The following is a 53,197-nucleotide window of genomic DNA, read 5'->3' as shown; positions in this document are numbered from 1 at the left end:
GCTGCGCTACCCCTACGAGCTGCGCGACGAGGAGGACTATTTCGAGGGCATCAAGACGCCGAAGATCACCAAGGACATGGTCGAGCTCGCAGGACATATCCTGCATAAGATGGCGGCGCATTTCGATCCCTCGAAGTTCAAGGACGAATATGAGGACGCGCTGAAGGCGCTGGTGCGGCGCAAGGCCTCCGGTAAGCCGCTCAAGGTGCCTGAGCCTGAAGAAAGGCCCGACAACGTCATCAACCTGATGGACGCGCTGAAGGCGAGCCTGAAGGGCAAGGGAACGACGAAGCGGCGGGCGGATCGCTCAACGGCGCGGCGGGAGCCGGCACGCCGGACGGCGAACGGCGGACAAGTCGCTGCGCTCACAATGACGGGGTTACTGACTTGCTCCTTCTAACGCTTCCCTTCCTTCGCCCACTTCCTGTCCCCGCTTGCATTACTCGAAGCCGGCAGGCATTTTCTCCTGGGAACTGACGCCGACCACAACGGCGCCGGACCGGGGAGGATTTGATGGCATTGACGAAGTCGCACGTCGCGGGACCGACCACGCCTGCGGTGCGGGAAATGACGTTCGGCGATCTCTTGCGCAAGGCGGCCGAGGCGGCGCCCGATCGTCTGGCGCTGATTGCCGGCGTTCCTGATCCAACGCAGCGGCGGCAATGGACCTACGCACAATTTTATCGCGAAGCGGAGCGTACCGCCCGCGCGCTGCTGTCGCGCTTCAAGCCCGGCGAGCGCATCGCCGTTTGGGCGCAGAATATCCCGGAGTGGGTGATGCTGGAATTCGGCGCGGGCATGGCGGGCATGATCCTCGTGACGGTGAACCCCGCATTCCGCGCCCGCGAAGTCGAGTACGTGCTGAAGCAGTCGCGCTCGGCCGGCGTCTTCGTCGTCAACGGTTTTCGCGGCAACCCCATGCTGGAGACGGTGCGGGAAGTCAAGCCGAACTGCCCCGAGCTGCGCGAGATCATCTGCTTCGACGATTGGGACACCTTCATCGCCGCCGGCGATGACGAGAGCATCAAGCTGCCCGCCGTCACTCCCGACGATCCCGTCATGATCCAGTACACTTCGGGCACCACAGGGTTTCCCAAGGGCGCCCTGCTCCGCCACCGCGGACTGCTCAACAACGGCGCCGACACCGCCGACCGGATGGGCGTCGATGACGGTGACGTCTTTGTCACCACGATGCCGCTGTTTCACACCGGCGGCTGCGTCTGCTGCGTGATCGGGGCAGTATCGAAGGCCGCGACCACGGTGCTGGTCGAGGCCTTCGAGCCGGGCCTTGTGCTGGAAATGCTCGGGACCTATCGCGGCAATGCCATGCTCGGCGTTCCCACGATGCTGGTGGCGATGCTGGAGCATCCGACATTCGCCACCACCGATCTGTCGTCGGTCAAGGCGATCTGCTCGGGCGGCTCCACAGTGCCGGCCGCGCTGGTGCGGTTACTGGAAGAAAAGCTCGGGGCCCCCTTCACCATCGTGTTCGGCCAGACCGAATGCTCGCCGGTCGCGGCGCAGACCCGCACCCATGACAGTGTCGAGGACAAGGCCAACACGATCGGCCTGCCGCTGCCCAACATGGAAACCAAGATCATCGATCCCAATACCGGCGAGACGGTGCCAATCGGCACGATCGGCGAATTCTGCACCCGCGGCTATCACGTCATGATCGGCTACTTCGAAATGCCCGATGCCACGGCGGCTGCGATCGATGCCGATGGCTGGCTGCACACCGGCGATCTCTGCGCAATGGATGAGCGAGGCTATTGCACGGTGGAAGGCCGCCTCAAGGACATGATCATCCGCGGCGGCGAGAACATCTATCCGCGCGAGCTGGAAGAGCTGTTGTTTAGGCATCCCAAGGTCGGCGAAGTCGCCGTCATCGGCGTTCCCCACGAGAAATGGGGCGAAGAGGTCGCAGCCTTCATTCGGCCGGCGCCGGGCGCCGCGATAGATAAGGAAGAATTGATCGCCTACATGCGCGCCTCGCTCGCCCCGCACAAGACGCCAAAACACTGGTTCGTGGTGGACGCGTTTCCGCTGACCGGATCGGGCAAGATCCAGAAGTTCAAGCTGCGGGAGGCCTGGACGAAGGGAGAAATGACAGCGATCTAGTCGCCGCTTCATCCCTTGAAGGTCGGCTGCCGCGGATGGATGCAGTCCTTGAAATCGGCAAAGCCCTTCCACGCCGGCTCCGGCGGATCCTGTCCGGCAATCGGCACATAGATCGATGGTTCGATCACCCCCATCGTAGGAATATAGCGCGGACAATTCGGGAAGATCGCGCGCGCGGTGACGCGAACGATGAGCTGCGCGCCGACCGTCTCCGCAAGCAGCGGATCATTGTCGCTCACCCTCGCGCTGCCGTTGACCCGCAAACGTTTGGGCTTGTCGTGCATGGCGATAAAAAGCAGGCCGACATCGGGATTGACGACGATATTGCCGAGGCTCTTGAACATGCCGTTACCGTCGTAGTCGGGGAACGCAAGTTCGGAAGGCCCGGTGACGCGCACAAAGCCGGGCGCTCCGCCCTTGAACGAGCAATCGGGACGCCCCTCGGCATCGGCCGTCGCCAGGAAGAAGTACGGCAGGCTTTCGATGTACTGCTTGTCGTCGGCGGTGAATTCCTTCCGCATCAGTTTTTCTTCCAGCCGGTCTGAGATCCGGCGGCTGTCGAACCGATCCTGCAGTTGCCGGTTGCCTTCGTGATACATGACGCTCTCAGCCATGGCGTTGCGTCCTCCTCCATCCGGGCCCGCGGTGGTGCCCGCCAGAGAGCATAGCATTTTGTGCTGCCGTCGCATGCGGCAAGCTGGCCTGCACGACAGGTGCATTTATCTATCGGAGGTCTGATTAATCCGGCGCGCGCAACCGGTAGCCGATGCCGGTTTCGGTCAGCACGAATTGCGGACGCTCGGGATCGGCTTCGATCTTCTGGCGGAGCTGGCGGACATAGACGCGCAGATACTGCGCGTCCGTGAGTTCGTCCCACAGCTCCTTCAGTAGAAAGCGATGGGTCAGCACCTTGCCGGCGTGCTGCACCAGTACACGAAGCAACTCGTACTCCTTCGGCGACAGTTTTACCTCGCGCTCGCCGACCTTGACGATGCGGCGGACCAGATCAACGGAAAGGTCGCCAGCGCGAAACACCGGCCGTTCGCCCTGCACCTGCAGCTGATGCCGCAGCGCGGCGCGCATTCGCGCCAATAATTCGTCCATGCCAAACGGCTTGGTCAGGTAATCGTCGGCGCCGAGATCGAGCGCCTGCACCTTGCCGGCCTCGTCGCCACGGCTCGACAGCACCACGATCGGCACGCTTTCGTTGCGGCCGCGGATCATGCGCAGGAGATCATGTCCCTGGATGTCGGGCAGACCGAGATCGAGGATGATCAGCGCCAGGCTGTCGGCGAGCTTTTCCAGCGCCAGCTTGCCGTTGGAGGCTTCGAGGATCTCATAGCCCTGCGTGCTCAACCCCATCCGCAGCAATTTGCGGATCGGCGGCTCATCGTCGATGACCAGAACCTTGATCGAAGCGGCGCTCATGCGGCGGTATCCAGCGAATCTGGCACCGCCGGCACCGGTAATCGGATGGTGACGATGGCGCCGGAACGATCGGCACGGTTGGCGGCCGAGATCGTGCCGCGCATCGCCTCGACAAAACCGCGCGAAATCGCTAGCCCCAGGCCGGTGCCCGGGCGAACGTGATCGCCCTTCTGCGCGCGATAGAACTTGTCGAACACGCTTTCAAGCTCTTCCGGCGGAATGCCGCCACCCTCGTCCAGTATCTGAAGCGAGACGGTTCCCTGATCGCGCGCGCTCCTGATCGAAATCGTAGTGCCGGCGGGAGCATATTTCGCAGCGTTGTCGAGCAGGTTGAACAGCACCTGTTCGAACAGCACGGCATCGAGCTGCAGCATCGGCAGATTGGGGCTGAGGTCCAGCGACACCTTGTGGTGGATCAGAATCTTGCTTGCGCGCCGCAGCGCGCTGCCGACGATCTCGCCGACGTCATGCGGCGCGATGTTGGCCACGATGGCGCCGGATTCGAGCTTGGTCATGTCGAGCAGGTTGGCGATGAAGCGGTTGAGCCGCTCGGATTCCTCGATCATGGTAGCAAGCAGATCGTTCTTCTGCGCGTCCGTCAGTCCGGCGCCGAGGTCGCGCAAGGTCGAGGCCGCGCCGAGCACCGACGCCAGCGGCGTCTTCAGATCGTGCGAAATCGAGGTCAGGAGCGCACCGCGCAGCCGGTCGGATTCCACCGTGCGCTTGACGCGGTCCATGTCCTCCACCAGCAGCACCCGCTCAATCGCGAGCGCGCCCTGATCGACCAGCGCATCAAGGAGGCGGCGCTGATCCGGCGTCAGCAGCGGCCCGGTGCGGTCGTCGTCGATGCCGATGACACCGATCGCGCCGCGGCCGGTGCGCATCGGCAGGAACAGCCGCTTGGCGCCGGGGAGCGTGTCCGAGCCGCGGCCGGCCGGGCGATCATTGCTCCAGGCCCAGTTGGCGGCGGCGAGATCGGCCTGATCGAGCTGGTCCTCCGGCGGATAACCCGACTTCACCGTCAGCACGCCATCCTCCGGCAACAATAGCACCACGCGCACTCTCAGCATCAGTGCGGTCTGATAGGCGGTGGCCCACAATACGTCATCCAGCGTGGCTGTGCCCGCCAGCTTGCGGCTGAAAGCGTAAAGCGATTCGGTGGTCCGCACCCGGCCGATCGCGGTATCGGCCTGCGACCGCACCCGCGCCGCGACATTGGAAACCAGCAGCGCAATCAGCATGAAGAAAAAGAACGCCGTGACGTTGATGGGATCGGTGATGGTGAAGGTGTGGACCGGCGGCAGGAAGAAGAAGTTGTAGCACAACGACGCTGCGACGCTTGCCAATAGCGAAGGCCAAAGCCCGTAACGCGCAGCAACACCGACAACCGCGGTGAGGAAAACCAGATCGACATTCTCGATCCCACCGAACAGCGGTTGAATCAGTCTGGCGGCGCCAAGGCCCATGGCGACGAACAGCAGTGCCATCATATAAGGTCGCGGATTGAACGGCTCCTGCCGTGCCGCGGTCTGAACCGCTGTTTTCGCTACACCTTGCTCGTCCCCAGCGATCACGTGCACACTGATATTGCCGGCGCGACGCACCAGATCGTGCACCACCGAGCCGCGCGTCAGCTCGAACCACCAGGAACGCGTCGACTTGCCGATGACTATCTGAGTCACATTGTTGGCGTGAGCGAAACTGATCAGGTCATCGGCGATGCGGCGGCCGACGCCGGGTATGGTCAGCGCCTCGCCGCCGAGCGCTTCGGCGAGCCGCATGGTGTCGGCCAGCCGGTCGCGTTGTTCGTCGGTCAGTTGCATGCTGCGCCTTGTCTCGATGCTGATCGCGGTCCATTGCGCGTGCAGCCGGTCCGCCAGGCGCTTGGTGTAGCGCACAAGGCCTGCTGCGCGCGGATCCTCGCTGACGCAGACGAGAATGCGCTCGCCGGCGGCCCAGGGACCCGCAATGGCGTTGGCCTTCATATGCGTGAGCAACTGCTCGTCGACGCGTTCGGCGGTACGCCGCAGCGCCAGTTCGCGCAACGCGGTTAGGTTGCCCGGCGAGAAATAATGCTCCAGCGCCCGCTCGGCCTGCTTGGAGACGTAGACCTTGCCCTCCTTCAGCCGCTGGATCAGGTCGTCGGGCGTAAGGTCGACCAGCTCAATGGCATCGGCACGGTCGAATATCCGGTCCGGCACGGTCTCGCGCACCCGCACATGCGTGATCTGAGCGACCACATCATTGAGGCTTTCAATGTGCTGGATGTTGACCGCCGAGTAAACGTCGATGCCGTGCGACAGCAGCTCCTCGACATCGAGATAGCGCTTGGGGTGACGGCTGCCCGGCGCGTTGGTATGGGCGAGCTCGTCAACGAGTGCGATCTGCGGCCGCCGCGCGATCAGCGCATCGAGGTCCATTTCCTCGAGCGTCTGCTCCTTGTAGGTGAGCCGCTTCCGCGGCAGCACCTCGAGACCCTTCAGCAGCGCTTCAGTCTCGGCCCGTCCATGGGTTTCGACGATGCCGATGACGACGTCAGCGCCGGCCTTCTTGGCATGGGCGCTCTGTAGCATCTCGTAGGTTTTGCCGACGCCCGGCGCAGCGCCGACAAAAATCTTGAGCCGGCCGACACGGCTATCCTCGCGCCGGGCCGCCTCCAGAAGGGCTTCCGGCGAAGGACGCTGTTCGGGGTCACGGCGGGTTTGGACCATGCGGCAATATAGTCCTCACCTGCCAGCGGGCCTAGCCGGTCTCATTTCGAAGCCTCGTCCAGCGCCAGATTCAGCGCCAATACGTTAACTCTGAGCTCCCCGAGCAATCCAGCCATGCGGCCCTGGATGTGCTCGATAACCAACTGGCGGACGCGGTCTTCCGGCAGGTTACGGGCCTTGGCCACCCGCGGCACCTGGAATAGCGCACCTTCCGGCGAGATATCGGGATCGAGCCCGCTGGCAGAAGTGGTGACGAGATCGATCGGCACCGGCGTGGAAGGGTTTTCGGCCTTCAGCTTCTCCACGTCTTCCTTGATCCGGTCCGCCAGTGCCTTGCTGGTCGGCCCGAGATTCGATCCACCGGAATTGGCCGCGTTATAGGGCGCAGAGACCGTCTTGGACGAATCAGCTGGGTCGGGCGCCGAGATCGCGGATGGGCGGCCGTGGAAATACTTGTCTTCCTTGAACTCCTGCCCGATCAGCGCGGAGCCAATGACCTTGCCATCCTTCTCGATCAGGCTGCCTCGCGCCTGCTTTGGAAAGATCGTGCCAGCGATGGCGGTCATCGCGAGGGGATAGGCAAGGCCAGTGATCGCGGTGAGTAGCAGCAGAATGAGAATGGCGGGGCGGATTTCTCTGAGCATTGTAGGTCTCCGTAAGTTTCTCCGTCATTGCGAGCGAAGCAAAGCAATCCACGGCGCCACGAGCGGATAGATGGATTGCTTCGTCGCTTTGCTCCTCGCAATGACGCGTTATGCCAATCCCAAGGCCGCTACGGCGATGTCGATGGCCTTGATGCCGATGAAGGGAACGATGATGCCGCCGAGGCCGTAGACTAAGAGGTTGCGGCGAAGCAGCGCTCCTGCCCCGACCGCGCGATAGGCGACGCCTTTCAGCGCCAGCGGGATCAGCGCGATGATGATCAGCGCGTTGAAGATGATTGCGGACAGGATGGCACTCTGCGGGCTTGCGAGGTGCATGACGTTGAGAACCTCGAGCTGCGGATAGAAGGCCAGGAACATCGCCGGAATGATGGCGAAATACTTCGCGACGTCGTTGGCGATCGAGAACGTCGTCAGCGCGCCGCGCGTCATCAAGAGCTGCTTGCCGATCTCGACCACCTCGATCAGCTTGGTCGGGTTGGAATCGAGGTCGACCATGTTGCCGGCCTCGCGCGCCGCCTGCGTGCCCGTATTCATGGCGACGCCGACATCAGCCTGCGCCAGCGCCGGCGCATCGTTGGTGCCGTCGCCGCACATCGCGACCAGCTTGCCCTTGGCCTGCTCGTCGCGGATCAGCTTCAGCTTGTCCTCCGGCGTTGCCTGCGCCAGGAAATCGTCGACGCCGGCTTCGGCGGCGATGGCCGCCGCCGTCATTGGATTATCGCCGGTGATCATGATGGTGCGGATGCCCATGCGGCGTAGCTCGGCAAAGCGTTCGCGGATGCCGCCCTTGACGATATCCTTCAGGTGCACGACGCCAAGCAGCTTGCCGTCGCGCGCCACCGCCAGCGGGGTGCCGCCGGCCTTGGAGATCTCATCGGAAATCGTCCGCACCTCACGGCCGAGTTCACTCAGGACAGGCTGGAGCGCGCGAACCGTATTGCCTGAAGCCACCGTCTGCGACACGCCGCCACTGACATAGCTGAGGATGGCATCGACCGCGCCCTTGCGGACCGACAGCGAACCGGCGTCGATGCCGCTCATGCGAGTCTGCGCGGTGAAGGGAATGAAGGTGGCGTTGAGCTCCTTCATGTCGCGGCCGCGGATGCCGTATTTCTCCTTCGCCAGCACGACGATCGAGCGGCCTTCCGGCGTTTCGTCGGCGAGCGAGGCGAGCTGCGCGGCGTCCGCCAGCTCCTGCTCGGTAACACCGCGGACGGGACGTAACGCCGTCGCCTGGCGATTGCCGAGCGTGATGGTGCCGGTCTTGTCCAGCAGCAGCGTGTCGACATCCCCGGCGGCCTCGACCGCACGGCCGGACATCGCGAGCACGTTGAAGCGCACCAGGCGGTCCATGCCGGCGATGCCGATGGCGGATAGCAGCGCGCCAATCGTGGTCGGAATCAGCGTGACGAACAGCGCCACCAGCACCACGACCGAGATCGAGCCGCCGGCATAGGCCGCATAGCTCGGGATCGTCACAGTGGCGAATACGAAAATGATGGTGAGCCCCGCGAGCAGGATGTTGAGCGCGATCTCGTTCGGCGTCTTCTGCCGCTCGGCACCCTCCACCAGCTTGATCATGCGGTCGATGAAGGTCGAGCCTTGCGCCGCCGTGATCCGGACGCGGATCCAGTCGGAGAGCACCTGCGTGCCGCCGGTCACCGCCGAGCGATCGCCACCGGATTCGCGGATCACGGGCGCGGATTCACCGGTGATCGCGGCTTCGTTGACCGAGGCGACACCTTCGATCACCTCGCCATCGGATGGAATGTTATCGCCGGCTTCGACCAACACGATGTCACCGACTTTGAGGCTGGTGCCGGAAACCAGCCGACAGGTCCGATCGGAGCCTTCCAGTAATTTCGCCTTGCTCTCGGTGCGGGTCTTCTTCAGCGATTCCGCCTGCGCCTTGCCGCGGCCTTCGGCGACGGCTTCGGCGAAATTGGCGAACAGCACGGTGAACCAGAGCCACAGGATGATCTGGAAGGTGAAGGCGAGATTCTCCCCGCCCGTCACCAGGTTGCGAAGGAAGATCACGGTGGTGAGCGCGGCGACGACCTCGACCACGAACATCACGGGATTCTTGATCATCAGCCGCGGGTCGAGTTTCACAAAGGCTGCGCGGATGGCGGGCACGACGATCTTCGGATCAAGCATTGCCGACGCCGTTGTCTTTTTCTGCAGTTTCATGGTTTCCATGGACGTAACTCCGGAAGGCGTCACTTAGAACAGGGCATTGGCGTTCATGGCGAGGTGTTCGACGATCGGCCCGAGCGCCAGCGCCGGGAAGAAGGTGAGGCCGCCAATGATCAGGATCACGCCAACCACGAGCCCGACGAACAGGCTGCCGGTGGTCGGCAGCGTGCCGGCCGAGGGCGGGATCGACTTCTTGGCGGCGAGCGAGCCCGCCATCGCCATCACCGGCACGATCATGAAGAAGCGGCCGACGAACATCGAACTGGCGAGGGTCAAATTGTAGAAGAAGGTGTTGCCGGTCAGCCCGGCGAACGCCGAGCCATTGTTGCCCGTGGCCGAGGTAAAGGCGTAGAGCACCTCGGTAAAGCCGTGCGGCCCGGCATTGGCCATCGATGCCACTGCCGACGGCAGCACCACCGCTACCGCGGTCCAGCCAAGATACATCAGCGGCAGCACCAGGATCGCGAGCATCGCCATCTTGACTTCGCGCGCCTCGATCTTCTTGCCGACATATTCCGGCGTGCGGCCGACCATCAGGCCGGCAACGAAGATCGCCAGCACGACGAACAGCAGCATGCCGTAAAGACCGGCGCCAACGCCGCCGACGATGATCTCGCCGAGTTGCATGTTGATCAGCGGGATCATGCCGCCAATCGCAGTAAACGAGTCATGCATCGCGTTAACCGCGCCGCACGAGGCCGCCGTAGTGATGACCGCAAACAGCGAGGACGCGACGATGCCGAAGCGAACCTCCTTGCCTTCCATGTTGCCGCCGGTCAGGCCGAGCGAAGCAAGCGTCGAGGTGCCGTTAGCCTCGGCCCAATAGGTGACGGCGACGCCTGATAGGAACAGCACGCCCATCACGGCGAGGATCGCCCAACCCTGGCGTTCGTTACCGACCATACGGCCGAACACGTTGGTCAGCGCGGCGCCGATCGCGAAGATCGAGATCATCTGCACGAAGTTCGACAGCGCTGTCGGATTCTCGAAGGGATGCGCGGCGTTGGCATTGAAGAAGCCGCCTCCATTGGTGCCGAGCATCTTGATCGCTACCTGCGAGGCGACGGGACCGACAGCGATGGTCTGTTTCGCACCTTCCAGCGTCGTGGCCTCGACATAGGCGCCAAGCGTCTGCGGCATGCCCTGCCACACCAGGAACAGCGTGTAGACGATGCAAATCGGTAGCAGCACGTAGAGGGTGCAACGCGTCACATCGACCCAGAAATTGCCGATCGTGCGCATCGAGGAGCGCGAAAAGCCGCGGATCAGCGCCACCGCCAGCGCAATGCCGGTCGCCGCCGACAGGAAGTTCTGGTGCGTCAGACCCGCCATCTGGGTCAGATAGGACAGCGTGCTTTCACCGCCGTAGTTCTGCCAGTTGGTGTTGGTGATGAAGGAGATCGCGGTGTTGAAGGAAAGGTCCGGGGCTACCGCGCCCTGTTCCGCCGGATTGAACGGCAACAGCGCCTGCAGCCGCATCAGGCCGTAGATGATCAGGAAGCCGCCGACATGGAACAGCAGCATGGCGACCGTATAGGTCAACCAATGCTGCTCGCGCTTCTCGTCGACGCCGCCGATCCGGTAGAGCACGGTTTCCACCGGCCGGAGGATCGGAGACATAAACGTGCGCTCGCCGTTGAAGACGCACGTCATGTACCAGCCGAGCGGCTTTACCAGCGCGACCACGATCGCGCAGTAGAGAAGAATCTGGATCCAGCCGATGAGTGTCATGGCAGTTTTCCTCAGGATTTCCGTGCAGCCAGCAGCAGGTTGACGAGCCCGACGAGCAGCGATGCGGTCGCAACGAATGCCAGCATGATGGCGGCAAGCGCAGTCATGGCGGACCTCAGAACCGCTCCGGCCGCAGCAGCGCGTAAGTCAGGTAGAATAGGAGGCCGAGCGAGACGATACCGGCGAGCGAATAATCGAAGCTCATGGCGACCTCCCCTAAAGCCACTCGCAGGCGTAGGCGTAACCGATGCCCGCGACGAAGAAGACGAGGGCAAGCGCCATCATGAGAATATCCAGCATTGGGAATGCTCCTGTGCGTCGCGAACCGCAGACCACAATGGATGGCCAGGTTCCGGGCTGAAGTGCCACCGGACGCATAGGTTTTCGAGAAGGGAGCAACAGGAACGTTATAGGAATCTCATAAAGACGCGCTCCTCCGTCTCCCCTTGTGGAGAAGGAGGGCACCATGAAATGCCTATAACTCCGTCTCTCACCTCCTCTCGTTTTCAAATGGCTTTTTTGCCAGTTGGAGAATGCGGTTGCCGTGACAGCCGCGCCATCAACGAGACGACGCCATGTCACTTCTCTTGGAACAGCAAGCTCCCGCCGAACTCGGCGACCGGCTTCGCGAAGCCCGCTGCGTCACGGCCGAATTCCTGTCCGATATTATCCACGCCACCTGCCGGCGCTTTCCATCAATGGACCGGAATTTCAAAAGCGCCCGCATCGAGCGGCTGATCGAATCGCAGGCCTGGACCGACGCCGCGCTGGCGCTGATCGATCTCGAACTGCCGCAATGGCAGATCCGCCGCCTCGCCTATGACGAGGGCGAATGGTACTGCGCGCTGTCGCGCCAGCGCGAGCTGCCGGACTGGCTCGATCAATCGGTCGAATCCCGGCACGCCGACCTTGCCCTCGCAATCCTGAGCGCTCTGGTCGAAGCGCGGCAGATCAGCACGCCGCGGAGCCGCACCAGCGTCCCAGCCGTGCCACGAGATGCCAGCCCTCTCTGGGAGGCGATTTGCAGCGACAATTTCGCGTAAACCCGTGATTTCCTGTTGCAAATCAGTACCCTCCTTGCTTGAGAGGGTATAAAGTAGAGCCGAGCCAGCGATCAGGCAGGCGGGTGAGCAACATGACTGCCATATCGATTAGCCGAATAGTTCTTCCCCTAGTGGCGGTCGTTGCCGCCGGTGGCGTGGTGTTCGCCGTTCAGTACGTGCGCCACGAGCCGCCGGCTGACACCATGGTTGCAACAGCCGCGCCGACGATCTCGCAGCCTACGCCTGATACGCGGGAGCAGAGTGCGGCCTCGCTCGCGAACGCCAAGTCGCAAGCAAACGCTGTCGTCGACGCGCTGATCGGACCGCCGCCATCGCCGGAGAGGAGCGACGGCGTGCCGACATTCGACGTTGCCCGCATCGAGCCATCGGGCGAAGCCGTCATCGCGGGCCGGGCAGCGCCGGGCGCAACCGTGGAACTGCTGCGCGACGGCGAAGTGCATGATCGCGCGGTTGCAGACAAGTCCGGGCAGTTCGTCATCATCCCGCCCAGGCTTCCTCCAGGCACCTACGATCTGACGCTGCGCGCCAAACAAGCGGACGGCCAGCAGACCACCTCCAAACAGCGCGTGACGACAGCGCTGGAGCCGCAATCGACAGATCGGCCGATCGTCGCGCTGGTCACGCCGGATAAGCCCACCGTGGTGTTGTCGCAGCCGGCTGCGCCGAAACCGGTGGCCGGCGCTGTGGTCGTGGAAACCGTCGAGGTCGAGCGGGGCGGCAAGTTCCATGTGAGCGGCCAGGCACGCCCCGGCGCGTCCTTGAGGCTTTACCTCAACGACAGTTTCGTTACGTCGGTCACATCGGGCGCGGACGGACGTTTTGCAGTCACCATCAACGAAGGGGTCGCGCCGGGCAACTACCGCGTCAGGCTGGACGAGACGTCGAGTAGCGGCACCGTGCGCGCACGCGCCGAGGTGCCCTTCAACGCGCCCGACACAACCGCTTCCGTATCGGCACAGGCCGCGGCGTCCAAGCGTCCGGATTCAGCAGCGCCACAACAGCCGCAGCTTGCCGCCGCAGGAACGACCGTCTTGCCGGACAATGGCTCGCCGCCCTCCGCCGTGGTGGTGCCGAAGATCACGACCACAACGGTGTCCCCCGGCGACAGCCTCTGGCGCCTCAGCCAACAATCGTACGGCGCAGGGACGCGCTACGCCGTGATCTACAAGGCGAACAAGGGACAGATCCGCAATCCCAACCTGATCTATCCCGGCCAGGTCTTTGTCCTGCCGGCGCAGTGAAGCGCGGACACTGGTCCTAGGTATCGCTTCGGTCATCCGTACGAGATCACTTGGCCTCGTTACGAGGAGCAAAGCGACGAAGCAATCGATCTCGCGCAAGCGGAGACATGGATTGCTTCGGAGCCTTGTCGTCGGGCGCGCGTTCGCGCGACCCGTTGGCTCGCAATGACTGAGGACTACGTCCGCGCTACTCCGCCGCCGTTTGCAGTGCCACCTTTTCCGCACGCACCGCGCAAAACTTGAATTCGGGAATCTTGCCGAACGGATCGAGCGCGGGGTTGGTCAAAAGGTTCGCCGCCGCTTCCGCGTAGCAGAACGGCATGAAAACCATGTTCTCGGGCACGTCGCCGTCGGAGCGCACCTTGACCTCGACCGCGCCACGGCGGGTTTGCAGGCGGATGAAATCGCCGGGCCAGACGCCGAGCTTGCGCATATCCTTCGGCGCCATGAACGCCACCGCCTCCGGCTCGATCTGGTCGAGCACGCTGGACCGGCGAGTCATCGAGCCGGTGTGCCAGTGCTCGAGCACGCGCCCCGTGGAGAGGATCATCGGGTATTCGGCATCGGGCAGTTCATCCGGCGGGACCACCTTGGCCGGTACGATCTTGCCGCGGCCGCTCTCGGTCGGGAATCCCGTGGTGAAGATGATCTCGTTGCCGGGCTTGTTCGGATCGTCGACCGGATAAGTCACCGCACCTTCGCTTACCAGCCGCTCCCAGGTGATGTTCTTCAAGGACGGCATCACCTCTGTCATCTCGGCGAACACATCGGCCGGGCCGTTGTAGTTCCACGGCAGGCCCATACGTTTGCCGATTTCCTGGATGATCCAGAGATCCTGCCGCGCATCGCCCGGCGGCCGGACCACCTCACGCGCGAGCTGCACGCGGCGGTCAGTGTTGGTGAAGGTGCCGCTCTTCTCGGCGAAGGCCGAGGCCGGCAGGATCACATCGGCGTGGAACGCGGTTTCAGTGACGAAGAGGTCCTGCACCACCAGATGATCGAGCCTGGCGAGCGCTTCGCGCGCATGCTGCAGATCTGGATCCGACATCGCGGGGTTTTCGCCCTCGATATACATGCCCGTGATCTGGCCGGCATGGATCGCATTCATGATCTCGACCACGGTGAGACCTCGCACAGGATCGAGGTCCTGACCCCAGAGTTTTTCGAAGGGCTCGCGCAGATCGGTGCGGCCTACCGGCTGATAATCCGGCAGGAACATCGGGATCAGGCCGGCGTCGGAAGCGCCCTGTACGTTGTTCTGGCCGCGCAGCGGATGCAGGCCGGTGCCGGGGCGGCCGACCTGGCCAGTTGTCAGCGCCAGCGCGATCAGGCAGCGTGCGTTGTCGGTGCCGTGGATGTGCTGACTGATGCCCATGCCCCAGAAGATGATGGAGGCCTGTGAGCGCGCGTAGACCCGCGCCACTTCCTTCAGCGTCTCCGCCGGAATGCCGCAGATCGCTTCCATCTTCTCCGGCGGGAATTCCTTGATGCGCTCGGCAAGCTCGTCAAAGCCCTCGGTGTAGCCCGCGATGTATTGCTGATCGGTCAGCCCTTCGGTGATGATGGTGTGCAGCATCGCATTCAGCATCGCGACGTCGCTGCCGGGCTTGAAGGCGAGATGCTTCCAGGCGTAACGCGACAACGCCTGCCGGCGCGGATCCATCACGATCAGCTTGGCGCCGCGCTTGGCCGCGTTCTTGAGATAGGTCGCAGCAACCGGATGGTTCACGGTCGGATTAGCGCCGATCACGATGATGACTTCGGCGTCCATCGCCGCCGCAAACGGCGCCGACACCGCGCCCGAGTTAAGTCCTTCCATCAGCGCCGCCACTGATGAAGCGTGGCACAGCCGCGTGCAGTGATCGACATTGTTGGAGCCAAAGCCGGTGCGCACCAGCTTCTGGAACAGGTAGGCCTCTTCGTTCGAGCCCTTGGCGGAGCCGAAGCCGGCGAGCGCCTTGACGCCCTTCTCATCGCGAATCTTCACGAGGCCCTTGGCTGCGATGTCGAGCGCCTCTTCCCACGAGGCTTCGCGGAAATGTGTGAACGGATTAGCCGGATCGACCTGATCGTTGGCGTCCTTCTTGGCATTGGGCAGCCGTACCAGCGGCTTGGTCAGCCGATGCGGATGGTGGATGTAGTCGAAACCGAAGCGGCCCTTGACACAGAGGCGGTTGTGGTTGGCCGGGCCGTCGCGGCCCTCGGCGTAGATGACTTTCTCGTCCTTGACCTGATAGGTGACCTGACAGCCGACGCCGCAGAACGGGCACAGCGAGTCGATCTTCTTGTCCGCGTAAGTGACGCGGGTCTGCTTCTCGTCCAGCATCACCGAGGGCATCAGCGCGCCGGTCGGGCAGGCCTGCACGCATTCGCCACAGGCGACGCAGGTCGATTCACCCATCGGATCGTCGAAGTCGAACACGATCTTGGCGCCGGCATTGCGATAGGCCATGCCGATGACGTCGTTGACCTGCACCTCGCGGCAGGCGCGCACGCAGAGGCCGCACTGGATGCAGGCGTCGAGATTGACGCTCATCGCGGGATGGCTGGTGTCGCTCTGCCACCGCTCGGCCGCGGGGAAACGGCTCTCGGTCACCTCGACCTTCTCGGCCCAGTGCCAGAATTTCGAATCGGGATCGTGGGAGGTCTCGCGCGCCGGCTGGTCGGCGACCAAGAGCTCCATCACCATTTTCTGCGCCGCAACCGCACGCGCGCTCTCAGTCTTCACCTTCATGCCGACGCTCGGCGTGCGCTTGCAGGACGCGGCCAGCACGCGCTCGCCCTCGATCTCGACCATGCAGGCGCGGCAGTTGCCGTCGGGCCGGTAGTCGGGCTCGGGTGAATAGCAGAGATGCGGGATTTCCTTCTGGTGGCGCTTGGCAACCTGCCAGATGGTCTCGCCCGCATTGGCCTCAACCTGTTGGCCGTCGAGCTCGAACTTGATCTTGGTCATTCCGCAGCCTCTTTCGGCACGAATTCTTCCGGAAAATACTTAATCACTGACGTCAGCGGATTCGAGGCGGCTTGTCCAAGCCCGCAGATCGAGGCATCGCGCATCGCCTGGCTCAGCTGATCGAGCAGTTCGCGGTCCCAAACCGGCCGCTGCATCAAAAGCGCCGCCTTCTGGGTGCCGACCCGGCACGGCGTGCACTGCCCGCAGCTTTCATCCTCGAAGAACTTCATCAGGTTCAGCGCCGCATCCTTCACGCTGTCCTGCTCGGACATGATCACGATGGCGGCCGAACCAATGAAGCAGCCGTATTTCTCCAGCGTGCCGAAATCGAGCGGGATGTTGTCCATCGACGCCGGCAAGATGCCGCCCGACGCGCCGCCCGGCAGATAGGCGTGAAAGGTGTGGCCATCGGCCATGCCGCCGCAGAACTCGTCGATCAGTTCGCGCACGGTGATGCCGGCCGGCGCCAGCTTCATACCGGGATTCTTCACGCGGCCGGAGACCGAATAGCTCCGCAGACCGTGGCGGTCGTTGCGGCCGTGGCTCTTCCACCAGTCGGCGCCCTTCTCGACGATGTCGCGCACCCACCACAGCGTCTCGACATTGTTGATCAGCGTCGGCAGGCCGAACAGGCCGACCTGGAACGGATAAGGCGGCTTGTGCCTGGGCAGGCCGCGCTTGCCTTCAATGCTTTCGAGTAGGGAGGATTCCTCGCCGCAGATGTAAGCGCCCGCGCCGCGGCGCATGTGCAGTACCGGGCCGCCCGGCGGCAATTTGGCGATTTCACGGGTGAGGATTTCGCGCGAAGCCGGATATTCGTCGCGGATGTAAATGTAGACATCGCTCGCCTCGACCACATGCGCGCCGATCAGCATGCCCTCGATGAAGCGATGCGGATCGGTTTCGAGATAGTAGCGATCCTTGAAGGTGCCGGGCTCGCCCTCATCGCCGTTGATGGCCATCAGCCGCGGGCCTGGCTCGCCCAGCACCGCGCGCCATTTGCGTCCGGTCGGGAAGCCCGCGCCGCCGAGCCCGCGCAACGAGGCGTCGTCGAGCGCCTTCAGGAGATCTTCTTTCGTCATCGCGCCGGAGCGCAAACGGTTTAAAAGCTTGTAGCCGCCGTCGGCGACATAGGCGTCGTAGTCAGTATATTTGGGCAGATGCGTATGAGTCTCGCCGGCCTTGGCTGCGGCGAGCACATTCGTCACCGTGGCATGATCGACGAAGTGGTGGCCGACTTCAGCGGCGGGCGCGGTGTCACAGCGGCCAACGCAGGGCGCGCGCACCACGCGGATGCCCGGGCCGGCCTTGTTCTGCAATTCGTGCAGCAGCTTCTCCGCGTCCATCATGGCGCAGGTCAGCGAATCGCAGACGCGGATGGTCAGCGGCGCGATGTCAGGCGCGCCCTCCTTCACCACGTCGAAATGCGCATAGAACGTCGCGGTCTCGAACACTTCCGCAAACGACAGCTTCATCTCGTCGGCAAGCGCCGCCAGATGCGCCGCCGAGATCTGGTGATACTTGTCCTGGATCAGATGCAGGTGCTCGATCAGGAGATCGCGGCGCCGCGGCCGGTCGCCGAGCAGCAGCTCGATCTCGTGGGCGGCGGTGGGATCGACCTGGCGGCCCTTCGGCGTCGCCTTGGCCCGCTTCCGTCCCGCGCCCGGATGTTCGAACGAGCGGACTAGTTGTACGTCATGATCCATCGAAACGTCTCGTTCCCTGCCTGTTGTTAAGCGAAAGCTTAGCCCGTGGCATGCCAGATGCCAAGAAAATTATCGCTCATTGGTAAGCATTTAAGGCGGCGATCGGCGGCGCAGTTCGATTTATGCGCGCCAGGAGCGAACCAACGCAGTGCCTGCCTTGCCGATGACGAATGAGAGCGCGAATTGATCCCGAGATCAATAAAGCCGTCTCATGCTGCGATTGCGAACGCGCATCGATTTTGGTTTGCGATTAATCGATGTGGATTCAAAATGATCGGAGAGCCACTCTGATCTAGCCGGCTCAGTTCCCGGGGACGGCCGCCTTCTCGATCAGGAAAACGATACGGCTTTCCGCGCGCTCAGCTATCTCGACCTTGTCGCCGGTTTCACGAATCAAATTCGGAATGTCGATCACTGAGAGCGGATCGGTGCAGTGAACTTCCAGGAAACTGCCCGGCGTGATCGACTTCAACGCCTTGCGCGTTTTCAGCGCCGGCAACGGGCATTTGAGACCGGTGAGATCAAGTTTTGTCGTGCTCATGCGAGTGACCATGGCGAAGCAACCCCGCATCGTCAACGGACATCAATTGATCAGACCCGCATAAGAAAGGAACCCGACTGTCTGGCCGGGGGAGACCTGCGTGACGTCTTCTCCGAGTTCGACCAGGCCGTCGGTATCCGCCAGCGAGGACAACAGCCCTGCGCCTTCGCGCGGAAACTTCACCGCTTCCAGCGCGCCGTCCGCGCCCTTGCGCAGGCTGACGCGGACATACTCGCGGCGCGAAATCTTCTTCTTGTAGGTGAAGGCGGCACGGACCGGCATCGGCGTCAGCGGCTCAGGCTGCGCACCTGATAGCGCCAGGATTGTCGGCCGCACCACGTGGACGAAGGTAACAAAACTCGCCACCGGATTGCCGGGCAATCCGATGAAAGGCGTGCCGCCGATGATGCCCATCGCAACAGGACGACCCGGCTTGATCGCCATCCGCCACAGCACCAGCCGACCCACACTCTCCACGCTTGCCTTGACGTGATCCTCCTCGCCAGTCGAAACGCCGCCGGTGGTGAGTATCAGGTCGTGCGCGGCGGCAACGTCCTGCAGCGCACGGGCGAGCGCGGCACGGTCGTCCCTGATGATCCCGAGATCACTGACCTCGCAGCCGAGCCGCACCAGCATCGCCATCAGCATGAAACGGTTGGAATCGAACAATTGCGGCGCCGCGCGCATTTCACCGGGTGAGGCCAACTCGTTGCCGGTGGAGAACACCGCGACACGAAGGCGCCTGACGACATCAAGTCCGGTCAGGCCAAAAGCAGCGGCGAGCGCAACGTCCTGCGGCCGCAGCCGCTGGCCCGCCTTTAGCGCCGCAAAGCCCAATGGAATGTCCTCGCCCGCGGGCCGCACATTGGCGCCGGGCTTGAGCCCCGCGGGAAGCGCAACGCTGTCGCCGTCAACGCGGACATCTTCCTGCATGAACACGGTGTCGGCGCCTTCCGGCATCGGTGCACCGGTAAAAATGCGCATCGCATGCCCTGGCTTGATCGGCGCAGACGCGGTACTGCCGGCCTGAACACGCCCGATCACCGGAAAAGTCTGTTCGTCTTTCTGCGGCAGATCGCGGCTTGACACCGCATAGCCATCAACGGCGGAATTGGTGAACGGCGGCAGCGGCAGCGGAGCGAGAATATCATGCGCGAGAACGCGGCCATCGGCTTGCGCGAGCGTAACCGTCTCGACGTCCACAACGGGCGTCACACGCGTGGCAATGAGACCGACGGCCTCATCGACCGACATCATCGGGCCACCGAAGGCAAAGCAATCGTCCGACAATTGCGCCATGTGCCTGATCAGCCCTCAGCTTCGCATTTGGCCAATACGTCTTCGAGCGAGATCGCCGATTTCAGCATCATCGCCGCAACCGCCTCGATATCGTCGAGATGGGCGGTCGGCAGCGTGGTTTCAACCGTTGTGTCGGTCGCAATACCGACGATGCCGGGATCGTCGGGAAACAGCAGCGGCTTGCCATTGGCGGCGCGATAGACCTCGATCTTGCGGTGCGGCTCGCGCTTGAAACCCTCGACGACGACGAGATCCACCCGCGACATTTTCGCCAGCAATTCGGACAACCTCGGCTCGGCAGCACCTCGCAACTCGTGCATCAGGGCCCAGCGCCGATTCGAAGAAACCAGGACCTCGGCGGCACCAGCCTCGCGGTGCCGCCAGGAATCTTTGCCGGGCACGTCGACATCGAAGGCATGATGGGCGTGCTTGATCACGGAAACGCGAAGGCCCTGTTTTGCGAATTGCGGGATCGCTCGCGTCAGCAAGGTCGTCTTGCCGGCACCGCTCCATCCCGCTAGGCCTATTACTTTCATCCCATACTCCGGCGGCAGCGCTTGTATCGTCGTTATGCCCGGGCAAAAGTGCGAAGCGCGTCTTCACCCTAGAAGCCCCAGGCATCCACGTCTTGAGACTATCGCCGAAAGAAGGACGTGGATGGCCGGGACAAGCCTGGCCATGACGGGTAGGCCGTGACTTGTTAACTCCGGTCCTTATATCAGCCCAGAGACAAAGTCATGCTAACCTGCGTCCTATGATGAAGATGGAAAAAGCCCCCGCCCCCCTGATTGTGCCGAATCCCGAGGATCCGCGGCTGACCGAGCGCGTCGCCGGCACCGACCAGACCGGCGCGACCGTCGAGATCCGGGTGCCGATGGAGCGGCCGCTGACGCTGTATCTAAACGCCCAGGAGATCGTCACCATGATGACGATCGGCGACTATCCGGAATATCTGGCGCTCGGCTACCTTCTCAACCAGAACATGCTCAAATACGACGACATCGTCACCGAGGTCGAGTACGACGACGATTTGCAGGTCGTGGTGGTGCGCACCGAGCACCACACCAATTTCGAGGCAAAGCTGAAGAAGCGCACGCAGACGTCCGGTTGCGCGCAAGGCACCGCGTTTGGTGATCTCCTGGAAGCGGTGGAAAGCGTCGCGCTGCCGAAGGCCGAGTTGCGCACGTCGTGGCTCTACGAGATGACGCGCACGATCAACACCATGCCCTCGCTCTATCTGGAGGCCGGCGCGATCCATGGCTGCGTGCTGTGCAAGGAAGGACGGCCGATCTGCTACACCGAAGACGTTGGCCGCCACAATGCCGTCGACAAGATCGCCGGCTGGATCTATCGCCATGGCGTCGATCCCGCCGACAAGATCCTCTACACCACCGGCCGCCTCACCTCGGAGATGGTGATCAAGACGGTGCGGATGGGCATTCCCATTCTCGTCTCGCGCTCGGGCTTCACCGCGTGGGGTGTCGAGCTGGCACGGCAGGTTGGGCTGACGCTGGTCGGGCGCACACGCGGCAAGCGTTTCATCGCGCTGTCTGGACAGGAGCGGATCGTGTTCGACCAGAATCTCGACTACGTCGAGGAGGAGTCCGCGCGGCACAAGCGCAAGGGCGAAGAGCGTGACGACTAGAATTCCTGGCGTTCTCCTGGCAGGCGGGCTCGCGCGGCGGATGGGCGGCGGCGACAAGCCGATGCGCACCATTGGTGGCCGCACCATTTTGGACCGGGTGATCGCGCGGCTTGCGCCGCAATGCGACGGCTTGATCCTGAACGCCAATGGCGATCCGGCGCGCTTTGCGGCATTCGGCTTGCCGGTCGTTGCCGACGGCGTGGCCGATTTCCCCGGCCCGCTCGCCGGCATTCTGGCAGCGCTCGATTGGGTTGCGGCGAACCGGCCCGATGTGAAACTTATCCTCAGCGCCGCCGCGGACTGCCCGTTCCTGCCGCGCGATCTGGTATCCCGGTTACGCGGCGCACTGGAAGCGGAGAATGCCGAACTGGCTGTCGCCGCTTCCGACGGCCAGTCGCATCCGGTGATTGGTTTATGGAGCGTCAACTTGCGCGAAGAGCTCCGTCACGCTCTTGTGGTCGAGGGCATCAGGAAGATCGATCGCTGGACCGCGCGCTACCGGCTGGCCACGGTGACATGGTCCGTCGAACCGCTCGATCCGTTCTTCAACGCCAACACCGTCGATGATATCGCGGAAGCTGAACGGCTGGCGGCGCTGGACGGTAGGTGATCCTGCCCCGGATGCTGCCAGCACGTAGCATCCGCGACGCGAGGAATCCCAACGCCGTCACACACTCGACGCCTCGACGACGGGATAAGCGCCAGCGGTCTTAACTACCTGGAGATTGAAGAATTCAGTCATGATTTCGGCTTCAGATTAATGCAATTTAATGGAGTTGCTCATAGGGTGCCGCGGAGGATTTTGGCGCGAGGCAGCCGTGGCAGTATTCGGACGCAGGAAGCCCCAAAGCTTCACCGAATTAAAAGAGACAATGCGTCCAACACCGGACGCAGATGGCGTTACCCGCGTTTTCTCCAAGGAGCTTTGGAACGATCCCAAGATCGGCAACCTGCTACGGGAATGTGGCTTTGCCCCGGATGACGCGCGCAACATCCTGCCCACGGCAAATGACTATGTCGAGCTTTTCGCCGCCGCCAGGAAGCGGCTGGAGGAGCGCACCGAGGCGTTTAACCGCGAAATGACCATGCGCCACGGCTATTGCCGTGCCGCGCCCTTTCTGGTCATCGACCACACTATCTGGGACGGCGAGCACGGCGCGTTTCTGTACGCCCAGATGAACCTCATCGGATTCGATGACTGGAATGTACTCATGCTGGCAGCAGACGTACGCACCAAAGAGGCCTGCGACATGGCAGGCCATCCCGGTACGATTCCGGCCGTGACGGAAGTCATGACCAAACGCGTGATCGATTGGAAGCAGCGCTATGAACTCGCGCTGGAAGCGTTCGGAGTTACGGCAATGGGCGGCCGAGGCATGAGCCGCGAGCAATTCGAGCAAGAGCACGATGCGCTGCGCAGGAAGATTATGGACAACGTCGGCTGGATGAAGCCGCGGATCATCAGCGAGCTGTTGCGCGTTCAGGGCTAGGACAACTATGCCGCCAGCGGCACGCTCCAGGCGTCATAGCCATACACCCAGTCGGTATCGGTCTTTCCACTGAGCCAGGTATTGGCGCGCGAGGTCGCTTGGATGCGTGACATCCGCTCCTTGCGCGTCGCCTCAAATCGGCGGAATGCATTCCGCGAACGCTTCAGGCTGGCCGAAAGCCCGCCTGCACCAGTGCGGCACGGCCCGCTTCCGAGGCCAGCTCATCGAGAAAGGCCTGCACAGCCGGCCTTTGCTTGCGCGCCTTGACCAGCGCGAAATCATAATGCTCTTCGGCAAAGGGAATGAAACCCAGGTTTGACGCATGCGCGACCGGCGCAATGGTCATGCCCCAGTCGGCACGATGCTGGGCGACGGCTGCAGCCACCGCATTGTGCGAACGCGGCTGATTCCAGTAACCGTCCGGACGCGCGCCGCCGAGCAGGCGGTCGATCAGGATGCGCGTGCCGGCGCCCTGGTTACGGTTGACCATGATGCAGGCGGGATCGGCGAGCGCGGCTCGAACCGCGTCTTCCGCGCTCTTGCCTTCGAAGCGCTGGTCACCCCTACGGAACACAATCCCCTGCATACGCCGCCAACCCGGCACCAGTTCAAGCCCCTCGCTGAGATAGGACGTGTTGTAGGTCTCGGTCTTCTCGTCGAACAGATGAATCGGCGCGAAATCGCATTCGCCGCGCTTGGCAGCCGCGAGGCCTCCGAGGCTGCCAACCGCAATTGAGCGCACGACGAGCCCGGCATGCGCCAGCGGCGCGGTGACGAGATCGAGCCCGGTGCAATGGCTGCCGACGATGACGAGATCCGGCACCCGTACATGCGGCGTGAACAGCGTCACCTCGGTCTCGCCTCCGGCGGGCATCTGGTCCGCCAACGCATCGATGCGCAGAAAGCCGTCAGCCTGCGCAAAGGATGTGATAGCGCCAGAACCTTTTCCGGTGGGGTAAGCGATCAATCCATCGGTCCCCTCGACAAGCGACACCATGACGAACTCGGTGCGGCCGAGCTCGGAAGCGATCCGCACCGGCACACGCGCATTGACTTTGGCCTCCGAACGCGGCGGCAGGCCTGCCATCCGCCGCAGCACAGGCACGATCATGTCGTGGAAGGTGAACATCGCCGAGGTCGGAAATCCCGGCAGGATGACCACCGGCTTGCCGTCGCACACGGCAAGGCACAGCGGCTTGCCGGGCTTCAGCGCCACGCCATGCGCGATGATGCCGGGCTTGCCGAGCCGGCCGATGATGCGATGGGAGATGTCGCCCGCGCCTTTCGAAGTGCCGCCCGACAGTACCACCATGTCACTGGTTGCCAGCGCCTTACGCATCGCGTCTTCGAGTTGCGGTTCATCATCCGCAATTGCGCCGAGAAAGTGAGCCTCGCCGCCATTCTCTGAAATGGCCGCGGTGACAATTGCGCCGTTGGTGTCGTAGATCGCAGCCGGCCGCAGCGGCTGGCCGGGCTGCACCAGCTCGTCGCCGGTCGAGATGATGGCGACGCGCGGCCGTCGTGCGACCCTCACATGTGCGATACCACAGGCCGCCAGCATGCCGATCTCGCGCGAGCCAATGATAGTGCCACTGCGCAGCAGCGCTTCACCGCGCGCGATATCCGAACCGGCATAGGAGATGAATTGTCCGGGCGAAGCGGCGCGGCGGATTTCGATCGCGCGAGGTCCCGCCGGCTGGGTATGCTCGACCATCACGACGGCGTCGGCCCCGCGCGGCACCGGACCGCCGGTTGCGATCGGCGTGGCCGTTCCCGACAGCACCGGCCGCGTCGGCGCGGTGCCGCAAGCGATCACCTCGTCGTTCAGCATCACGCGGACTGGCGAAGCTTCGCCCGCAGAAGCGAGATCGGCCGAACGCACGGCAAAGCCGTCGACATTGGAGCGATCGAACGGCGGCACGTCGATCGGTGCCACTACGTCTTCAGCGAGCGCGCAGCCGAGCGCGTCCGCAAGCGGCCGCTTTTCACTTGCGATCGCGCGCGGGAACAAGGCGGCCTCGAAACGCGCCAGCGCATCCTCGCGCGACAGGATCGTCAGAAACTGATCCTGCTCGCTGCTATCGCGATCTCTTGGCGAGGGCGTATTGCTCATTCCTGGACTCATTTCATTGCCGCAGCATATAGGCATCGACGGGGCTGCCTGCCGCAAACCCTTCCGAGCCGCCGGGTACCACGAGCCAGGCCTCGGCGCGGGCGATCGCCTCCAGCGACAAATCGCCAACCGCCAGAGTGCTCCACATATCCTGCTTACGTTCCATGAGCACGATCTCGGCGATGCCGACGTGAGATGCAATCTTGCGCGCCAGCGGCAAATTGACCGTCTTGCGCGGACGGCAGCCCGAAAGACGATCGATCGCGGGAAGCGCCAGCGTCCACCATGCCGCAAGGGCTCCATCCGGTGCGCCCGGCATTACCACGACAGCCGTCTTGCCGATGCGCCCGACGGCAGAAGTGCGGCCCGGCTGCAGGGCAATGCCGTGGGCGAGAACATCGCCGCGGGCGGCCAGTGCCGTCACCGCCGCATCCGTGCGTCCGACGCCGGAGCCGCCGACAATCAGGAGCAGATCGCACGCATGATCATCGAGCGCTGCACCAATCGATCCGGCATCGCGGCCCGCTGCGGTGATGCAGGAAGTTCCGGCGGCTTCGGCGCGTGCGCTCTCCGCGATCAAAGCCGCCGTCGCGCCGCCGCCGGGAACATTGACAATGCGCAGCCGCGGGCGGCGGACGTTCAAGCGCTCTAGTCCAGCAGCGCGCGCCATCAGGAGATGACGCGGCAGCACGCGCCGCCCAGCCTCCACAATGAGGCCGCCGGCAGCGATATCGCTGCCGGCGCGGCGCACGCCCTGCCCCGGGATTGCCTCCGCCAGCACCTGTGGCATCGGACCGGAGATGTCGACGGAATCGGAATCCAGCACGCAGTCGCGACCATTCGGGATGATCTCACCGGCCTCTACCCACACCGGTGCACTCGGCAGCGGCAGTGGCGAATAAGAGGACGCGCCGACGAGATCGCGGGCGGAAAAGGCGTAGCCGTCCACCATCGCGGTATCGTGCGGCGGGTAGGCGGGCAGCGGCGCCATTTCGGCTGCGATGCAACCCGCCGCCTCGGCAAGCGCCAGTTCCATTGGCGCGACCGGCTCCACACCAGCCAGCAGTGCGGCGAGTGCGGCATCGAGCGGCGTGAGGGAAGCTGGCAAGCGCTGGGGCGATATCATCGCCCGGCTATGCCCTGAATCGGGCCGGAAATAAACAGAACCCGCTACCGCTCACCATCCACCCTCCTCTTTCCGCTGGTTGACGACGGCCCAAAATAGTTGCAAATGAGACCAATTGGCGGAGCCAACCGCCGAACAATTGATACGGCCAATCACGCCGATCCTCAGGGAGAAAACGGATGTTCGCCAGGAACCTTTCCAGGCTGGGAATAGTCGCGGCCGCGCTGCTGGCATCGACTGCAGCCCTTGCGCAAATTTCAGATGACGTGGTCAAGATCGGCGTTCTCACCGACATGAACGGCCCGGCGGCGACGCCGACCGGCCAGGGCTCGGTGACCGCCGCGCAGATGGCGATCGACGATTTCGGCGGCAAGGTGCTGGGCAAGCCGATCAGCATCATCGTCGGCGATCACCAGCTCAAGCCCGATATCGGCGGCGGCATCGCGCGGCGCTGGTACGACGTCGAGCAGGTCGATCTTATCGTGGACGTGCCGGTCTCTGCAGTGGGACTTGCGGTGCAAGGCATCGCCAACGAGAAGAAGAAACTGTTCATCACGCATTCGACCCTCACCGCGGACTTCCACGGCAAGTCTTGCTCGCCCTACGCGATGCAGTGGGTCATCGATACCCGTTCGCTTGCAGCCGGCACGGCGCAGGCGGTGGTCAAACGCGGTGGCGATAGCTGGTTCTTCATCACCGACGACTATGCCTTCGGTCACTCGTTGGAACGCGACGCTTCCACAGTTGTCACGGCCAATGGCGGCAAGGTGCTGGGCTCCGTGCGGCCACCGCTTGCCACACCCGACCTGTCATCCTTTGTGCTGCAGGCGCAGGCGTCGAAGGCCAAGATCATCGGCATCGCCGCCGGTCCGCCGAACAACATGAACGAGATCAAGACCGCCGCAGAGTTCGGCGTGTTCAAGGGCGGCCAGCAGATGGCGGCGCTGCTCGCGCTGATCACCGATATCCATTCGCTCGGATTGCCGGCAGCGCAGGGCCTGTTGCTGACGACCTCGTTCTATTGGGACATGGACGACAAGACCCGCGAATGGTCAAAGCGCTACTTCGCCAAGATGAACCGGATGCCGACGATGTGGCAGGCCGGCGTCTATTCCTCGGTCATGAGCTATCTCAACGCCATCAAGGAGGCCGGCACGGACGAGCCGTTGAAAGTAGCGGCGAAGATGCGCGAGAAGCCGATCGAGGATTTCTTCTCCCGCAACGGCAAACTGCGCGAGGACAATTTGATGGTCCATGACCTCTGGCTGGTCCAGGTCAAGAAGCCCGAGGAATCGAAATATCCATGGGACTACTATCAGATCCTCGCCAAGATCCCTGGCGATGAAGCGTTCGGCCCGCCCGATCCGGCATGTGCGATGGTGAAGAAGTGAGAAGCGAGTAGTGAGTAGCGAATGGCGAATAGGAAGAAGCTTCTCTATTCGCTACTCGCCATTTCGCTATTCGCCTCTATCTCACCAGCCCGACTTCCCTGAAATACTTCGTCACGCCGGGATGAAGCAGCGCCGCATTGGGCGCAGCCGCAACCGTGTTCGCAGCGGTGGTCTCGCAGGCCTGCGGCAGTTTCTTGCAGAGCGCGGCTTCCGCGCCATGCAGCGTACGCGCGAGGCGATAGGCGACATCGTCAGGCAGGCTTTCACGCGCGAGCACGAAGCTCCAGGAGCCGACGGAATCGATCGCCGCGGGCTGATTCGGATAGCTGTTGGCAGGGACGGTCAGCGGCTTGAGAAAGCTGTGCTTGGCACGGACACGCGCGATCTCGCCGGCATCGGGCGCGATGAACCGCGCACCGCCCGGCGACTGCGCCACCGCGGCAAAGCCGGGCCAGCCGACGCCCGCGCCCCACAGCGCCGCGGCTCGGCCGTCCTGCACCATGGCCGGGCCATCGCCGGCGCGGTCGAGATAGATCGATTTGAAATCCTCGTCCTGCTTCAGCCCGATGCCATCGAGAATGTAACGCGACAGGATCGGCAGGCCGGAGCCCCTGGCGCCGAACGCGACCGGCTGGCCCACCAGATCCCTGATCGTCTTGTAGGGACTGTCCGCCCGCACCACGAACATGCCGGGGCTGGAATACATCGCGGTCAGAATTTTCAGCTTCGTCGGCGCCCGTCCGATGCCCATGAAGGCTTCGTAAGCCGGCTCACCCGCCACCAACGCGATATCGAGCTGATCAGACTCGAGGAGCGGGATGTTCTCGTTGGAGCCCTTGGTGTTACGCGGCTCGATCGAGAGCGCCGGATCGGCCGCATTCATGACTTCCGCAAACGCATTGCCGTAAACCGGGAAGCCGCCGCCCGGCGTCGCGGTACCCAAGCTGATCGCGGTCTTGCTAATGGCCTTGCCTCCCTCCTGCGCCCCGGCGCTGCCCGCAAGCAGCAGCAGGCCGACGCAGGCGATCTCAGCGAGTTTCATCTTTGGCCTCAAGCGTTCTATAACGAATGATGCAACGGAGGTTGTAGGCAAGCCGGAGCGCCAGCGAAAGCGGGTTTTCGGCTCCAAACCCGGCATTGCCGTATCGCTGTCATGCCTGTAAACGATGGCGGCACCGTTGCCGGCCGCCCTTTCCGCGGCCGCTCCGCGGCGGGGCCTGTAGCTCAATGGTTAGAGCCGGCCGCTCATAACGGTCTGGTTGCAGGTTCGAGTCCTGCCGGGCCCACCAACCTTCGCGCGCGAAGCAAGTGAAGGCTGCCGCGCCGGAGCCCAAAGGGCGAAGGCGGGCCGTAGGGCACGCGAGCTACGGCTCGGCAAGCCATCCCAGATCATCCCGGGAAAACAGCCGCGCCAGCTGGGTCCCGCTCCCAACCAAAATATCGAAAACAACCCCCATGCAAAGTAGCGCGACCGTCATCACCCCCGTGATCGACTATCGGCAGCTGTTACCCTCGGTGACGGCAAACGATTGCCGGATAGCGGCATGGCCGTGGATATCGTCAGGGTCGCGCTTGCCAGCGTACGAGTATGACAACGGCGCCTCGGGCCAGCGTCAACCTGGCACGGAACCAATTCATGCCGGGGTCGTTGGCGCAATGTCGCATTCGCTTGGCGTCTCCAGGCAAGGAGGCCATGCAATTTCGACCTCCGCAGGTAGGTCTCCTCGCGAGCGGCACTTGCGTTTTCGCGGCCGGCACGGCTCTCGCCGGTTTCCCAAGGCGGCGATGCCGCTCGCGACCCGAGCTGCCAAGGGAGCGGCAGAGACCTATCTCTTTGGATTCTGATCATGGCGAGGGCACGGGAACAGCTCAGCGAAGTCCTGGTCGGTCCGCACCACCTTGCGGGCATTTTGGGCGTGCCTCACGGCGCAACCGGCGTCGTGATTTTTGCGCATGGCAGCGGTAGCGGCCGTCTAAGCCCACGCAACAACCAGGTCGCAGCGGCCCTCCGTGAAGCCGGGCTTGCCACGCTACTGCTTGATCTCCTCAGCCCGGCGGAGGAGCGGGACCGCGGCAACGTATTCGATATCCCGCTGTTGGCATCGCGGCTTACAGACGCCGCGGACTGGACCCGCGACCGGCCAGAGCTCGCGAAGCTTCCGATTGGCTATTTCGGCGCGAGCACCGGTGCAGCAGCCGCGCTGGTCGCGGCTGCCGACCGGCAGAATGTCGCTGCGGTGGTTTCGCGCGGCGGTCGCCCGGACTTGGCCGGCAAAGCGTTGCGCGCCGTCAGGGCGCCCACCCTATTGATTGTCGGCGGAGCCGACCTGGCGGTTATTCCGCTCAACCGCTCGGCTTTCGCGGAGCTCGCTTGCGAGAAGGACTTCGTGATCGTGCCAAAGGCGACGCATCTGTTCGAAGAACCCGGCGCGCTCGAGCAGGTGACGCAACATGCCACGCGCTGGTTCCGCCAATTCCTGGCGTCGCCCCTCTCCGAAGAGGTGATCGACGCCGATACGATCTTCAATGACCGGCAAGATGCCGGACGCCGGCTTGCGTCGGCGCTCATGAAGTTCAGGGACAAGGACGCGGTTGTGCTGGCGCTGCCGCGCGGCGGCGTGCCTGTCGCATTCGAGGTTGCGCAAGCGCTGCACGCCCCGCTCGACGTAGCGCTCGTGCGCAAGATCGGCGCGCCGGGACATCAGGAACTCGGGCTCGGCGCGGTCGTCGATGGCGCCGATCCGCAAGTCGTGCTCAATGAAGACATCGTTCGCGAGATCCAGCCGAGCGCGGCGTACCTGGAAGCTGAGACTGCCCGCCAGCTCGCCGAACTCGAACGTCGACGGCACCTTTACCGCGCCGGCGATCCACCGCCAGAGATTGCCGGCCGTACCACCATTGTGGTCGACGACGGCATCGCCACCGGCGGAACCGTGAAGGCCGTGCTGAGAGCGCTTGCAAGGGCGAAGCCGGGCCGTCTCGTCCTTGCGGTGCCGGTTGCGCCACGCGAGTCGCTTGACGATCTGAGCGCGGAGGCAGACGAGATCATTTGTCTCAAGAGCCCTGATCCGTTCTTTGCGGTCGGCATGAACTATAGGAATTTCGGCCAGACTTCGGATCAGGAAGTTACCGAGCTGTTGCATCGTTCAAAGGCCAGCAGCCCGAACCAGGCACGGGCCTGAGGAACAGCGATCAACGATCGCCTCCAGGGTTTGTCGTGATCTTCTCGGCATCGGGCCCCGGTCGGGTCAAAGCCGCTTCCGCATCACAATTTCGCGGTACCAGGCTCCGCCATCCTGCGGTGCCGCCGAGCCAGAATCGCCGCGGGAGTGACGTTGGCAACGGCGGACTGGATCTTGTTCTTGAGTCCAGTGACGATATCTCCTTCGCCAGCCATCATCGCCTCAAAGCCCGCTCTTGCGACCTCGGCCGCGTCGTCCTTCCTCGCTGTACCGACATGAGTATCCATCATGTCGGCGCGGCGGAAGAATTCCGTCTGTGTTGCCCCGGGCATCAGGCAGGTGACGGTGATATTGCTGCCGCGGAGCTCTTCTCGAATGGCGAACGAGAACGAATCCAGAAAAGCCTTCGTTCCGTTATAGACCGCCTGGAAGCTGCCCGGCATGAATCCTGCGATTGATCCGGTGATCAGAATTCGCCCGCTATTTCGCTGGCGCATGCCGCTTCCGATGCGATGGATCAGATAGAGGGTGCCGGTGATATTGGTATCGACGACTCTCCTGATCCTGTTGAACTCCTGATCCAGGAACGCTCGGCCGAGACCCACGCCCGCATTCGCGAGCAAGGCATCTACCGGACGTCCTTGTGTGGCGGCGCATAGTTGATCGACTCCTTCGATGGTTGCAAGGTCGGCCTGGACCGCATCCACCGTCACCCCGACTTTGCGCAGTTCGTCCGCCGCGGCCTCGATCGCGGGCTCATCCGCTGCAATGAGGAGATCAAAGCCGGCGCCTGCACAACATCTGGCAAGTTCCAGTCCGATGCCGGTGGAAGCACCGGTGACGATCGCAAAGGGTGCGTTGGCAGGCATCGCCGCCTCCTCAACTTGAGCGTTTGGCCTTCAATTGCCGCAGCGCCTGCTCGTTCCAATTCCCCGGGTGCAAAAACAGGAACCAGCCGCGACCTTGCGGTTTGAGCTTTTGGCCATTGCACGCCGGAGCTTATTCGATGCGCGCCCTCACTTGGCACGGCAAGAACGACATCCGCTGCGATACCGTGCCCGACCCGAAGATCGAGCACGGACGCGACGTCGTCATCAAGGTAACGGCCTGCGCGATTTGCGGCTCCGACATCCACCTTTACGACGGCATCATGCCCAGCATGGAAAAGGGTGATGTGCTCGGACACGAGACCATGGGCGAAGTGGTTGAGGTGGGGCCGGAGATCAAGACGCTGAACGTCGGCGACCGCGTGGTCGTACCGTTCACAATCGCCTGCGGAGAATGCTTCTTCTGCAAGCATGGCTTCTACTCAGGTTGCGAACGATCGAACCCGAACGCGACGGCTGCGGAGAAACTATGGGGGCACTCGCCGGCCGGACTGTTTGGCTACTCACACATGCTCGGCGGTTTTGCCGGCGGCCAAGCCGAGTATATGCGCGTGCCGTACGCCGATGTCGGGCCAATCAAGATTCCCGACGGTCTCACCGATGAACAGGTGCTGTTTCTCTCGGACATCTTTCCGACTGGCTACATGGCCGCTGAGTTCTGCAGCATCAGGGGCGGTGAGACGGTAGCGATCTGGGGTTGCGGGCCTGTCGGGCAGATGGCCATCAAGAGCGCATTCCTGCTCGGCGCCGGGCGGGTGATCGCGATCGACACCGTGCCGGAGCGACTGGCGCTGGCGCAGGCATCCGGAGCCAGCACACTCGATTTCAAGCAAGAAGATATCTACGAGCGGATCCAGGAGCTGACTCAAGGTCGCGGTGCCGACGCCTGCATCGATGCGGTCGGCACCGAACCGGACATCCGCTCCGGATTTGACGCGGTGCTCGATCGGGTCAAGGTCGCCACCTATCTCGGCACCGATAGTCCGCACGTTCTGCGTCAGGCCATCCATTGCTGCCGCAATTTCGGCGTGGTCTCGATCGTCGGCGTCTATGGCGGGTTGCTGGACAAAATCCCGATGGGTTCGGCGATCAACCGCGGCCTCACCTTCCGTATGGCCCAGACACCAGTGCAGCACTATCTGCCAAAGCTGCTGGAGCGGATCACTAAAGGCGAGATTGACCCTTCCTTTGTCATCACCCACCGCGCCACGCTCGAACAGGGACCGGAGCTGTACAAGACGTTCCGGGATAAGAAGGACGGCTGCATCAAAGTGGTGATGAAACCCTAGTGCAGCTTGAAGGCACCTTTGACGGACGTGCATCGGCGATCTCGGCGCATCAGCTTCGCTCGCGCTGGATCGCTGCGGCGGAGCTTGGTCTGATCAGCAGCACGTTCTCGACTGTCGTGAGCCAGCTCTCTGCGGCGCGCATCGGACGCGATGCATGGGTCGACTGGATGACGGTCGCCGCGATACCCGCACGCGATTGGGCTCTTAGTGCCGAACCGTCGTGGAGCGCGGTCCTCGCGGGAATTGCCTTTCACCAATGGGCGGACTTCTCCTGGGCGATGGTGTTCTTCGGCGTACTCGGCCGCTGGACCGCGCAACTTCGCCCGCTCGCTATCCTGCTGCTCGCCCTGCTCTGGGCCATCTTTTCGTCGGCAACGGAATGGCTCTTGCTGGTGCCGTTGATTCCATTCTGGCAGCCGCTGTTCACGCTTCAGCAGCCCTATTGGATTGGCCTCCTCGTACACGGCGCATCAGCCCTCATGTATCCGCTGTTTGCTTGGCTGCGCTGGGCGCCCGGCTGCGCCCCGAACAGGGATGTACGGGTTGCCAAAATCTGGACGGCAGTGTCGCTAGCCGTGATCCTCCTGCTGGGTGCCATAGCGCTCTTGAGCGTCGTCGGGCGCGAGTTGCCATGGATGGGGCAGGACAAGGATGCAGACCAAACCTATATCCGCCACATGACCACGCATCACGCCCAAGGGATCGAACTGGCCAGTCTCGGCGCTGGGCGGGCTCGCGATCCGCATCTGCGCGCGCTCGCGAACCTAATGATCGCAAGCCAGAGCGGCGAGAACAGGATCTTCGAGAGCTGGTGGCAAAGCTGGTTCAAGGCGCCGATGCCGGATTGCACGGCGGATGAGCGCGCGGCCATGCCGGGCTATCTGACGCCCGCGCAGATGCAGCAGGTCAAGGCGGCAGCAGAGGAGCAATTCGATGCTCAATTCACCGCCTTGATGACATTGCATCACAAGGGTGCTGTCAGGATGGCCGATCTGGCATGGCGCGGCCGCGGAGACTTTCGCTTGCGCATCATGGCGCACGCGATCCGACATGAGCAGCAAGGCCAAATCGCCCTCATGGAGCGAATAGAGGGGACTGCGGCGGTCGCGACAGCGCTCCGCAACATGTTTGCCGATAACGTCAACTAGCCGACGTTCCGCGCCCACGCCCGATCACCTGCCGATCCGGATTGCGAGCGTCAGCCGTTCTGTATCTGCCGAGGAACTTGCGCCGCCCGAGGAATGTTAGTGCGTGAAGGCCCTGCCTATTCAAAGCAAGCGGTTGCCATGAACATTGTTTCAGTTTCACCCATCGCGCGTACCATGCGCGCGGCCATTCTTCGCGGGCCTGGCGTGGCGCGCGTCGAGACAGTGCATCGGCCAGAGGCAGGCGCCAATCAGGTACGCGTCCGCTTGCAGGGCTGCGGCGTTTGCGCGTCCAACCTCGCCGTTTGGGCGGGTCCGCAGTGGGCGACGTTTCCCACGGAACCTGGCGGTCTTGGCCATGAAGGCTGGGGCATCGTCGATGCCGTTGGCGAGAATGTCACGGGAATATCGATAGGCGAACGGGTGGCCGCGCTGTCCTATCACAGCTACGCCGAATATGATCTGGCGGATGCAAACGCCGTGGTGCCGATCCCCGTAACGCTCAGTGAACAGCCGTTTCCAGGCGAACCGCTCGGTTGTGCCATGAACATCTTTAGGCGGAGCGAAATCGGCGCGAGACAGACGGTAGCGATTGTCGGAATCGGGTTTCTCGGCGCCATCTTGACGAGTCTTGCCGCCAGTGCCGGCGCCAACGTCATCGCTCTCTCCAGGCGACCGTTCGCCCTCGAAATGGCCCGCCGAATGGGAGCAGCCGAGACCATTCTGATCGACGACAAATCCACCGCCATCGAGCAGGCAAAAGCGCTGAATGGGGGGGCGCTATGCGATCGCGTGATCGAGGCGACCGGCAAGCAGTGGCCGCTGGAACTTGCCGCGGAGCTCACGCGCGAGCGCGGCCGCCTGATCATCGCAGGCTATCACCAGGACGGGCCGCGGCAGGTGAATATGCAGCTCTGGAATTGGCGCGGGATTGACGTGATCAATGCGCATGAGCGCGATCCGCAGATCTACATGCGCGGCATTCGCGACGCCGTCGACGTCGTCACTTCGGGCCAGCTCGATCCAAGCCCCCTATATACGCACAGTTTTCCTCTCGACCGACTGGGCGATGCGCTCGACGCCACGCGCGATCGTCCGGATGGCTTTCTCAAAGCGCTGGTGACGTGCATATGACGCAGGCTTCGATCGAAGGCAGCCGCGCACCCACGACGGCGCGCCCGCGGGTCGGCTTCCTCGGCGTAGGTTGGATCGGACACCATCGCATGCGGGCGATTGCCGAAGCGGATGTGGTCGAGATCGCCGCCGTTGCCGATCCCGCCGATGCGATGATCGCGCAAACCGTACCGCTTGCGCCCGATGCAAAAGCGCTTTCGACATTCGAAGAGCTTCTGGACCAGGACATCGACGGCGTCGTCATTGCAACGCCAACAGCGCTCCATGCCGAGCAGTCGATCCGCGCACTCGCGCACGGCAAAGCCGTGTTTTGCCAGAAGCCGCTGGGACGCACGGCCGAAGAAGTCCGCGCGGTGATCGATACGGCGCGCTCGGCAAACCGGCTGCTTGCAGTCGACCTTTCGTACCGCTTTACCGAGGCCATGCGTCACGTTCGAAGGTTGGTAAATAATGGTGAGCTCGGGCATGTCTACGCGGTGGAGCTGACCTTCCATAATGCCTATGGGCCGGACAAGCCATGGTTCTACGACCCGGCGCTGGCGGGTGGCGGTTGCGTGATGGATCTGGGAGTTCACCTGGTCGACCTGGCGTTATGGGCGCTTGATTTCCCTAAGGTCGTGCGCACGTCGTCACGGCTCTTTGCCAATGGCCAGTTGCTTTCCACCTCTGCCGAGCGCGTCGAGGACTATGCACTCGCCACAATCGATCTGGAAACTGGCGCGACCGTGCATCTCACCTGCTCATGGCGGCTGCCCGCCGGGCGCGATGCCGTGATTTCCGCGGCCTTCTATGGCACCCGCGGCGGCGCCGCGATGCGGAACATCAATGGATCGTTCTACGATTTTGTCGGCGAACTCTATCGCGGAACGGCAAGTGAAACGCTCGCGGCTCCGCCGGATGCATGGTTCGGGCGCGCCACCGTCGAGTGGGCGCGGGCGCTCGCCGCGGGAACGAGTTTCGATCCGTCTGTCGAGCGATGTGCCGACGTGGCGGCGGTGTTGGACCGCATATACGGCAGGTGAACCTTGCTCGCGCTACGCCACCTCATGCGGACATGCCTCATTGAAGCTTCAGGATGCGAGCGGTCTCTCCGTCCAGTTTGATATTGCCATCGCCAATGGCGATTTCCTCGCCGGTCAAGAGATCGCTCAAGCTTGCGCCGGACAGCTTCGCCACGATCTCGCGCGGAATCGATACATTTGCGGGCGAGATGCCGTAATTCAGAAGCACCAGCACGTTGTCTGACGGTGTGCCGGCTACCCGCAGATAGGCCAGTACGTTCTGGCCCTCGGCCACGTCGAGCATGCGGATTTCGCGCGAACGCAGCGCGGGTTGCTCGCGACGTAGGGCGATCAGCCGCTTGTACCAGTGCAGCAGCCCGTAGCTATCATCCCACGCGATCGGGTGGGCATCCTTGTACGGCTCGTAGGCTGCACCGACCTCCTCGCCCGTATAGATGCCCGGAATGCCGGGCAGCGTCAGCAGCATGGCCGCTGCGACCCGGGTTCGTCCAACTCCGTGTCGTGAACGGAAACGCGGCCCGGTGTCGTTATTGTCCAGAAACCGGAACACCAGGACGTCGCCTGACGCCGATGCTTCGATCGCGGAGCGCAGCCGTCGCGCTGTGTTTGGCGCGTCTTCGAATGCATCGCGCCAGGCCCATTCGCCAAGCTTCCCGGTCCAGTCATAGGCTGCATCAAATCCGTGTCGGCCGTAATAGGGATCGCGCGCGGAGGCCTCGGCAAGCAGAAGCAGATCTGGCTGGATGCGCTTGAGCTCGGCACGCCAGCGGGGCCAGAATTCCGGCGCCCGCTGCTTCGGACCCCATGCGGCATCGACGCGGAAGCCGTCCACATCGAACTCGCGCACCCAATATGCGAAGGCCTCGATCACCAGGCGCTGCACCTCCGGATTGGCGTAGTTGAGATTCTTGAGATTGCTCCAATCGAAGTAGTGCTCGGCCTTGCCGTCCTGCCCGCGCGCGAAGAAGCTGAAGTAAGGTGACGAGCGCTCGCGCCGCATTGAATCTGCAAAATAGGCGTGCTGATCCGACAAATGGTTCGGTACGAAGTCGATGATCACCCGGATTCCGCGCGCGTGGGCGGCCTGGACCAGTTCACGCAGCTTCCGTTCATCACCAAGGCTCTGCCGTATCCGAAAATAGTCCGTGACGGCATAACCGAAGTCGCCCGGTGGGCTCTCGGTAATCGGCGAAAGCCACAGGGCCGACACCCCGAGCTCCCTGAGCTGATCGAGACGTGCAGTGACATCGACAAGGCCGCGAGGGCCGAACAGCGCGGGCACGACACCATAGACGACCGCACCGTCGATCCAAGCGGCGTGGTCGCGGCCGGCGTCAATCGCTCGCAGGATGCCGCCCTGCGCACGAAGCATCACGGTCGCCTCGTCGACGCGATCGTTGCCGTCCGTAACCTTGGCGGTGATGCGGTATTCGCCGTCCGGCGGCACATCCGAGAGCTCGATGCGCGCGCCGCTTGTCGGCAATCCAGCAAGTGGTGCCGGGTTGTCATCGCGCGCTCGCCACTCGTAAGCGGCAATCGGGCTGCCGCGGACCGGCGCAGGCAGGCTTCGTTGCGCATCCAGCGTGACGCCGCTGCCGTTCTCGAATGTATCGATCAATGCCGTTGGCGTGTTGCGGAGCCGGACATTCCAGCTCTGCTGTGCCGACCCTCGCTCGATGCCGTTTTGCCGACACTCGGCCCTGACCTGATTGTCACCAGGCTGAAGCGATATCCGCGCGCGCGTCCGTCCTCGCTCCGCCGGCAGCGTGACGGCCGAACTGGGTGAGGTCACCACAATTTGATCGCAGCGGCCTTCGGGGACGGTGATGTCAATGGACTTGGAGAAGTCCCAGGCGTCGCCGCCAGCGGAGCCAAATGAGACGGGAACCTGATCCGCAGCGCCCGTCAACAACAGGGCCGCGCCAAGCAGGCCGGCGCGTATCAGATGCTGGTACATGTGAACCGCAGTTTTTGGGGCGCGGGTCTCACCGCCGCTTCCGACCCAATGTCATTGCCGAGATCTTCATCCGGTGTCTCGAGGGACCGCCGCCGAATAATCCGTATACGCGGTTCCATCAAGCCGTGCCGACGGATCGATATCGTTGGCGATCAGCCGCGGCTTTGCCGTTTCACCAGCGAGGCGTAGTAGCCGCCGGCCTGCATCAGGGCACCATGGATTCCGCTCTCCGCGACGGTTCCGTCCTTCAGGACCAGGATGCGGTCGGCGTTCACTACCGTTGACAGCCTGTGCGCAATGATGAAGGTGGTTCGGTGCCGCTTGAGATTGTCGAGCGCGTGTTGCACCGCTTCCTCCGATTCGGCATCGAGCGCAGATGTGGCTTCGTCAAGCACCAGGATCGGCGGATTCTTCAGCAGCGCGCGCGCAATGGTGATCCGTTGGCGCTCCCCCACCGAGAGCTGATTGCCGCGCTCTCCTACGATGGTGTCGTATCGATCCGGCAGCCGGTCGATGAACGCTTGTGCGTGGGCCGCGTGCGCAGCCGCCACGACATCCTCCTCACCTGCCTCGGGACGCCCATAGGCGATATTGGCGCGAATGGTATCGTTGAACAGCAGGGGGTCTTGCAGCACCACGCCGATGTTCCGCCGCAGCGAACTTTGCCGGACAGTGCGGAGATCACGACCGTCAAGGGTGATCCGGCCTTGCTGTGGATCGTAGAATCGCATCAGCAACGCCATCAGTGTTGTCTTTCCCGACCCGCTCGGCCCAACGATGGCGAGTGATTGGCCGGGGGCGACGTGCAGCGACACATTCTTGAGAACCGGCCGCGACGCCTGCTCATATCGAAACTGCACCTTCTCAAATCTCACATCGCCTCTGACGTCGTCCAAATCTGTTGCTTCGGGAGAATCGCCGAGATGTTCCTGGAGGCTGAGGATGGAGAATATCTCCTCGAGCGAAACGGCGGCCTTGCTTAAGCTGGAATAGACCCCGCTCAGTCCCTGCACCGGAGCAAACAGGCCTCCGACGTAGCCGAGAAACGCAATCAATGTGCCCAACGTGACCTGTCCGTTCCATGCCAGGTAGCCTCCGACACCAATGGCCGAAAGCCGCGCGAGAGCGATCGACAGATTGCTGGCGGCACCGTAACCTGCATCTGTAGCTACACCGCGGACGACGACCTGGTTGGCGGCAGATACATCGCGCAGGAAGCGTGACTTCTCGGCATCCTCCATCGCAAAGCTGCGCACCACCACGAGGCCGGACAGCACCTCGTTGAAGCGGGAGTAGATGTGCGCCCAACGGTCGAGCAGCGCCCGCTCCCGACGGGTCTGCTCGGGTCCGGCGTACATTGCGATCAATGCCGGTATCGGCGCGAACATCAAAACGATCAGGGCTAGCCGCCAATCAAGGCTGAACATGATGGAGCCGGCGACGCAGAGAAAGATCAGCGACGGCAGGACACTGAACAGGATCAAGCTCACCGCGCTGGTAAACCCCTGGATACTGCGGTCAAGCCGCGTCATGATCGCGCCGACGCCTTCGCTGCGCTGCATTCGCAACGGCATCTTGTGAAGCTTGCCTATTGCCGCCTCGAGCAGCGCATATTGCAGGCCGATGCGCGTACGCCAGGTCAGCCAGTTTGCCGTTGCATCAAAACTTTCGCGCAGGAGTGCCAAGCCGCCCAAAGCGACAATGCTCAGCACCAGAATTTCTGCGCGATGGGCCGTCAGCTCATCGAATACCGCCTTGATTACGAGCGGCTCGACGGCATTGAGCGCGGCGACGGTAAGAGTGAGCGCCAGGATCATGCCGATCGCATGCTTCTGCGGTAGTGCAAACCGCACTGCCTGGTACAATCGCCTTGGTTTGCTCGCCGACAATTGCCCCGCAAGAAATGTTCCCTGCGATGGATCGTCCGACGTTCCATGGCTCTGCCCGCCCCTCGCCAATAGCCGCCTTCTCTCGAGTTTTCCTCTCAAGCCAGCAGTCATGATTGGCCCCCCGTACGTTGCGGTAGTCCTGGAGTGGGCAGGAAATAGCGCGGCCTCCCTCACCGGCTGCAGCACCCAACAGGGCGGCTAAACCAGCTCGGGAACCACTTTTGGCAGGATCTCTACTTACTGGACTTACTGGGCAGATGACCGATTAACGAACTTGTGAAACCGGCTCAGCTCACCTGACTCGGTCCGGTCCTGATGCAGGAATGCAAGATCTTCCTTGTCGAACTTCTCGAAGAACTCATTCCACCCGATCGGTTCCAGACTTTCGTCGCGCGGTTCGAAGTCGAGGCGAAGCACCCCCGGCTCCCCACCCTCCTTCGTTCGCTTGACGGTGGCCGGCGTGCCGCCACGCTCCTCGGCCCAGCGCCTGATGCTCTCATGGTCCGTCGTAGTTTTACCGTTGGACATAGCTCGTCTCCTCGCTGACGTCCCTTCTCGAATCCCGTTTGGTGCGCGGGCGTCTCCCCATTCTAATTCCATGATGGCAGCAGGCGTTCCAGGCACCAAATCACCTGGTGCTAGGTGCCGCTAACGCTCAGCCCGACCTTGTCTTGCTGTCCTGCTGCCGCCACATCCTCAGCTTCCTCGTCTATCGACCTCCTCCCCATCATCATCTTCTTCCTCATCATCTTCCTCTTCATCATCTTCCTCTTCCTCATCATCAGCTTCATCTTCATCCTCTCGCTGTCATCGGCAGCATGTTCTTCCGATCATCTACAGAAAGACATCGCTTCGACGCGGCAAACCAGGAACAAACAATCACACGCACGCATTACGGATTGCAGAAACCGTCTCCAGCGACATGGTCTGCAATGCAACAGACATCCCTCGGCCAAAAAGTTCGCGTCGGAATCGTCGGTGTTGGCAACTGCGCTTCCTCATTCGTGCAAGGCCTCACTCACTACGCCGATGCCCGCGCCAACGAGCCGCTCGCCGGCCTGATGAACATCGACCTCGGCGGCTACCATATCCGGGATATCGAGATAGCGTCCGCGTTCGACGTGAACGCGAAGAAGGTGGGGCGGGATGTCTCGGAAGCGATCTACGCTGCACCCAACAACACGTTCCGCTTCGCCGACGCTAGACTTACCGGCACCATAGTCGAGCGTGGCCCTACGATGGACGGACTGGGCCGCTATCTTCGTGAAGAGATCGAGGAATCAGACCTGCCGGTGGTGGACGTTGCCGAGCGCCTGGCAAGCACGCGCACGGATGTGCTCGTCTCCTATCTCCCCGTCGGCTCGCAGCGCGCCAGCGAGTGGTACGCAAATTGCGCGCTGGAGGCTGGATGCGCCTTCGTCAATTGCATTCCCGTGTTCATTGCATCCAACCCGCTCTGGCGCAGCAAATTCGAAAGCCGCGGACTTCCCCTCATAGGCGACGATGTGAAGAGCCAGGTCGGCGCAACCATTCTGCATCGCATGCTGGTCAACCTCTTTCGCGAGCGCGGCGTTCGGCTCGATCGCACCTATCAACTCAACTTCGGCGGAAACTCCGATTTCAGGAATATGCTCGAACGTGAGCGTCTGGAATCGAAGAAGATCTCAAAAACCCAATCCGTGCTCAGCCAACTCGACGTGCCGCTTCCAGACGGCGGTATTCATGTCGGCCCGAGCGACCACGTGCCGTGGCTCGCCGATCGCAAGTGGGCCTATATCCGGCTTGAGGGCACCACCTTTGGCGACGTTCCGCTCAATCTCGAGATGAAGCTCGAGGTCTGGGATTCGCCTAACTCTGCCGGCGTCGTCATTGATGCCGTGCGTTGCGCCAAGCTTGCGATCGATCGCGGCGTTGGCGGAGTGCTGGTCGGCCCGTCGAGCTATTTCATGAAGTCACCGCCACAGCAGTTTTCGGACCACGAGGCTCGCGAGAGAACTCTGGGCTTCATCGCAGGGACGGCTTGAGCCGGATTCCGCCATGACGAAATTCTCGCTGATCAGACACGGAGCTCATGATGTCGTCGATCACATCCTGGTCGGTCGCATGGCGGGCGTTCGGTTGAACAGCCAAGGGCGCGATCAAGCCCGGCGGATCGCCGATGTCTTTGGCAGTAGCGACATCGGGTCGGTGCACTCAAGCCCCCAGACGCGCGCGCTGGAGACGGCGCAGCCGCTGGCGCAACGGCTCGGACTTGCCGTCCAAATCTTCGCCGGCATCGATGAACTGGACGCCGGGGCTTGGACCGGGCGCTCCTTTGCTTCGCTCCATGAAGATCCCCTGTGGGATCTCTGGAACACCAAGCGTTGTGGCACCCGTCCACCGAACGGTGAAAGCATGCTGGAGCTACAGGCGCGCGCCGTTGGCCATCTGAACGAGTTCGCAGCGTCGCTACCCGACGGCCATGTCGCCTTGTGCAGTCATGCCGAAGTCATCCGCGCCATCATTCTGCACGCTCTGAGGCTGCCGCTCGACGACTATTACCGTCTCGATATCGCCCCCGCTACGATCAGCATCGTCTCAATCGGTCGAGGCGGCGCTGAAGTCGTTGCATTGAACCAGCCGGTCGTATCATGAAGCTCGTCATCTTTGGTCTCACATTCAGTTCGTCATGGGGAAACGGTCACGCCACGCTCTGGCGCGGGCTGTGTTCTGCGCTGATCCGGCAGGGACACGAGGTGGTCTTCTTTGAGCGCGACACGCCTTATTACGCGATGAACCGCGACGTCTTCGCCCTGCCCGGCGGCGAACTCGTCATCTACGGCGACTGGAGCTCCGTCCGGTCGAAGGCACAGCGCGAAGTACGTGATGCGGACGCTGCGATTGTCACATCCTATGCGGCTGACGCCCTGGCCGCGACCGACCTCATCATCTCCACAGGTGGGACACTCAGCGTCTTCTATGATCTCGATACGCCGGTCACGTTGTCGAGGCTTCGTCGCGGCGATGTCATCCCCTACATCGGCGCACGAGGACTCGCGGACTTCGATCTCGTCCTGAGCTACACCGGCGGCGCCGCGCTTGACGCGCTTCGCGACGAGCTCGGCGCGCGTCAGGTCGTTCCGCTTTACGGTCACGTCGATCCGGACGTGCATCGTCCTCTCGAAGCGGCATCCCTGCGCCAGTTCGCTTTGTCATACCTCGGGACCTACTCCGCAGACCGACAGGATGCTCTCGATGCGCTGTTGCACGCTCCCGCACGAGCGCGGCCTGAGCTTCGGTTCGTCATCGGCGGCGCACAGTATCCACAGGATTTTCCCTGGTGTCCGAACATCTTCTTCGTTCATCACCTGCCTCCGACCGATCACCCGGCGTTTTATGCCTCGTCTCGCCTCACACTGAACGTCACCCGCCGGCCGATGGCCGATCTGGGCTGGTGCCCCTCCGGACGGTTGTTTGAAGCCACTGCCTGTGGCGTGCCGGTTCTTTCCGACGCCTGGGCAGGGTTGGAGACATTCTTCACACCAGGAGATGAAATCCTGGTTGCTCGCGATACCGCCGACGCGCTTGCCGCGATCGAGCTTTCCGACAGGGTACTCGCGCGCGTGGCCAAGGCCGCGCGCGAGCATACGCTTGCCGCGCACACGTCGGAGCAGCGGGCCTATGAACTGATCGCCGCGGTGTCCAAGACGCCGATCTCGCCAGCGCGTGAAATGGAGCAGGTATAGCCATGTGGGGAATCGTGCCCGCAGCAGGACGTGGAAGCCGGATCCAGCCGCTTGCCTTCTCGAAGGAACTGCTGCCGGTCGGCAGCCGCACCGAAGGCGGCATCGAGCGCCCCTGCGCCGTCAGCGAGTATCTCGTCGAGCGCATGGTTTGCGGCGGCGCGGACAGGATCTGCTTCGTCATCTCTCCGGGCAAGTCCGACATCATGGAATATTTCGGGGCGAGCTATGGCTCCACGCCGATCGTTTACGTGGTGCAGGAACAGCCGATCGGACTTTGCGACGCGGTGTTCGCGGCGCGGCCGATCGTCGATTGCAACGCGCCTGTCGTCATTGGACTGCCGGACACGGTCTGGTTTCCTGAAGACGGATTAGCCGAACTGCCCGACGACGTTCTGTCTTTCCTGCTGTTTCCGGTCGAACGGCCTGAATTCTTCGACGCCGTTGTTCTCGACCAAGATCGAGTGCGGGAGATTCAGGTCAAGCAGCCCAGCCCCGACTCGAACTGGATCTGGGGCGCCTTCAAGATGCCGGGAGACGTGTTCGAAGAGCTAAGGCAGCTCTGGCTAGCGCGAAACCGAACGGACGAGTATTTCGGCACGCTGGTGAATGCCTTCCTCGCCGAGGGCGGCAAGGCCGCCGCGGTGAAGGCAGGCCAAGCCTACGTCGACGTCGGGACTCTGCACGGCTATCGAGCCGCCATAAGCCTGCTCGAGGACATCAGGGGCAAGTCGTCATCGGACAGCGGCGCTGCCGCGGCACTACCTCACATGCGGCGCGACAACAGCTTGCATGCACACGAGGTGCAAACGTGATGAGCAATCGGCAATTGACGACGGAAGACATCCGGCTGCGGGTCGAGCAGCTGGGGCCATGGTTCCACAACCTCGAGCTCGGGGGCGTCAGCACGGCGCCGACGCATTTTCTCGGCGACTACCCCTCGGTGAAATGGCGCCGGTTTGCCCAGGCAATCATACCAGAGATCGAAGGACACACCGTTCTCGATATCGGCTGCAATGCCGGGTTCTATTCACTCGAAATGAAACGGCGCGGCGCAACACGCGTGCTCGGCATCGACACAGATGAGGATTATCTGCGCCAGGCGCGCTTTGCCGCGGAAGTCAGCAGCCTCGACATCGAATTTCGCAACATCTCCGTGTACGACGTCGGGACGCTCGGAGAACGGTTCGACATCGTGCTGTTTCTCGGTGTGCTCTATCATTTGCGTCATCCGCTGCTCGCGCTGGATCTGATTCATGAACATGCGGCGGGCAATCTGCTCGTCTTTCAATCGATGCTGCGCGGCAGCACCGAGGTGGAGCAGGTGAAGCAGGATTATGGATTCTGGGAAGACGATCACTTCAATCATCCCGGTTATCCCAAACTCCACTTCGTGGAACATCGATATGCCGACGATCCAACCAACTGGTGGATCCCGAACAACGCCTGCGTCGAGGCGATGCTGCGCAGCAGCGGGTTCGAGATAGAACTGCACCCCGAGGACGAAGTCTATGTCTGCCGGCGGACCGAGGCCCCGCCGGGTGCCGGCGCGATCTATCCGAAGGGAGGTCGCTCGAGATGATCGAAGCCGCGATGATCTGGAACGAGCCGAACAACAAGTCGCATTGGGATCCCGAGATCGACCCCAACTGGGACCTGTTTGGCGAGATGGCGATCGGCGCCGGCAAGGCGATAGAACGGGTCAATCCGTCATTGCCGCGCGTGCTTGGAGGCATCTCCCCCATCGATCCGGCCTTCATTGCAAATATGATGGGAAAGGGCGTGCTTGACCACGTCGATGCTGTGGCCGTGCACGGCTTTCCGCTCGACTGGAATCTTTGGCGGATCGATGAATGGCCGGCCAAGATCCAGGAAATCAAAGCTGTCACCGAGCTGCCAGTCTGGGTCTCGGAAGTTGGCGTATCGAGCTTCGGCGCCGAGGAGGTGCAGGCTTGGGGCCTTGATCGCACTGCGCAACTGCTGATCGGGCAAGCGCCGCGCATTCACTGGTACAGCCTTTATGATCTGCCCCGCGCCTGGCCGGCCACGACGCGGCACAAGGAGGCCGAGGGATCTTCCTACTACCGTCATTTCGCGATGGGCCTGCTGCGGGAGGATGGATCGCCGAAGATGGCGGCCGAGCGCTTCCCGCGCCACGCACCTGCACTTGGCATCTGCCAGTGGTTTCATTTTGAGGATCACCGGCTCTACGAAGCCGTGGCGTGGATGAGACGGTTGGGCGTCCGGAGCCTGCGGACCGGCCTCTCCTGGGCCGACAGTTTTCGTCCCAATGCGCTCGACTGGTTTGACCGGCAAATGGACGCGCTATCGGAGTTCGACGTTACAATCACCTACTGCTTCACGCCGGAACATCGCGGTATCGCATCACACCACACGAGCGCGCCTCAAGTGCCGGAGGAGTTCGCCGAATTTTGCGCCGCGATGACCGAACGCTATGCACCGCCGAGGATTACCGCAAACCAATCCTTCAGATCGGCGGTCGCCGAGCAGAGGGAAGCCGCGCAATGACCGCCACGGCAATCACAAAGCGACGTCCAGCCCCACAACGTGCAGCGGGCGAGGCACTTCTCAAGATCCTAGCCGATCCCGAACGCACTCACGCCGCGGCAGACGACGTCGCTGTGATCGTTGCCCATCCCGACGACGAAACTATCGGCTGCGGGGCTCAGCTTCACCGACTTGATAACGTGACCGTGGTCGTCGCGACAGACGGGGCTCCGCGTGACGGTGCAGATGCCAGGGCGCACGGCTATGCCAGCCCGGCCGCTTATGCGGCAGCCCGCGAGCGCGAGCTTTGCAACGCGCTGGTTCTGGCGAATCTGCCGGCAAACAGGATCGTCGAACTTGGCTTTTCCGATCAGACCACCGCGTTTCGCCTCGCCGATCTCGCGCGCGCCATCCATGTTCTTGTTGCGGCACGCGACATCAAGGTCGTTCTCTCGCACGCATTCGAAGGAGGACACCCGGACCACGACGCCACGGCATTCGCGGTGCACGCGATCGCCGCATTAAGACGTCGCCATGGACAGGCGCTCGATGTGATCGAGATGCCGTTCTATCACCGGGAAGACCACGGCTGGACAACGCAACGCTTTTCGCGGCATCCGAGGCAGCCCGCCATCGCGGTCCGGCTGAATGCCGCGGAACGAGACTGGAAGCGCCGCATGATTGCGGCGCACGCTACACAGCGCGGGACCCTGTCGGCCTTTGATGCCGACGTTGAACGCTTCCGATTGGCACCTGCCTACGATTTCCATGCGCTACCCAACCGGGGAAAGCTGCTTTACGAGCAGTACAATTGGGGGCTCACCGGCGAATCCTGGCTCACGCTATCCCGTTCCGCGCTGAGCGAACTTGGCCTGGAAGAGGAACGATGGTTCTAACGGTGCTCAATGTCGCATATCCGTTTGCCCCGGTGGGGCCCAATTCGGTGGGGGGTGCGGAGCAAGTGGTTCATCAGCTCGATAAGGCCTTGGTCGATTCAGGTCATCGTTCGATCCTGATCGCGTGCGAAGGGTCAGAGCCGGCCGGCATTCACATTTCGGTTCCTCGTGCATCGGGCGATTTGCACCAAGCCGAGGTCGAGGCTGCGCAGCACCGACACCGCCACGCCGTCGCACTCGCTCTTGCGCGCTGGCCGGTCGACGTTGTCCATCTGCATGGTATCGATTTTCATGCTTACCTGCCGCGAGACGGTCCTCCTGTGCTCGTGACGCTACATCTCCCGATCGATTGGTATCCCGCGGAAGCTCTCAGCCCGCATCGACCGAATGTGTGGTTCAACTGTGTCTCGCGATCCCAGCATGCAGCCTCGGCGCCCGATCCGCACATGCTGGCGCCCATCGAGAATGGAGTCGCGGACTATTTCTTCGGCGCCAGCGCCGCAAAGCGCAATTTTGCTTTGATGCTCGCGCGCATATGCCCGGAAAAGGGCGTTCATCTTGCCATCGACGCCGCCAAGCGGGCAGCCATGCCGCTTATAATCTGCGGCGAGGTTTTTCCGTATGCGACGCATCGACAGTACTTCGAAACGACCGTCAAACCGGCACTGGATCAGCTGCGTCGTTTCATCGGGCCGGTCGGCCTCGCGCGCAAGCGCCGCCTGCTCGCGATGGCCAGATGCGTCCTCATACCCTCTCTCGCACCCGAGACAAGCTCTCTGGTCGCGCGCGAGGCGCTTGCCTGCGGCACGCCGGTGATCGCATCCGCCCGCGGCGCGCTTGCAGAAACCATCGAACATGGCCGAACCGGCTTTCTCGTTCGCGACGAAGTCGAGATGGCCAAGGCCATGATGGACGCGTCCGCGCTTGACGGCGAGGTTTGCCGTTGTTCGGCACGCCAGCGATATTCTCTGGGGCGCACGAACAAGAGCTATCTGTCGGTCTATGAAACGCTCAGCCGAATGGCGATCTCAGGTGCAGCATGACGTCGCCGTTCACATGTCGCATGATCACGGAAGTATCCGAACTTGCGGCGCTCGCGCCGGACTGGTGGGAGTTATGGCGGCAATCGCCGATCGCGACGCCGTTCCAGTCGCCAGCGTGGTTACTGCCTTGGTGCAACAATCTTTCGGACGGCAACGCTTGCGCTCTCGCGATTTACTTCGATCGGCGGCTAGTCGGCCTTGCACCGTTCTGCTGCGAACGCCGCTCACGCGGCCGATTTGCTCGGCTGATGGGATTTCCCGTGACCGATTATCACGATTTTCTGATCGCCCCCAAGCTTGAGGAGCCAATATTGGCGCTGCTGAGCTCACGTCTCGCTGACGCCGGCTTCTGGGACATCCTGGAACTCACGGAGCTGCAGCCCGACGCACACGCGCTCCGGATGGCAGTACCGTCCGGCTGCGACGTGACCAGCGCGTGCGCCAGTGCATGTCCCGTCCTGCACTTGCCAGGCACGCCTGACGAATTGCAATGGATATTGCCGCCAAGAAAGCGCCGCGCACTTCGCACCGCCCACAATCGCGCTGAGCGGCGTGGCCGACTGCAGGTAAAGGCAGCCGATCGCAGCTCCGTCTCCGACATGTTCGAGTTACTTGTTTCGCTTCACCGGCATCGTTGGAACTCGCGTGCCGAGTCGGGTGTTCTTGCCGATCCCCGTGTGCAGCAGTTTCACCGCCATGCATTGCCGGCCCTGATGTCCGCCAACCTGCTGCGCCTCTATCTCCTCGAGATCGACGGCCAACCCGCAGCAGCTTACTACGGCTTCATGCACCGCAATCAGGCCTATGGGTATCTCACGGGGTTCGAGCCAGCCTACGCCTTCGAGTCTCCCAGCGTGATCCTCCTCGGATATGTTTTCGCGGAGTCGATTTGCGAAGGCGCTCACAAATTCCATTTCCTTCGCGGCCGAGAGCCGTACAAATATGGATGGGGCGCACATGATTGCTGGAACGAATGCCGCGTGGTTCACCGCATCAGCGTCAACAGCCATGACGTCGCACAACAAGCCTGATGATCCGATCGCCGGACGGCTGCTCGAGTCTGCCCTTCGCGGCGCGTACGGCCGCACGCCTGAAAACGTGGCGCTGGCGCAGTTGTTAATGGCCGCCTCTTGTGCGGAGGAAGCCAATCGGGCGCTCAATGCGGCGATCAACCATGTCCGCTTCGATCCGCATGAGCGCGACAAGGCCGTAAAGCGGCTCCAGCGCATGCGCACGCTCTGGGATCAGACGCCCGAGGCATTTGCAAGCATAAAAGCCGTCATGCACTCGCTCGACCACCCCAGCGCTCGCGATCTGCATCCGTCACCGGAAGCTTGGGCCAGGATATTTGACGACGCTGTCGGCGTCTCACGCGAGGCAAGCGTCGCGCTCTATTGCCTTGGCCGCGCAGATCTGTTGCGCGCTGCGACCGACGAAATTGTAGAGCGCATCCGCGCCTGGAATTTGCTTAGGGACGATGTCTGCGTGCTCGATGTCGGTTGCGGCAGCGGACGCGTCGTCGAGGCGCTGGCCCGCCACGTCAGAACGGCAATTGGCATCGATGTCTCGATGCACATGCTTCAGGCTGCGCGCGAGTGTTGCGCCGCTTGCCCCAATGCCGTTTTCGTTCGCACCTCCGGACAAGACCTGTCGGTATTCCGGGACACGTCCGTCGACCTGATTTGCGCTGTCGATGTCTTTCCTTATTTCGTGATGTCCGACCTCGCGCAGCGCCACATCGGCGAGATGGCGCGCGTGTTGCGCCGAAACGGTCACCTGCTCATCCTGAACTATGCCTACAGCAATGATCCGACAGCGAGCGAAAACGAACTGCGGCGTTTCGCGCAGGAAGCGGGACTGTACGTGCGGCACAGCGCGATGGGGAAATTCTCCCTGTGGGACGGCACGTGCTTCCTGCTGCAGAAAACAACCCAGCAGGAACGTTCGACATGATCCAGAGTCGGCCCGCAATCGCGGCGCGAAGGGAGAAGTGAGATGGCCCGCGCCCTTGTGCTCGTACTTGATTCTGTGGGTATTGGCGCCGCTCCGGACGCAGCCCGTTACGGCGACGAGGGCGCAGACACCATAGGTCACATCGCCGAGGTCTGTGCGCGTGGCCAGGGCGATCGCGCATCCCTCCGCGCAGGTCCGCTTCGGCTACCGAACCTGGTCGAACTCGGCCTCGGAGAGGCGTGTCGACTGTCGACTGGCCGCGTGCCGCCCGGACTGCAGAGCGATGCGCAGCCAATCGGGCGGTATGGCTGCGCCGCAGAAATCTCAAAGGGGAAGGACACGCCGTCGGGTCACTGGGAACTGGCAGGCGTGCCAGTGCTCTTTGATTGGGGCTATTTCCCCCGCGAAGTTCCGTGCTTTCCGCCGAAACTCGTTTCGGCATTGTGCCAGCAGGCCAACCTTCCCGGAATTCTCGGCAACTGCCACGCCTCAGGTACCGAAATAATTGCCGAGTTGGGCGAGGAGCACATTACGTCGGGCAAGCCGATTTGTTACACGTCCGCCGACAGCGTCTTTCAGATTGCCGCGCATGAGGACGCCTTTGGACTAGAGCGGCTCTACGAGATCTGCGCCGTCGCACGGTCGCTCGTCGATCCACTTCGGATCGGGCGGGTCATTGCTCGACCGTTCGTGGGCTCGTCGACAGAGGGTTTCGTCCGCACCGGGAACCGGCGCGACTACTCCGTTCCACCGCCCAGCCCGACGATCCTCGATCGTGCGACGCAGGCCGGCCGCTGCGTTCTTAGCATCGGGAAGATCGGCGACATATTTGCGCACAGCGGCACCGGACGCGTGCTCAAGGCCAACGGCAACGCCGCATTGTTTGACCGGACGATGGAGGGAATCTCCGTCCTGCCCGACGGCGGACTCTTGTTCGCAAATTTCATTGATTTCGATACGCTCCATGGCCATCGCCGTGATCCGGCCGGATACGCTGCCGCGCTGGAGGCTTTCGACGCGCGCGTCCCGGAGATCCTCCGGATGATGCGCGAGGACGATCTCCTTGTCATCACCGCAGATCATGGCTGCGATCCGACCTGGCAAGGCACCGATCACACGCGTGAGCAGGTTCCCGTGCTGCTGTTTGGACCATCGCTATCAGCCGGACCAATCGGCCGCCGTGAGACCTTCGCCGATGTTGCTGCGGCGGTAGACGAACATCTGTCGCTCGCGTCGGCATCGGCGGGAATCGGGCGCGATATGCTGCGCAGTCGAGCGCCTGCACTCTGATGAGGTCTCGACGCGACAGAACGTGGTGGTGGGACCGCACTCAGTCCTCCTCTACCATTTGACGAAGCTATCGACCTCACGAATTCAGGAACAAACAAATTTACTCCGCGTTCGACGGACGTGACCGTTCGCAAAAAGCCAATGTCGGCTTGCCGACAGAGCGTGATCGAACACAGGACCAGAGCATTTCCCTCGATGGCGATATTCGGGTGCGCCGAGGTTAGCAGCAGCGGTTTCGGGAGAGACAATGTCAAAGCGGATTTTGATCACAGGGGGTGCGGGCTTCATCGGCTCACACGTAACCGACCTTCTGCTTTCGTCCGGCTACTCGCTACGGATTCTGGATGCGCTCGCCTCGCAAGTTCACCAAGACAGCACGCCGCCAAGCTATCTCGATAAGGAAGCAGAACTCATTGTCGGCGATATCAGAAACAGAGGCGAGGTCGATCGGGCCCTTGCTGGCGTGGATGCCGTCATTCATCTCGCCGCCGCTGTCGGTGTCGGTCAGAGCATGTACGAGATTGCCTCATACACAAGCACCAACGATCTCGGCACCGCCGTGCTTCTCGAAGCGCTTGCCTCCCGGCCGGTCGAGAAGCTTGTTTGCGCCTCTTCGATGAGCATCTACGGCGAGGGTCTCGCCAGGCGCAACGACGGAACGACTGTCGCGCCGCAGCAGCGTTCCATCGAACAACTCCGTCGCGGTATCTGGGACGTGCTGGACAGCGATGGCACGCCGCTGACGCCGCTGCCAACTCCCGAAAGCAAGCAGCCCTCGCTGAGCTCGATCTATGCGCTCGGCAAGTACAATCAGGAGCGCCAGTGCCTGATCATCGGTAGTGCCTATAGCATCCCGACCGTGGCGCTGCGCTTCTTCAATGTCTATGGGCCGCGGCAGTCGCTGTCGAACCCGTACACCGGAGTGCTCTCGATCTTTGCGTCGCGGCTGCTCAACAACCGCCCGCCCCTGATATTCGAGGACGGCAACCAATGCCGGGATTTTGTCCATGTGCAGGACGTCGCTCAGGCATGCAAGCTGGCGCTGGAATGTCGCGACGGCGCTGACGACGTTTACAACATCGGCTCGGGCGAGTGCCGAACCATCAGCTCCGTCGCCAGCGATCTGGCCCGCGTTACGGGGCGCCAGCGCATTACTCCGCAGGTGACCGGCAAATATCGCGCGGGCGATATCCGCCATTGCTTTGCCCACATCGGCAAGGCCCGCAGTCGGCTCGGCTACGTTCCGAAAGTCGAATTCGAGGACGGGCTTGGCCGGCTCGCGCAATGGCTCGCGGATCAAGCGGCCGTCGATTCGGTTGAGGCGGCTACGCGCGAGCTGGAGGATCGAGGGCTCGTCGCATGACCTTTGCAAGTCCAAACATCAAGAATAGTTCCGAACGCATCCTGGTAACCGGCGGCTGCGGATTTCTCGGCTGCAACATCGCTGCTAAACTAGCCACACGTGGGCGCAGTGTCGTGGCCATGGACAACCTGTCGCGACGGGGGTCCGAAGAGAACGCGGAATGGCTGCGGCAGCGCTACGGTAACCGTGTTGCGATCGAGATCGCCGATACGCGTGATGCAGACGCCGTCGACGCATTGGTTTCGGCGAATACCGCCGTCATGCACCTCGCTGCTCAGGTGGCGGTCACCACCAGCCTCGAGGACCCGATCTCGGATTTCGAGATCAACGGGCATGGCACCCTCAACGTCCTGCAGGCGATACGTCGGCGCAATCCGCGTGCTCCTATCGTTTTCGCATCGACCAACAAGGTCTACGGCAGGTTGTTCGATCCATCCGAGGTTCGTCGCGTCGACTGCCGTTATGTGCCCGACGATCCGCGGTTCACCCATGGGGT

Annotated in this window: 45 protein-coding genes, 1 tRNA gene and 1 pseudogene (1 of these 47 running past the window's edge); 28 read left to right on the top strand and 19 right to left on the bottom strand. The window is 62.7% G+C overall.

Going from position 1 to position 53,197, the window contains the following annotated elements:
• A partial coding sequence (locus J6524_RS31230; protein ID WP_512699575.1) for a Ku family protein occupies positions 1–400 on the top strand: 400 nt, incomplete at its 5' end.
• A 113-nt stretch (positions 401–513) separates the two neighbouring features.
• Positions 514–2,121, top strand: a complete 1,608-nt coding sequence (locus tag J6524_RS31225) for an AMP-binding protein (RefSeq protein ID WP_225677733.1) — start codon at positions 514–516, stop codon at positions 2,119–2,121.
• 8 nt (positions 2,122–2,129) lie between these two features.
• Here J6524_RS31225 and J6524_RS31220 read toward each other — a convergent pair whose 3' ends face one another.
• The 7 genes from J6524_RS31220 to J6524_RS31190 all read right to left on the bottom strand — a co-directional run bounded on the left by J6524_RS31220 (position 2,130) and on the right by J6524_RS31190 (position 11,057).
• Positions 2,130–2,735, bottom strand: a complete 606-nt coding sequence (locus tag J6524_RS31220; protein ID WP_225677732.1) for a pyridoxamine 5'-phosphate oxidase family protein — start codon at positions 2,733–2,735, stop codon at positions 2,130–2,132.
• A 124-nt stretch (positions 2,736–2,859) separates the two neighbouring features.
• Entirely contained in the window at positions 2,860–3,549 is a 690-nt protein-coding gene (locus tag J6524_RS31215) for a response regulator (protein WP_225677731.1), read from the bottom strand.
• Complete coding sequence (locus J6524_RS31210; RefSeq protein WP_225677730.1) at positions 3,546–6,260, bottom strand: DUF4118 domain-containing protein; 2,715 nt, start codon at positions 6,258–6,260, stop codon at positions 3,546–3,548. Before J6524_RS31210 ends, J6524_RS31215 begins: the two co-directional genes overlap by 4 nt.
• Positions 6,261–6,301: 41 nt before the next feature.
• Positions 6,302–6,904, bottom strand: coding sequence for a K(+)-transporting ATPase subunit C (locus J6524_RS31205; protein ID WP_225677729.1), 603 nt, complete (start codon positions 6,902–6,904; stop codon positions 6,302–6,304).
• A gap of 108 nt (positions 6,905–7,012) precedes the next feature.
• Entirely contained in the window at positions 7,013–9,124 is a 2,112-nt protein-coding gene (kdpB, locus tag J6524_RS31200) for a potassium-transporting ATPase subunit KdpB (RefSeq protein WP_225677728.1), read from the bottom strand.
• A gap of 24 nt (positions 9,125–9,148) precedes the next feature.
• Positions 9,149–10,852: a potassium-transporting ATPase subunit KdpA gene (kdpA, locus tag J6524_RS31195; protein WP_225677727.1), complete on the bottom strand. Its 1,704-nt coding sequence runs from the start codon at positions 10,850–10,852 to the stop codon at positions 9,149–9,151.
• Between the two features lie 115 nt (positions 10,853–10,967).
• Entirely contained in the window at positions 10,968–11,057 is a 90-nt protein-coding gene (locus J6524_RS31190; protein WP_225677726.1) for a K(+)-transporting ATPase subunit F, read from the bottom strand.
• A 370-nt stretch (positions 11,058–11,427) separates the two neighbouring features.
• Between J6524_RS31190 and J6524_RS31185 the strand changes: the two genes are divergently transcribed.
• Together J6524_RS31185 and J6524_RS31180 are read left to right on the top strand one after the other, a co-directional pair.
• Positions 11,428–11,895 carry a hypothetical protein gene (locus tag J6524_RS31185; RefSeq protein WP_225677725.1) on the top strand — a complete coding sequence of 156 codons (468 nt, stop codon included), beginning with the start codon at positions 11,428–11,430 and terminating at the stop codon, positions 11,893–11,895.
• A 92-nt stretch (positions 11,896–11,987) separates the two neighbouring features.
• Positions 11,988–13,157, top strand: a complete 1,170-nt coding sequence (locus J6524_RS31180) for a LysM peptidoglycan-binding domain-containing protein (RefSeq protein ID WP_225677724.1) — start codon at positions 11,988–11,990, stop codon at positions 13,155–13,157.
• Between the two features lie 187 nt (positions 13,158–13,344).
• Here J6524_RS31180 and fdhF read toward each other — a convergent pair whose 3' ends face one another.
• The 5 genes from fdhF to mobB form a co-directional block, all read right to left on the bottom strand.
• Positions 13,345–16,110 carry a formate dehydrogenase subunit alpha gene (fdhF, locus tag J6524_RS31175; RefSeq protein WP_225677723.1) on the bottom strand — a complete coding sequence of 922 codons (2,766 nt, stop codon included), beginning with the start codon at positions 16,108–16,110 and terminating at the stop codon, positions 13,345–13,347.
• Entirely contained in the window at positions 16,107–17,816 is a 1,710-nt protein-coding gene (locus J6524_RS31170) for an NADH-ubiquinone oxidoreductase-F iron-sulfur binding region domain-containing protein (protein WP_225677722.1), read from the bottom strand. The genes fdhF and J6524_RS31170 overlap by 4 nt, the downstream gene beginning before the upstream one ends.
• Positions 17,817–18,117: 301 nt before the next feature.
• Positions 18,118–18,357 (bottom strand): sulfurtransferase TusA family protein, encoded by a 240-nt coding sequence (locus tag J6524_RS31165; RefSeq protein WP_225677721.1) that lies wholly within the window; start codon positions 18,355–18,357, stop codon positions 18,118–18,120.
• Positions 18,358–18,399: 42 nt separating this feature from the next.
• Positions 18,400–19,656 carry a molybdopterin molybdotransferase MoeA gene (locus tag J6524_RS31160; protein ID WP_225677720.1) on the bottom strand — a complete coding sequence of 419 codons (1,257 nt, stop codon included), beginning with the start codon at positions 19,654–19,656 and terminating at the stop codon, positions 18,400–18,402.
• Positions 19,657–19,664: 8 nt separating this feature from the next.
• Complete coding sequence (mobB, locus tag J6524_RS31155) at positions 19,665–20,192, bottom strand: molybdopterin-guanine dinucleotide biosynthesis protein B (protein ID WP_225677719.1); 528 nt, start codon at positions 20,190–20,192, stop codon at positions 19,665–19,667.
• A 218-nt stretch (positions 20,193–20,410) separates the two neighbouring features.
• Here mobB and J6524_RS31150 point away from each other — a divergent pair, with 218 nt between their 5' ends.
• The 3 genes from J6524_RS31150 to J6524_RS31140 all read left to right on the top strand — a co-directional run bounded on the left by J6524_RS31150 (position 20,411) and on the right by J6524_RS31140 (position 22,791).
• Entirely contained in the window at positions 20,411–21,301 is an 891-nt protein-coding gene (locus J6524_RS31150) for a formate dehydrogenase accessory sulfurtransferase FdhD (protein WP_225677718.1), read from the top strand.
• The gene (gene mobA / locus J6524_RS31145; protein WP_225677717.1) at positions 21,291–21,911 is read left to right on the top strand and encodes a molybdenum cofactor guanylyltransferase MobA; all 621 of its coding nucleotides are present in this window, start codon (positions 21,291–21,293) and stop codon (positions 21,909–21,911) included. The genes J6524_RS31150 and mobA overlap by 11 nt, the downstream gene beginning before the upstream one ends.
• 208 nt (positions 21,912–22,119) lie before the next feature.
• Positions 22,120–22,791, top strand: coding sequence for a hypothetical protein (locus J6524_RS31140; RefSeq protein WP_225677716.1), 672 nt, complete (start codon positions 22,120–22,122; stop codon positions 22,789–22,791).
• 163 nt (positions 22,792–22,954) lie between these two features.
• On the opposite strand, the gene J6524_RS31135 is transcribed toward J6524_RS31140, so the two are convergent.
• Complete coding sequence (locus J6524_RS31135) at positions 22,955–24,916, bottom strand: molybdopterin biosynthesis protein (protein WP_376712100.1); 1,962 nt, start codon at positions 24,914–24,916, stop codon at positions 22,955–22,957.
• Between the two features lies 1 nt (position 24,917).
• The gene (locus J6524_RS31130; RefSeq protein WP_225677714.1) at positions 24,918–26,030 is read right to left on the bottom strand and encodes a molybdopterin-binding protein; all 1,113 of its coding nucleotides are present in this window, start codon (positions 26,028–26,030) and stop codon (positions 24,918–24,920) included.
• Positions 26,031–26,209: 179 nt separating this feature from the next.
• Between J6524_RS31130 and J6524_RS31125 the strand changes: the two genes are divergently transcribed.
• Entirely contained in the window at positions 26,210–27,421 is a 1,212-nt protein-coding gene (locus J6524_RS31125; RefSeq protein ID WP_225677713.1) for an ABC transporter substrate-binding protein, read from the top strand.
• Between the two features lie 76 nt (positions 27,422–27,497).
• On the opposite strand, the gene J6524_RS31120 is transcribed toward J6524_RS31125, so the two are convergent.
• Positions 27,498–28,463: a TAXI family TRAP transporter solute-binding subunit gene (locus J6524_RS31120; RefSeq protein WP_225677712.1), complete on the bottom strand. Its 966-nt coding sequence runs from the start codon at positions 28,461–28,463 to the stop codon at positions 27,498–27,500.
• A gap of 171 nt (positions 28,464–28,634) precedes the next feature.
• Here J6524_RS31120 and J6524_RS31115 point away from each other — a divergent pair.
• Together J6524_RS31115 and J6524_RS37745 are read left to right on the top strand one after the other, a co-directional pair.
• A tRNA-Ile gene (locus J6524_RS31115) sits at positions 28,635–28,710 on the top strand.
• 558 nt (positions 28,711–29,268) lie between these two features.
• A complete protein-coding gene (locus J6524_RS37745; protein ID WP_312002512.1) occupies positions 29,269–30,603 on the top strand; it encodes a phosphoribosyltransferase family protein in 1,335 nt (444 codons plus the stop codon).
• A gap of 83 nt (positions 30,604–30,686) precedes the next feature.
• On the opposite strand, the gene J6524_RS31100 is transcribed toward J6524_RS37745, so the two are convergent.
• Complete coding sequence (locus tag J6524_RS31100; RefSeq protein WP_225677711.1) at positions 30,687–31,472, bottom strand: SDR family NAD(P)-dependent oxidoreductase; 786 nt, start codon at positions 31,470–31,472, stop codon at positions 30,687–30,689.
• A 137-nt stretch (positions 31,473–31,609) separates the two neighbouring features.
• On the opposite strand from J6524_RS31100, the gene J6524_RS31095 reads away from it, so the two are divergent.
• The 4 genes from J6524_RS31095 to J6524_RS31080 all read left to right on the top strand — a co-directional run bounded on the left by J6524_RS31095 (position 31,610) and on the right by J6524_RS31080 (position 36,080).
• Positions 31,610–32,779 carry a zinc-dependent alcohol dehydrogenase gene (locus J6524_RS31095; RefSeq protein WP_225677710.1) on the top strand — a complete coding sequence of 390 codons (1,170 nt, stop codon included), beginning with the start codon at positions 31,610–31,612 and terminating at the stop codon, positions 32,777–32,779.
• Positions 32,779–33,927, top strand: a complete 1,149-nt coding sequence (locus J6524_RS31090; protein WP_225677709.1) for a DUF305 domain-containing protein — start codon at positions 32,779–32,781, stop codon at positions 33,925–33,927. The genes J6524_RS31095 and J6524_RS31090 overlap by 1 nt, the downstream gene beginning before the upstream one ends.
• Before the next feature lie 138 nt (positions 33,928–34,065).
• A complete protein-coding gene (locus tag J6524_RS31085) occupies positions 34,066–35,058 on the top strand; it encodes an MDR/zinc-dependent alcohol dehydrogenase-like family protein (protein ID WP_225677708.1) in 993 nt (330 codons plus the stop codon).
• The gene (locus J6524_RS31080) at positions 35,055–36,080 is read left to right on the top strand and encodes a Gfo/Idh/MocA family protein (protein WP_225677707.1); all 1,026 of its coding nucleotides are present in this window, start codon (positions 35,055–35,057) and stop codon (positions 36,078–36,080) included. The genes J6524_RS31085 and J6524_RS31080 overlap by 4 nt, the downstream gene beginning before the upstream one ends.
• A gap of 37 nt (positions 36,081–36,117) precedes the next feature.
• Here the strand turns inward: J6524_RS31080 and J6524_RS31075 are convergent, their stop codons facing one another.
• The 3 genes from J6524_RS31075 to J6524_RS31065 form a co-directional block, all read right to left on the bottom strand.
• A complete protein-coding gene (locus J6524_RS31075; protein WP_225677706.1) occupies positions 36,118–38,037 on the bottom strand; it encodes an alpha-amylase family glycosyl hydrolase in 1,920 nt (639 codons plus the stop codon).
• Between the two features lie 152 nt (positions 38,038–38,189).
• The gene (locus tag J6524_RS31070) at positions 38,190–39,902 is read right to left on the bottom strand and encodes an ABC transporter ATP-binding protein (RefSeq protein ID WP_225677705.1); all 1,713 of its coding nucleotides are present in this window, start codon (positions 39,900–39,902) and stop codon (positions 38,190–38,192) included.
• 270 nt (positions 39,903–40,172) lie between these two features.
• Positions 40,173–40,454 (bottom strand): hypothetical protein, encoded by a 282-nt coding sequence (locus J6524_RS31065; protein ID WP_225677704.1) that lies wholly within the window; start codon positions 40,452–40,454, stop codon positions 40,173–40,175.
• A gap of 404 nt (positions 40,455–40,858) precedes the next feature.
• Between J6524_RS31065 and J6524_RS31060 the strand changes: the two genes are divergently transcribed.
• The 14 genes and pseudogenes from J6524_RS31060 to J6524_RS30995 all read left to right on the top strand — a co-directional run.
• The gene (locus J6524_RS31060) at positions 40,859–41,950 is read left to right on the top strand and encodes an inositol-3-phosphate synthase (RefSeq protein ID WP_225677737.1); all 1,092 of its coding nucleotides are present in this window, start codon (positions 40,859–40,861) and stop codon (positions 41,948–41,950) included.
• A gap of 13 nt (positions 41,951–41,963) precedes the next feature.
• Positions 41,964–42,560: a histidine phosphatase family protein gene (locus tag J6524_RS31055; RefSeq protein WP_225677703.1), complete on the top strand. Its 597-nt coding sequence runs from the start codon at positions 41,964–41,966 to the stop codon at positions 42,558–42,560.
• A complete protein-coding gene (locus J6524_RS31050; protein ID WP_225677702.1) occupies positions 42,557–43,651 on the top strand; it encodes a CgeB family protein in 1,095 nt (364 codons plus the stop codon). The genes J6524_RS31055 and J6524_RS31050 overlap by 4 nt, the downstream gene beginning before the upstream one ends.
• A 2-nt stretch (positions 43,652–43,653) precedes the next feature.
• Positions 43,654–44,463: a nucleotidyltransferase family protein gene (locus J6524_RS31045; RefSeq protein WP_225677701.1), complete on the top strand. Its 810-nt coding sequence runs from the start codon at positions 43,654–43,656 to the stop codon at positions 44,461–44,463.
• Entirely contained in the window at positions 44,463–45,230 is a 768-nt protein-coding gene (locus tag J6524_RS31040) for a TIGR04290 family methyltransferase (RefSeq protein WP_225677700.1), read from the top strand. The genes J6524_RS31045 and J6524_RS31040 overlap by 1 nt, the downstream gene beginning before the upstream one ends.
• The gene (locus J6524_RS31035; RefSeq protein WP_225677699.1) at positions 45,227–46,177 is read left to right on the top strand and encodes a glycoside hydrolase 5 family protein; all 951 of its coding nucleotides are present in this window, start codon (positions 45,227–45,229) and stop codon (positions 46,175–46,177) included. Before J6524_RS31040 ends, J6524_RS31035 begins: the two co-directional genes overlap by 4 nt.
• Positions 46,178–46,290: 113 nt before the next feature.
• Positions 46,291–47,052: a PIG-L deacetylase family protein gene (locus tag J6524_RS31030; RefSeq protein WP_225677698.1), complete on the top strand. Its 762-nt coding sequence runs from the start codon at positions 46,291–46,293 to the stop codon at positions 47,050–47,052.
• Positions 47,043–47,378: pseudogene (locus J6524_RS31025) on the top strand (glycosyltransferase); the annotation flags it as partial. The gene J6524_RS31030 and the pseudogene J6524_RS31025, both read left to right, overlap by 10 nt.
• A 120-nt stretch (positions 47,379–47,498) precedes the next feature.
• A complete protein-coding gene (locus J6524_RS31020; protein ID WP_225677736.1) occupies positions 47,499–48,095 on the top strand; it encodes a glycosyltransferase in 597 nt (198 codons plus the stop codon).
• Positions 48,096–48,406: 311 nt separating this feature from the next.
• Positions 48,407–49,126: a GNAT family N-acetyltransferase gene (locus J6524_RS31015; protein WP_225677697.1), complete on the top strand. Its 720-nt coding sequence runs from the start codon at positions 48,407–48,409 to the stop codon at positions 49,124–49,126.
• Entirely contained in the window at positions 49,104–50,048 is a 945-nt protein-coding gene (locus J6524_RS31010; protein ID WP_225677696.1) for a class I SAM-dependent methyltransferase, read from the top strand. Before J6524_RS31015 ends, J6524_RS31010 begins: the two co-directional genes overlap by 23 nt.
• A gap of 42 nt (positions 50,049–50,090) precedes the next feature.
• Complete coding sequence (locus J6524_RS31005; protein WP_225677695.1) at positions 50,091–51,338, top strand: phosphopentomutase; 1,248 nt, start codon at positions 50,091–50,093, stop codon at positions 51,336–51,338.
• 247 nt (positions 51,339–51,585) lie between these two features.
• A complete protein-coding gene (locus J6524_RS31000) occupies positions 51,586–52,701 on the top strand; it encodes an NAD-dependent epimerase/dehydratase family protein (RefSeq protein WP_225677694.1) in 1,116 nt (371 codons plus the stop codon).
• Positions 52,698–53,197, top strand: the 5' portion of a protein-coding gene (locus J6524_RS30995; RefSeq protein ID WP_225677693.1) for an NAD-dependent epimerase/dehydratase family protein. 595 nt of this gene lie beyond the right edge of the window; 500 of the gene's 1,095 nt are visible here — the first part of the coding sequence; the start codon lies at positions 52,698–52,700; its stop codon lies off the right edge, out of view. Before J6524_RS31000 ends, J6524_RS30995 begins: the two co-directional genes overlap by 4 nt.

The sequence above is a fragment of the Bradyrhizobium hereditatis genome, assembly GCF_020329435.1.
Lineage (GTDB): Bacteria > Pseudomonadota > Alphaproteobacteria > Rhizobiales > Xanthobacteraceae > Bradyrhizobium > Bradyrhizobium hereditatis.
Note: the sequence above shows the minus strand (reverse complement) of the source record. Positions and strands in the feature narration are given on the sequence as shown.

Excerpts from the sequence above, each read along its gene's own strand:
- J6524_RS31170 (WP_225677722.1), bottom strand. The coding sequence starts at position 17,816 with ATGGATCATGACGTACAACTAGTCCGCTCGTTCGAACATCCGGGCGCG.
- J6524_RS31225 (WP_225677733.1), top strand. The coding sequence starts at position 514 with ATGGCATTGACGAAGTCGCACGTCGCGGGACCGACCACGCCTGCGGTG.
- J6524_RS31095 (WP_225677710.1), top strand. The coding sequence starts at position 31,610 with ATGCGCGCCCTCACTTGGCACGGCAAGAACGACATCCGCTGCGATACC.
- J6524_RS31065 (WP_225677704.1), bottom strand. The coding sequence starts at position 40,454 with ATGTCCAACGGTAAAACTACGACGGACCATGAGAGCATCAGGCGCTGG.
- J6524_RS31205 (WP_225677729.1), bottom strand. The coding sequence starts at position 6,904 with ATGCTCAGAGAAATCCGCCCCGCCATTCTCATTCTGCTGCTACTCACC.
- J6524_RS31055 (WP_225677703.1), top strand. The coding sequence starts at position 41,964 with ATGACGAAATTCTCGCTGATCAGACACGGAGCTCATGATGTCGTCGAT.
- J6524_RS31220 (WP_225677732.1), bottom strand. The coding sequence starts at position 2,735 with ATGGCTGAGAGCGTCATGTATCACGAAGGCAACCGGCAACTGCAGGAT.
- fdhF (WP_225677723.1), bottom strand. The coding sequence starts at position 16,110 with ATGACCAAGATCAAGTTCGAGCTCGACGGCCAACAGGTTGAGGCCAAT.
- J6524_RS37745 (WP_312002512.1), top strand. The coding sequence starts at position 29,269 with ATGGCGAGGGCACGGGAACAGCTCAGCGAAGTCCTGGTCGGTCCGCAC.
- J6524_RS31210 (WP_225677730.1), bottom strand. The coding sequence starts at position 6,260 with ATGGTCCAAACCCGCCGTGACCCCGAACAGCGTCCTTCGCCGGAAGCC.
- mobB (WP_225677719.1), bottom strand. The coding sequence starts at position 20,192 with ATGAAAGTAATAGGCCTAGCGGGATGGAGCGGTGCCGGCAAGACGACC.
- J6524_RS31085 (WP_225677708.1), top strand. The coding sequence starts at position 34,066 with ATGAACATTGTTTCAGTTTCACCCATCGCGCGTACCATGCGCGCGGCC.
- J6524_RS31075 (WP_225677706.1), bottom strand. The coding sequence starts at position 38,037 with ATGTACCAGCATCTGATACGCGCCGGCCTGCTTGGCGCGGCCCTGTTG.
- J6524_RS31130 (WP_225677714.1), bottom strand. The coding sequence starts at position 26,030 with ATGATATCGCCCCAGCGCTTGCCAGCTTCCCTCACGCCGCTCGATGCC.
- kdpB (WP_225677728.1), bottom strand. The coding sequence starts at position 9,124 with ATGGAAACCATGAAACTGCAGAAAAAGACAACGGCGTCGGCAATGCTT.
- J6524_RS31215 (WP_225677731.1), bottom strand. The coding sequence starts at position 3,549 with ATGAGCGCCGCTTCGATCAAGGTTCTGGTCATCGACGATGAGCCGCCG.
- J6524_RS31180 (WP_225677724.1), top strand. The coding sequence starts at position 11,988 with ATGACTGCCATATCGATTAGCCGAATAGTTCTTCCCCTAGTGGCGGTC.
- J6524_RS31185 (WP_225677725.1), top strand. The coding sequence starts at position 11,428 with ATGTCACTTCTCTTGGAACAGCAAGCTCCCGCCGAACTCGGCGACCGG.
- J6524_RS31135 (WP_376712100.1), bottom strand. The coding sequence starts at position 24,916 with ATGAGTCCAGGAATGAGCAATACGCCCTCGCCAAGAGATCGCGATAGC.
- J6524_RS31020 (WP_225677736.1), top strand. The coding sequence starts at position 47,499 with ATGCTGGCGCCCATCGAGAATGGAGTCGCGGACTATTTCTTCGGCGCC.
- J6524_RS31045 (WP_225677701.1), top strand. The coding sequence starts at position 43,654 with ATGTGGGGAATCGTGCCCGCAGCAGGACGTGGAAGCCGGATCCAGCCG.
- J6524_RS31010 (WP_225677696.1), top strand. The coding sequence starts at position 49,104 with ATGACGTCGCACAACAAGCCTGATGATCCGATCGCCGGACGGCTGCTC.
- J6524_RS31060 (WP_225677737.1), top strand. The coding sequence starts at position 40,859 with ATGCAACAGACATCCCTCGGCCAAAAAGTTCGCGTCGGAATCGTCGGT.
- J6524_RS31150 (WP_225677718.1), top strand. The coding sequence starts at position 20,411 with ATGATGAAGATGGAAAAAGCCCCCGCCCCCCTGATTGTGCCGAATCCC.
- kdpA (WP_225677727.1), bottom strand. The coding sequence starts at position 10,852 with ATGACACTCATCGGCTGGATCCAGATTCTTCTCTACTGCGCGATCGTG.
- J6524_RS31005 (WP_225677695.1), top strand. The coding sequence starts at position 50,091 with ATGGCCCGCGCCCTTGTGCTCGTACTTGATTCTGTGGGTATTGGCGCC.
- J6524_RS31000 (WP_225677694.1), top strand. The coding sequence starts at position 51,586 with ATGTCAAAGCGGATTTTGATCACAGGGGGTGCGGGCTTCATCGGCTCA.
- J6524_RS31165 (WP_225677721.1), bottom strand. The coding sequence starts at position 18,357 with ATGAGCACGACAAAACTTGATCTCACCGGTCTCAAATGCCCGTTGCCG.
- J6524_RS31190 (WP_225677726.1), bottom strand. The coding sequence starts at position 11,057 with ATGAGCTTCGATTATTCGCTCGCCGGTATCGTCTCGCTCGGCCTCCTA.
- J6524_RS31035 (WP_225677699.1), top strand. The coding sequence starts at position 45,227 with ATGATCGAAGCCGCGATGATCTGGAACGAGCCGAACAACAAGTCGCAT.
- J6524_RS31120 (WP_225677712.1), bottom strand. The coding sequence starts at position 28,463 with ATGAAACTCGCTGAGATCGCCTGCGTCGGCCTGCTGCTGCTTGCGGGC.
- J6524_RS31050 (WP_225677702.1), top strand. The coding sequence starts at position 42,557 with ATGAAGCTCGTCATCTTTGGTCTCACATTCAGTTCGTCATGGGGAAAC.
- J6524_RS31100 (WP_225677711.1), bottom strand. The coding sequence starts at position 31,472 with ATGCCTGCCAACGCACCCTTTGCGATCGTCACCGGTGCTTCCACCGGC.
- J6524_RS31080 (WP_225677707.1), top strand. The coding sequence starts at position 35,055 with ATGACGCAGGCTTCGATCGAAGGCAGCCGCGCACCCACGACGGCGCGC.
- J6524_RS31040 (WP_225677700.1), top strand. The coding sequence starts at position 44,463 with ATGAGCAATCGGCAATTGACGACGGAAGACATCCGGCTGCGGGTCGAG.
- J6524_RS31125 (WP_225677713.1), top strand. The coding sequence starts at position 26,210 with ATGTTCGCCAGGAACCTTTCCAGGCTGGGAATAGTCGCGGCCGCGCTG.
- J6524_RS31160 (WP_225677720.1), bottom strand. The coding sequence starts at position 19,656 with ATGGCGCAATTGTCGGACGATTGCTTTGCCTTCGGTGGCCCGATGATG.